The sequence below is a fragment of the Kribbella yunnanensis genome, assembly GCF_039529655.1.
GTDB lineage: Bacteria > Actinomycetota > Actinomycetes > Propionibacteriales > Kribbellaceae > Kribbella > Kribbella yunnanensis.
The window spans coordinates 1-57,671 of record NZ_BAAANF010000019.1 but is presented as its reverse complement, the minus strand read 5'-3'; the positions used below and the strand labels follow the sequence as shown (position 1 = coordinate 57,671).

At 66.4% G+C, this 57,671-nt stretch carries 45 protein-coding genes and 1 pseudogene (1 of these 46 running past the window's edge); 24 read left to right on the top strand and 22 right to left on the bottom strand.

Annotation, left to right across the window (positions count from 1 at the left end; all coding sequences use genetic code 11):
- A protein-coding gene (locus ABD231_RS29225; RefSeq protein WP_344158881.1) for a TetR/AcrR family transcriptional regulator crosses the window boundary here: on the bottom strand, positions 1-49 show its 5' portion. 515 nt of this gene lie to the left of the window's left edge; 49 of the gene's 564 nt are visible here — the first part of the coding sequence; it begins with the start codon at positions 47-49; its stop codon lies beyond the left edge, outside the window.
- Between the two features lie 121 nt (positions 50-170).
- On the opposite strand from ABD231_RS29225, the gene ABD231_RS29220 reads away from it, so the two are divergent.
- The 7 genes from ABD231_RS29220 (at position 171) to ABD231_RS29190 (ending at position 7,337) form a co-directional block, all read left to right on the top strand.
- Complete coding sequence (locus ABD231_RS29220) at positions 171-1,082, top strand: alpha/beta hydrolase family protein (protein WP_344158879.1); 912 nt, start codon at positions 171-173, stop codon at positions 1,080-1,082.
- Between the two features lie 63 nt (positions 1,083-1,145).
- The gene (locus ABD231_RS29215) at positions 1,146-1,751 is read left to right on the top strand and encodes a hypothetical protein (protein ID WP_344158877.1); all 606 of its coding nucleotides are present in this window, start codon (positions 1,146-1,148) and stop codon (positions 1,749-1,751) included.
- Entirely contained in the window at positions 1,748-2,902 is a 1,155-nt protein-coding gene (locus tag ABD231_RS29210; protein ID WP_344158875.1) for a peptidoglycan-binding protein, read from the top strand. Before ABD231_RS29215 ends, ABD231_RS29210 begins: the two co-directional genes overlap by 4 nt.
- Positions 2,899-3,564, top strand: a complete 666-nt coding sequence (locus ABD231_RS29205) for an ABC transporter ATP-binding protein (RefSeq protein WP_344158873.1) — start codon at positions 2,899-2,901, stop codon at positions 3,562-3,564. Before ABD231_RS29210 ends, ABD231_RS29205 begins: the two co-directional genes overlap by 4 nt.
- Entirely contained in the window at positions 3,561-4,832 is a 1,272-nt protein-coding gene (locus ABD231_RS29200) for an ABC transporter permease (RefSeq protein WP_344158871.1), read from the top strand. Before ABD231_RS29205 ends, ABD231_RS29200 begins: the two co-directional genes overlap by 4 nt.
- A gap of 20 nt (positions 4,833-4,852) precedes the next feature.
- The gene (locus tag ABD231_RS29195) at positions 4,853-5,542 is read left to right on the top strand and encodes a response regulator (protein ID WP_344158869.1); all 690 of its coding nucleotides are present in this window, start codon (positions 4,853-4,855) and stop codon (positions 5,540-5,542) included.
- Between the two features lies 1 nt (position 5,543).
- The gene (locus ABD231_RS29190) at positions 5,544-7,337 is read left to right on the top strand and encodes a sensor histidine kinase (RefSeq protein WP_344158867.1); all 1,794 of its coding nucleotides are present in this window, start codon (positions 5,544-5,546) and stop codon (positions 7,335-7,337) included.
- A 59-nt stretch (positions 7,338-7,396) separates the two neighbouring features.
- Here ABD231_RS29190 and ABD231_RS29185 read toward each other — a convergent pair whose 3' ends face one another.
- Positions 7,397-8,353, bottom strand: a complete 957-nt coding sequence (locus tag ABD231_RS29185) for a GlxA family transcriptional regulator (RefSeq protein WP_344158865.1) — start codon at positions 8,351-8,353, stop codon at positions 7,397-7,399.
- A 70-nt stretch (positions 8,354-8,423) separates the two neighbouring features.
- On the opposite strand from ABD231_RS29185, the gene ABD231_RS29180 reads away from it, so the two are divergent.
- The gene (locus tag ABD231_RS29180) at positions 8,424-9,443 is read left to right on the top strand and encodes a saccharopine dehydrogenase NADP-binding domain-containing protein (protein ID WP_344158863.1); all 1,020 of its coding nucleotides are present in this window, start codon (positions 8,424-8,426) and stop codon (positions 9,441-9,443) included.
- On the opposite strand, the gene ABD231_RS29175 is transcribed toward ABD231_RS29180, so the two are convergent.
- Together ABD231_RS29175 and ABD231_RS29170 are read right to left on the bottom strand one after the other, a co-directional pair.
- Complete coding sequence (locus ABD231_RS29175) at positions 9,412-11,319, bottom strand: protein-arginine deiminase family protein (RefSeq protein ID WP_344158861.1); 1,908 nt, start codon at positions 11,317-11,319, stop codon at positions 9,412-9,414. The two genes, ABD231_RS29180 and ABD231_RS29175, sit on opposite strands and share 32 nt — an antisense overlap.
- Before the next feature lie 121 nt (positions 11,320-11,440).
- Positions 11,441-13,105, bottom strand: a complete 1,665-nt coding sequence (locus ABD231_RS29170; protein WP_344158859.1) for an alpha/beta fold hydrolase — start codon at positions 13,103-13,105, stop codon at positions 11,441-11,443.
- A gap of 119 nt (positions 13,106-13,224) precedes the next feature.
- Between ABD231_RS29170 and ABD231_RS29165 the strand changes: the two genes are divergently transcribed.
- From ABD231_RS29165 to ABD231_RS29155, 3 genes are read left to right on the top strand one after another with little or no spacing between them, the layout of a single operon-like run.
- On the top strand, positions 13,225-13,560 hold the full coding sequence (locus ABD231_RS29165) for a PadR family transcriptional regulator (RefSeq protein WP_344158857.1): 336 nt from the start codon (positions 13,225-13,227) through the stop codon (positions 13,558-13,560).
- A 56-nt stretch (positions 13,561-13,616) separates the two neighbouring features.
- Positions 13,617-14,291, top strand: coding sequence for a hypothetical protein (locus ABD231_RS29160; protein ID WP_344158855.1), 675 nt, complete (start codon positions 13,617-13,619; stop codon positions 14,289-14,291).
- A 26-nt stretch (positions 14,292-14,317) separates the two neighbouring features.
- Positions 14,318-15,055 carry a DUF4184 family protein gene (locus ABD231_RS29155; protein ID WP_344158853.1) on the top strand — a complete coding sequence of 246 codons (738 nt, stop codon included), beginning with the start codon at positions 14,318-14,320 and terminating at the stop codon, positions 15,053-15,055.
- On the opposite strand, the gene ABD231_RS29150 is transcribed toward ABD231_RS29155, so the two are convergent.
- The gene (locus ABD231_RS29150) at positions 15,018-15,728 is read right to left on the bottom strand and encodes a GNAT family N-acetyltransferase (RefSeq protein WP_344158849.1); all 711 of its coding nucleotides are present in this window, start codon (positions 15,726-15,728) and stop codon (positions 15,018-15,020) included. The two genes, ABD231_RS29155 and ABD231_RS29150, sit on opposite strands and share 38 nt — an antisense overlap.
- 147 nt (positions 15,729-15,875) lie before the next feature.
- Between ABD231_RS29150 and ABD231_RS29145 the strand changes: the two genes are divergently transcribed.
- The gene (locus tag ABD231_RS29145; RefSeq protein ID WP_344158847.1) at positions 15,876-16,991 is read left to right on the top strand and encodes a serine hydrolase domain-containing protein; all 1,116 of its coding nucleotides are present in this window, start codon (positions 15,876-15,878) and stop codon (positions 16,989-16,991) included.
- A gap of 9 nt (positions 16,992-17,000) precedes the next feature.
- Here the strand turns inward: ABD231_RS29145 and ABD231_RS29140 are convergent, their stop codons facing one another.
- From ABD231_RS29140 to ABD231_RS29115, 6 genes are all read right to left on the bottom strand, one after another.
- Positions 17,001-17,657, bottom strand: coding sequence for a GntR family transcriptional regulator (locus ABD231_RS29140; protein ID WP_344158845.1), 657 nt, complete (start codon positions 17,655-17,657; stop codon positions 17,001-17,003).
- A gap of 11 nt (positions 17,658-17,668) precedes the next feature.
- The gene (locus ABD231_RS29135; RefSeq protein ID WP_344158843.1) at positions 17,669-18,676 is read right to left on the bottom strand and encodes a 1-aminocyclopropane-1-carboxylate deaminase; all 1,008 of its coding nucleotides are present in this window, start codon (positions 18,674-18,676) and stop codon (positions 17,669-17,671) included.
- A gap of 69 nt (positions 18,677-18,745) precedes the next feature.
- Entirely contained in the window at positions 18,746-19,060 is a 315-nt protein-coding gene (locus tag ABD231_RS29130; protein ID WP_344158841.1) for a PRC-barrel domain-containing protein, read from the bottom strand.
- On the bottom strand, positions 19,047-19,334 hold the full coding sequence (locus tag ABD231_RS29125) for a hypothetical protein (RefSeq protein ID WP_344158839.1): 288 nt from the start codon (positions 19,332-19,334) through the stop codon (positions 19,047-19,049). Before ABD231_RS29125 ends, ABD231_RS29130 begins: the two co-directional genes overlap by 14 nt.
- The gene (locus ABD231_RS29120) at positions 19,331-20,560 is read right to left on the bottom strand and encodes an Nramp family divalent metal transporter (protein ID WP_344158837.1); all 1,230 of its coding nucleotides are present in this window, start codon (positions 20,558-20,560) and stop codon (positions 19,331-19,333) included. The genes ABD231_RS29125 and ABD231_RS29120 overlap by 4 nt, the downstream gene beginning before the upstream one ends.
- Positions 20,557-20,988, bottom strand: coding sequence for a hypothetical protein (locus ABD231_RS29115; protein WP_344158835.1), 432 nt, complete (start codon positions 20,986-20,988; stop codon positions 20,557-20,559). The genes ABD231_RS29120 and ABD231_RS29115 overlap by 4 nt, the downstream gene beginning before the upstream one ends.
- Before the next feature lie 295 nt (positions 20,989-21,283).
- Here ABD231_RS29115 and ABD231_RS29110 point away from each other — a divergent pair, with 295 nt between their 5' ends.
- The 7 genes and pseudogenes from ABD231_RS29110 (at position 21,284) to ABD231_RS29085 (ending at position 33,680) form a co-directional block, all read left to right on the top strand.
- Positions 21,284-21,877 carry a hypothetical protein gene (locus ABD231_RS29110; RefSeq protein ID WP_344158833.1) on the top strand — a complete coding sequence of 198 codons (594 nt, stop codon included), beginning with the start codon at positions 21,284-21,286 and terminating at the stop codon, positions 21,875-21,877.
- On the top strand, positions 21,874-24,660 hold the full coding sequence (locus ABD231_RS29105; protein WP_344158831.1) for a hypothetical protein: 2,787 nt from the start codon (positions 21,874-21,876) through the stop codon (positions 24,658-24,660). Before ABD231_RS29110 ends, ABD231_RS29105 begins: the two co-directional genes overlap by 4 nt.
- A 338-nt stretch (positions 24,661-24,998) precedes the next feature.
- Positions 24,999-25,901: pseudogene (locus ABD231_RS42250) on the top strand (DUF6531 domain-containing protein); the annotation flags it as partial.
- 66 nt (positions 25,902-25,967) lie between these two features.
- Positions 25,968-31,970, top strand: a complete 6,003-nt coding sequence (locus ABD231_RS29100; RefSeq protein WP_344158829.1) for an RHS repeat-associated core domain-containing protein — start codon at positions 25,968-25,970, stop codon at positions 31,968-31,970.
- Between the two features lie 2 nt (positions 31,971-31,972).
- Complete coding sequence (locus ABD231_RS29095) at positions 31,973-32,257, top strand: DUF7716 domain-containing protein (RefSeq protein WP_425554221.1); 285 nt, start codon at positions 31,973-31,975, stop codon at positions 32,255-32,257.
- 479 nt (positions 32,258-32,736) lie between these two features.
- Positions 32,737-33,060, top strand: coding sequence for a hypothetical protein (locus tag ABD231_RS29090; RefSeq protein ID WP_344158825.1), 324 nt, complete (start codon positions 32,737-32,739; stop codon positions 33,058-33,060).
- Positions 33,057-33,680, top strand: coding sequence for a VOC family protein (locus tag ABD231_RS29085; protein ID WP_344158823.1), 624 nt, complete (start codon positions 33,057-33,059; stop codon positions 33,678-33,680). Before ABD231_RS29090 ends, ABD231_RS29085 begins: the two co-directional genes overlap by 4 nt.
- A gap of 3 nt (positions 33,681-33,683) precedes the next feature.
- On the opposite strand, the gene ABD231_RS29080 is transcribed toward ABD231_RS29085, so the two are convergent.
- The 4 genes from ABD231_RS29080 to ABD231_RS29065 form a co-directional block, all read right to left on the bottom strand.
- Positions 33,684-35,027: an FAD-dependent oxidoreductase gene (locus tag ABD231_RS29080; protein WP_344158821.1), complete on the bottom strand. Its 1,344-nt coding sequence runs from the start codon at positions 35,025-35,027 to the stop codon at positions 33,684-33,686.
- A gap of 106 nt (positions 35,028-35,133) precedes the next feature.
- Positions 35,134-35,871 carry a peptide deformylase gene (locus tag ABD231_RS29075; RefSeq protein ID WP_344158819.1) on the bottom strand — a complete coding sequence of 246 codons (738 nt, stop codon included), beginning with the start codon at positions 35,869-35,871 and terminating at the stop codon, positions 35,134-35,136.
- A 115-nt stretch (positions 35,872-35,986) separates the two neighbouring features.
- Positions 35,987-36,790 carry a sensor histidine kinase gene (locus ABD231_RS42245; protein ID WP_425554220.1) on the bottom strand — a complete coding sequence of 268 codons (804 nt, stop codon included), beginning with the start codon at positions 36,788-36,790 and terminating at the stop codon, positions 35,987-35,989.
- A 694-nt stretch (positions 36,791-37,484) separates the two neighbouring features.
- Entirely contained in the window at positions 37,485-38,162 is a 678-nt protein-coding gene (locus ABD231_RS29065) for a winged helix-turn-helix domain-containing protein (RefSeq protein WP_344158816.1), read from the bottom strand.
- Between the two features lie 114 nt (positions 38,163-38,276).
- Between ABD231_RS29065 and ABD231_RS29060 the strand changes: the two genes are divergently transcribed.
- Together ABD231_RS29060 and ABD231_RS29055 are read left to right on the top strand one after the other, a co-directional pair.
- Entirely contained in the window at positions 38,277-38,657 is a 381-nt protein-coding gene (locus tag ABD231_RS29060) for a hypothetical protein (protein WP_344158814.1), read from the top strand.
- A gap of 127 nt (positions 38,658-38,784) precedes the next feature.
- Positions 38,785-39,996 carry an MFS transporter gene (locus ABD231_RS29055; protein WP_344158812.1) on the top strand — a complete coding sequence of 404 codons (1,212 nt, stop codon included), beginning with the start codon at positions 38,785-38,787 and terminating at the stop codon, positions 39,994-39,996.
- A gap of 2 nt (positions 39,997-39,998) precedes the next feature.
- On the opposite strand, the gene ABD231_RS29050 is transcribed toward ABD231_RS29055, so the two are convergent.
- A complete protein-coding gene (locus ABD231_RS29050) occupies positions 39,999-42,770 on the bottom strand; it encodes an AfsR/SARP family transcriptional regulator (RefSeq protein WP_344158810.1) in 2,772 nt (923 codons plus the stop codon).
- Between the two features lie 134 nt (positions 42,771-42,904).
- Here ABD231_RS29050 and ABD231_RS29045 point away from each other — a divergent pair, with 134 nt between their 5' ends.
- Together ABD231_RS29045 and ABD231_RS29040 are read left to right on the top strand one after the other, a co-directional pair.
- Positions 42,905-45,670 (top strand): ATP-binding protein, encoded by a 2,766-nt coding sequence (locus tag ABD231_RS29045; protein ID WP_344158808.1) that lies wholly within the window; start codon positions 42,905-42,907, stop codon positions 45,668-45,670.
- A 54-nt stretch (positions 45,671-45,724) separates the two neighbouring features.
- The gene (locus ABD231_RS29040; protein WP_344158806.1) at positions 45,725-46,063 is read left to right on the top strand and encodes a hypothetical protein; all 339 of its coding nucleotides are present in this window, start codon (positions 45,725-45,727) and stop codon (positions 46,061-46,063) included.
- On the opposite strand, the gene ABD231_RS29035 is transcribed toward ABD231_RS29040, so the two are convergent.
- Positions 46,051-46,803 (bottom strand): SDR family NAD(P)-dependent oxidoreductase, encoded by a 753-nt coding sequence (locus tag ABD231_RS29035; protein WP_344158804.1) that lies wholly within the window; start codon positions 46,801-46,803, stop codon positions 46,051-46,053. The genes ABD231_RS29040 and ABD231_RS29035 overlap by 13 nt on opposite strands.
- A gap of 79 nt (positions 46,804-46,882) precedes the next feature.
- Here ABD231_RS29035 and ABD231_RS29030 point away from each other — a divergent pair, with 79 nt between their 5' ends.
- On the top strand, positions 46,883-47,317 hold the full coding sequence (locus ABD231_RS29030; protein ID WP_344158802.1) for an Rrf2 family transcriptional regulator: 435 nt from the start codon (positions 46,883-46,885) through the stop codon (positions 47,315-47,317).
- A 447-nt stretch (positions 47,318-47,764) separates the two neighbouring features.
- Here the strand turns inward: ABD231_RS29030 and ABD231_RS29025 are convergent, their stop codons facing one another.
- From ABD231_RS29025 to ABD231_RS29005, 5 genes are all read right to left on the bottom strand, one after another.
- A complete protein-coding gene (locus ABD231_RS29025) occupies positions 47,765-50,326 on the bottom strand; it encodes a YfhO family protein (RefSeq protein WP_344158800.1) in 2,562 nt (853 codons plus the stop codon).
- A 123-nt stretch (positions 50,327-50,449) separates the two neighbouring features.
- Positions 50,450-51,640, bottom strand: a complete 1,191-nt coding sequence (locus ABD231_RS29020) for a type III PLP-dependent enzyme (protein WP_344158798.1) — start codon at positions 51,638-51,640, stop codon at positions 50,450-50,452.
- Positions 51,637-54,522, bottom strand: coding sequence for an MFS transporter (locus ABD231_RS29015; RefSeq protein ID WP_344158796.1), 2,886 nt, complete (start codon positions 54,520-54,522; stop codon positions 51,637-51,639). Before ABD231_RS29015 ends, ABD231_RS29020 begins: the two co-directional genes overlap by 4 nt.
- A complete protein-coding gene (locus tag ABD231_RS29010; protein ID WP_344158794.1) occupies positions 54,519-56,138 on the bottom strand; it encodes an IucA/IucC family protein in 1,620 nt (539 codons plus the stop codon). Before ABD231_RS29010 ends, ABD231_RS29015 begins: the two co-directional genes overlap by 4 nt.
- Positions 56,135-57,331 carry an ATP-grasp domain-containing protein gene (locus tag ABD231_RS29005; RefSeq protein WP_344158792.1) on the bottom strand — a complete coding sequence of 399 codons (1,197 nt, stop codon included), beginning with the start codon at positions 57,329-57,331 and terminating at the stop codon, positions 56,135-56,137. Before ABD231_RS29005 ends, ABD231_RS29010 begins: the two co-directional genes overlap by 4 nt.
- Positions 57,332-57,671 lie beyond the last annotated feature (340 nt).

Genomic DNA, 57,671 nt, shown 5'->3' with positions numbered 1-57,671 from the left:
TCTGCTCATTCCGCAGCGCATCGGACCGCCTGCTCCGACCGGCCTCCATCACCCAACTCCCTTCGGCAAACACAACCGGAACGACGTCCCACTTGATAACCGGAACAACGTTCCGTATCGTAAGTGGAACAACGTCCCGGTTCTCACTCTAGTGCACCGAAGGAAGCGATATGAGCACCCCCGTCATCTCCTACAGCCCCGTGATCCTGTCTGTTCCCGGCCGGCCCGTCGACCTGCAGGTCCGCGTGTCCGCACCCGCGACCGGTACCGATCTGCCGGTCATCCTGCTGTCACACGGCCACGGTTTCGCGAACAACCTGTCCTCGCTGAACGGCTACGCCCCGCTGGCCAACGACTGGGCAGCGCGCGGCTTCGTCGTCATCCAGCCGACTCACCTCAGCTCGCGGACGCTGACCAAGGTGGTCGGTGATGCGCCCGGAGCGCCGTACTTCTGGCGCTCACGTGCCGAGGACATGTCTCAGATCCTCGACCAGTTCGATCTCGTCGAGAACGCCGTACCGCAGCTCGCCGGTCGGGTGAACCGCGATCAGGTCGCCGTCGCCGGTCACTCCCTCGGCGGCTTCACCACGACTCAGTTGCTCGGGGCCCGCATCACCGACCCCGACACCCGCGAGATCGCGGACCTGCGCGAGCCGCGGATCAAGCAGGGCATCGTCCTGGCCGCGCCCGGCCGTGGCGACGTACTGAACGGCCCGATGGCGGACGCCATCGACTTCGCGCGGACGATCGACTTCAGCACGATGACGACGCCGGCCCTCGTCGTCATCGGCGACAAGGACGACTCACAACACTTCACCGACCTGGGCCCCGACTGGCACGCCGACCCGTACCACCTCGCCCCGGCACTCAAGAGCCTCCTCACCGTCTTCGGCGCCGAACACCTGCTCGGCGGCATCCAGGGGTACGACGCCGCTGAGACCACCGACGAGGATCCGCAGCGCGTCGCCGCCATCGCCCGCCTCACCGCCGCCTACCTGCACACGCAGTTCAACCCCGGCAACACCGCGTGGCAAGAGGCCTCGGAGGAGCTGGCCGCACTCGCGGGCACCGAGTCCAAGTAGCGAGGACAGGATCGGCACCGGGAGCCGACAATTTCCTGACATTCGGTCGGCATCGTGGCGGGTATGACGACCAGAAGACTGTTGCAGTGGGCACCGATGGTGCTGGTGGTGGCATTGGCGGCCGGGTGTTCGGCGTCGAAGGCGGACACACAGGCGCACACCGCCAACGCGCCGGATGTCGCGACGCTCGTGACGCCGACACCCGGTAAGAGCAGTAGCACCAAGGCGACTCCGAAGGACCCGGACGCCGGCCGCGTCCGCGAGCGGATCGACATGACCGATGCGGATCGCCGACGGTTGCTCGAGCCGTATCTGCAATGCATGAAGGACAACGGGATCGACGTCATGGCGCAGCGGAAGGAGGCCGGCGTACTGGGGAGTGGGCCGACCACGAACCCGCAGAAGGCAAAGACAGCCGGCAAGGTGTGCGAGCCGAAGCTGCCGCTGCCCGCCTGGGAGGTCGACGCCAACAACCCGGATGCGCTGGACTTCGGCCGCAAGGTCGTGCAGTGCCTGAAGGACAAAGGCGTCAAGTACGTCGAGCTGTCCAAGGACACGTCGTCCGGCATCGTCGGCCCGGCGCTCGGCGGCAAGAACAACGACATGCAGTCCATCACCAAGGGCATGGACCTGATGCCGGAATGCCAGCGCGAAGTGGCCGGCAAGTGAGCTCTCGGCGACGCGTGGTACTGCGCCGTTTTCTCTTGGCTGTCGTGGCACTGGCCGTGGTTGGCGGCGGCGGTCTGGCCGGCTTCCGGTACGTCGATCGCCCGGAGAAGGCAGTCGCCGCGAACGGCCCCGATCCGGCGCAGACGGTGGAGATCACCCGGACCGACCTGTCGCAAGCCCGGGAGGTCACCGGGCAGCTCGGGTACGGCGGCAGTTCGACCATCAAGAGTCATGCCACCGGCACGATCACTTGGTTGCCCAAGGCAAACACCGTGGTGGACCGCGGGGACGCGTTGTTCCGGGTGGACAACAAACCGGTGACACTGTTCTTCGGATCCACGCCGCTCTTCCGGACGATCGGCACCGGTGCAGGGAGTCCGCCGCCCACCACGCCACCGACTTCGCCCAGTACACCGCCCAGCGCGCCGCCTTCTGAGCCACTCGAGGGACCCGACATCCGCGTGGTCAAGGAGAACCTCACGGCACTCGGTTTCCTGCCCACGACGACGACCGACAAGCTCACTCCCGCCACCACCAAGGCGATCAAGAAGTGGCAGAAGGCAACGGACCAGGAGCCGACCGGCGTGATCGACGCGACCACGGTCGTCGTGCTGCCCGGCGCCGTACGGGTCGACTCGATCAAGGCCGCACTCGGTGATCCGGCGGCGACCGAGCTGCTCGGCGTTACCGCGACCGACAAGGTCGTTTCGCTACCCTTCGACGCCGACGCGGCCGACGGGATCAAGGCCGGCGTCAAGGTGAAGCTCGCGCTGCCGAACGGCAAGGACACCACCGGGACGATCCGCAGTATCAGCACGGATGCGACCACCCCGCCCGATGACGGCAATCCGTCCGACACCGGCAAGAAGCCGCAGCTGATCGCGACGATCGCGCTCGACCAGCAGGCCGCGAGCAAGGGTGTCGACACCGGCCCGGTTCAGGTCACTGTGCCCGGTCCCAGTCGCAAGGGCGTCCTCGTCGTACCAGTGGCTGCGCTGCTCGCCCTGCGCGAGGGCGGGTACGCCGTCCAGGTGGTGAACGGTACGACGACCTCGCTGGTCGGCGTACAGACCGGGATGTTTGCCGACGGCAACGTCGAGATCACCGGGACGGGTCTGCAGGCGGGTCAGAAGGTCGTGACCACCTCATGACCGCGGTCGTCGAACTCACCCATGCGGTGAAGGAGTACGCCGGTGGAGTCCGCGCCCTGGACGATGTCTCGCTAGCCATCGCCGAGGGCGAACTCATCGCGATCGTCGGCCCATCCGGTTCCGGGAAGTCGACCTTGCTCAACCTGATGGGCACGCTCGACCGTCCCACCGAAGGGACAGTCGCGATCAGCGGTCACGACGTAGCCGGGCTCTCTGACCGCGAGTTGTCTGCCCTGCGCGGTCGCTCGATCGGCTTCGTCTTCCAGCAGTTCCACCTGTCCGACGGGCACACCGCGACCGAGAACGTCGCCACCGGACTCCTGTACGCCGGTACGCCGCGGCGCGCGCGGAAACCACTAGCACTCGATGCACTCGCCAAAGTCGGTCTGTCCCACCGAGCCGACCACCGCCCGCACCAGCTCTCCGGCGGTGAGCGCCAACGAGTCGCCATCGCACGAGCCCTGGTCAACAACCCGTCGATGGTGCTGGCCGACGAACCAACCGGAGCCCTCGACACCGCCAACGGCCTCGCCGTCCTCGACCTGCTGAACCAACTCCACGCAGCCGGTACGACGATCGCCGTCATCACCCACGACCGCGAGATCGCCGCCCAGCTCCCCCGCCAAGTCGAGATGCGCGACGGACAGCTGGTGACCGCATGACCGCAGACCTGCCGCAGGATTCCAGCCCACCCGCCCAGAATCTACGCAGACCCGAGCTCACCCGACCCGTCCGGCTGGCGCTCTCCGACCTGCTGTTGCTGGGCCTCACCCGGGTCCGCACCAGACCGCTGCGCGCCGCCCTGTCCGCACTAGGCATCTCCATCGGCATCGCCACCATGATCGTCGTGACCGGAATCCCAGCCTCCAGCCAGCAAGCGGTACTCGACGAACTGTCCACGCTCGGACCCGACCTGCTCCGCGCGGCCGCCGTACCGGATGCGACCGACAAGAGCGGCGCTCCAGCCGGACTTCCGGCCGAGGCGGTAGGCATGGCCGGCCGGATCGGACCGGTACAGGACGTCAGTGGCGTCGCGAACGTGCACGCGAGCGTACGGCGTTCCGACAAGATCGACGCGACCACCAACAGCAGCGGGATCACCGTGCTGGCCGGCACCCCCAACCTAATAAACCTACTCAGCGCCAAGATGTACTCCGGCAAGTTCCTGTCCCCCGCGACCGACAAGTTCCCCACGGTCGTGCTCGGCGCGAAAGCCGCTACCTGGCTGGGAATCACCAGCCTGCCCGCCGGGCAGCCGCTCCCCCGGATCCTGCTCAACGACACCTGGTTCACCGTGATCGGCGTACTCGCGGACTCACCACTGGCACCAGACGTCGCGCAATCCGTCCTGATCGGCTGGGACGCCGCCAAGACCAACCTCGGTTTCGACGGCCGACCATCAGTCGTCTACGTCCGGTCCACCGACACCGCGGTCGAGGACGTCCGCGCCGTACTCGGCCGCACGCTCAGCCCCGAACAGCCCGGTCTGGTTCAGATCAGCCGGCCATCCGAGGCGCTCGCGGCGAAACGCATCACCCAGAACGCCTTCTCCACACTGTTTCTCGGCCTGGCCGGAGTCGCGCTCCTGGTCGGCGGCATCGGGGTCGCGAACACGATGGTGATCTCCGTGCTCGAACGCCGCCGCGAGATCGGCCTGCGCCGCGCGCTCGGTGCGAACCGCCGGCAGATCCGCGGCCAGTTCCTGACCGAGTCCGTCGTACTGTGCGCGATCGGTGGTCTGATGGGCGCGGTCCTCGGTGTGATCGGCGTGATCGGGTACGCCGAATCGCAGAACTGGCCCGTGGTGATCCCGGCGTCCGCCCTGCTCACCGGCCTGGCCGCATCGATCTCGGTCGGCGTGCTGGCGGGGGTCTATCCGGCCGTCCGCGCATCGTTGCTCACGCCAACAGAAGCGCTGGCGTCGGATTGAGACGGCCTATAGTCGACGGCATGGGTGCGCAGGTCGTGCTGGCCGAGGATGACGAGAAGCAGGCCGAGCTGGTACGGCGCTATCTCGAGCGGGAGAACCACACGGTGATCGTCGTGACCGACGGCCGGTCCGCTCTGGAGGAGGTACGGCGGCGGCAGCCCGACCTCCTGGTTCTCGACGTGATGCTGCCCGGCGTGGACGGCCTCGACGTGTGCCGGATCCTGCGGCGTGAGTCCGATATTCCCGTGCTGATGCTGACCGCGCGGACCGAGGAGGACGACATGCTGCTCGGCCTCGACCTCGGTGCGGACGACTACATGACCAAGCCGTTCAGCCCGCGCGAACTGGCAGCGCGCGTGCGCACCCTGCTCCGCCGTACCAGGGTGCCGGCAGCCGCCGAGCCCAGCACGTTGCTGCGGGTGGGCGAGATCGCTGTCGACCTCGAGCGACACGAACTGTTTGCCGACGGCACCAAAATCACCTGTACGCCAGGTGAGTTTCGCCTGATCGCGACGATGGCCGCGCGGCCGCACCGGGTCTTCACCCGCGCCCAACTACTGGAGAACATGCACGGGATCGACCAGTACATCACCGCCCGCACGATCGACACGCACGTGCTGAACCTGCGGAAGAAGATCGAGCCGGACCCGCGCCGGCCGGTTCGCCTGCTGACGGTCTACGGGGTCGGCTACAAGCTGACCGACGGCTGACATGGCCGCTCGGCGAAGCATCCTGGTCCGGCTGCTGGCCGGCGCCGTACTGATCGCGCTCTGCTCGATCGCCGCGACGGCCTGGCTGGCGGCCCGCAGTACGACGGTCGCGATCCAGGAACAGCAAGGCCAGGCGCTCGCCGATGACGCGAAGATCTACAACACCCTGCTCGAGTACGCCGCGACGCACCGGACCTGGCAAGGTGTCGACGGGTTGCTCACCAAACTCGGCAAGGACACCGGCCGGCAGATCAGCCTGTCCCTCCGCGATCACACACCGATCGCCGGCAAGCCGGTCCCGGACACGAGGAAGCCGTCGGCATTCATCGATCCGCTCCGACTCGACCCCAACCTGGTCGCCGCGGAGGGCGGCGGTGACCTGATCGATCCGCGCGTGGCCGGTCCGTTCGCACTGACGCCGGCGCAGCGGACGGCGTACAACGCGGTGGCGAAGGAGGTCCTGGAGTGCGTTCAGGGACGCACCGGCCAGGGCAGGATCGAGGTGGGATCAACCGGCCGGCCCGAGATCCTGGATGCCCCGGAGGCAACGGTGGCTGGTTGCCAAGGCGACCGCCTCGCCCTCATCGAGCCGCCCCAACTGAAGGCCTACGATCAGTTGCAGAAGGACGTCACCCGCTGCCTGAACGCCCGGGGGCCCAAGGCAACGATCAAGCTCGACGCCTACCTGAACTGGTCGATCCCCAGCGGCCCGGCACAGGAAGCCCCGGCCGTTGCGCCAGTGCCGCCGACGACCGAGGCCGTCGAGAACTGCTTGACGAACGCACGCCGAGACTTACTCAAGCCGTACGTCGCTCCGCTGGCACTGCTGTTCGTGAGCAGTCAGGGCAGTAGCGCGTCGGCCGAGTTCGACCTGTCGGCGGCCAATCAGAAGCGGATCGCCGGTGTCGCCGCGGCGATTCTCGGGATCACCGTGCTGATCGCAGTACTCGGCGGGATCCGGCTGGTGCAACCGCTGCGGGCGTTGACCAAGGCATCGCGGCAGATGACGAGTGGCGACGAGGAGATCCGGGTCCGGGTTCGCGGTAAGGATGAGATCGGCCAGTTGTCGCTCGCGTTCAACGAACTCGCCGACAGCCGGGCCAAGACCGAATCGTTGCGCAGGGCAATGGTCAGCGATATCGCGCACGAGCTGCGCACCCCGCTGAGCAATATCCGCGGCTGGCTCGAAGCCGTCGAGGACGGGGTCGCCCAGCCCGACCAGGCCTTCATCGCCTCGCTGTCCGAGGAGGCCGCGCTGCTCCAGCACATCATCGACGACCTCCGCGACCTTGCCACCGCCGATGCCGGCAACCTCCGCATCCACCCCGAACGCGTCTACCTCGGGCTGCTGCTCGAACAAGTCGTCGCCACTTACCTCAGCCAAGCCGAGCACGCTGAAATCACGTTGTCCTCGGCAACCGATGGCGACATCGAGCTGGACGCCGATCCGGTCCGCCTCCGCCAAGCCATCGGCAACCTGGTCGCCAACGCGCTGCGCTTCACCCCCGCCGGCGGCGCGGTTCGGATCGACGCCCGCCGCGAAGGCACCGACGTACTGATCGACGTCACCGACACCGGCGCCGGCATCGCCGCCGAAGACCTGCCCAAGGTCTTCGACCGCTTCTGGCGCGCCGAGCAGTCCCGCAACCGCCACACCGGCGGCAGCGGCCTGGGCCTCCCCATCGTCCGCAGCCTCATCGAAGCCCACCACGGCACCACCTCAGCCACCAGCACCCCCGACCAAGGCTCCACCTTCACTCTCCGCCTCCCTACCAGCTCCAATTTCCCTGGCTAGGCAGGGAAATTGGGGGTCTGGCACTCATAACCACGGTGCAGAACCCCCAACGGCGGTGGCTAGCCAGGCAAATGGGTCGGGGGTGGGGTGCGGAAGGTTTGGCGGTAGGTCTGAGGGGAGACGCCGACGGTGCGTTTGAATTGGCGGCGGAGGGTGGTGGGGGTGCCCATGCCGGTGGCGGTGGCGATGGCGTCGATCGTGTCGTTGGTTGCTTCTAGCAACTCTTGGGCGCGGCGGACGCGGCGGGTCAGGAGCCATTGGAGTGGGGCCTCGCCGGTCGTAGCGCGGAAGAGGCGGCCGAGGTGGCGAGGGCTGGTGTTGGCTTCGCGGGCGAGGTCGGTGACGGTCAGCGGTTGGTCGAGCCGCTCTTCGGCCCAGTTGAGCAGGCGGGACAGGGCGTGCTCGTCCGCCGGCTGGATCGGCTTGGACACGAACTGGGCCTGCCCACCAGCGCGATGCGGCGGTACGACGAGGCGCCGGGCGACCGCGTTGGCCAGGGCGGCACCGCGATCCAGGTGCACCAAGTGCAGGCATAGGTCAACCGCGGCTGCCTTCCCGGCGGCGGTCAGCACGCGACCGTTGTCGGTGTAGAGCACGTCCGGATCAACCTCGGCGGCCGGGAACGCACGGCTCAGCTGCTCGGCGTGCGCCCAGTGCGTTGTCGCGCGCTGCCCATCCAGCAACCCGGCCGCGCCCAGGACGAACGCGCCCGTGCACAACGACGCCACCCGCGCACCCGCGTCGTACGCGGCCCGCACGGCCTCGACCAACTCCCCCGGCGGCGGTACGTCGACATCGACGCAGGCCGGCACGATCACCGTGTCCGCGGCGGCCAACGCGTCCAGCCCATGATCCGGTTCGACCAGGAACGGCCCGACCCGGATCGGCCCCGGCCCGCACAACCGGACGTCGTACCAGTCAGGTGTGTCGACCGGCGGATTGCCGAAGATCTCGTAGGCGACGCCGAGCTCGAAATGCAGGAGCTGCCCGGCCGCGGCGACCGCAACGGTATGCATGTCCGAAAGTGTACGCATAGTGTCGTTCCGGACGCTCCCGCCAGGGCTTCACACCGGACAGACTCAAGGCATGACGAAGACAATCGCCGTGTACGGCGCAACTGGGCACACTGGCCGTTTCGTGGTGGCGGAGCTGGTCCGGCAGGGATTCACGCCGATCGTGTCCGGCCGGAACGCCGAGACGCTGAAGGCCGAGTGGCCCGACTTCGAGGCCCGCCCGGCCACCGCAGATGACAGCCACGCACTGGACGCGGCCCTGATCGGCGTTGACGCGGTCATCAACACCGCGGGCCCGTTCGCGCTGACCGGCGGGGCGGTCTCGGCCGCCGCCGTCCGCGCCGGCATCCCGTACGTCGACGTGGCCGCCGAGATCGAAGCCAACGTGGACACCTTCGCGGCTCACCGGGACGCGACGACCCCGATCGTGCCGGCGATGGCGTTCTACGGCGGACTCGGCGATCTCCTCGTCAGCGCCGCCCTCGGCGACCGGACCAGCGCCGACGAGGTCATCGTCGCGTACGGGCTGAGCAGCTGGCACCCCACGCCGGGTACGCGGATCGCGGGCCAGATCTCGCACGACCGGCGGAACGGCCGCCGGGTGCGCTTCGCCGATGGCGAGCTGCAGTACCACGACGATCAGCCGAGCCAGGAGGACTGGCCCTTCCCGGAGCCACTGAGCACCCGCCGGGTGGTCAAGGAGTTCACCATGGCCGATGTCGTGACCATCCCGAGCCACGTCACCGTCCCGAAGCTGCGGACCGCGATGACACTCGAGGCGGCCGGCGACCTGGCTGGGGCAGACACCCCCGCCCCGAAGGCCGTCGACGAGCTCGGCCGGTCCGATCAGACCTTCGTGGTCGATGTCCTGATCCGTACCCCCGACGGTGACCTGCGCGCGACCGCCCACGGCCAGGACATCTACGCAATCACAGCCCCACTCGCAGTCGGCGCCGTACGGCGTCTGCTGGCGGGCGAGGGTCGTACGACGGGTGTGGCGTCGGCCGGGGCGATGTTCGACCCGGCCGACTTCCTCGCGGAGCTGGCGCCTTATCTGACGGTCACGATTGCTTCGTCCACCAACGGTTCGTGAGGCTGTCCCGCAGCGTGTTCGTGGCGCAGTGGATCTCGCCCTCGGAGACGTGGGTGCTGGTCAGGTCGTTGACGTAGGTGACCTGGTAGCCGATCTTGCGGAAGGCCTTGGTGATCGCCTCGGCGAACAAGTCCTTCCCGCCGAGGACCGGGCCGAACGGCTTCGGTGCGACGTACTGGCCGGCGTTCAGCACCAGGCCGTTGACCGTCCCGGGCACCTCGGCGACGCCGTCCCGCATCGCGTTCAGCTCGGCCCGCTTCGCTTCCTTGGCCGGCCCTTCCGGCATCGAGCGAACCGTGGTCTCAAGCATGCCCCAGTCCAACGAGCGCGCGGTGTAGAGGGAAGGCACCCGCACCAGATCGGCCTCGGTCAGCCCGGCCTTCGACCGCAGTACGTCGAGGTTGGTCGCGATCCGGTCAGCCGCCCGCTCGTTCGTCTCGACGAACTGCTTGTCGGCGAGGAACTCGTTCGTCGTCCGCTGGTCGATGCGCCCGTCGTACGGCCATTCCAGCGGCGGCAGGTTGCCGTGCAGCTTGTCGCCACCGCGGCCGGCCTTCTGCACCTGGTCGAGCAGCTTCAACCCGGCCGCCGGATCCGCGACCACCGCCTTCCAGCCGAGCCGGCTGCCCGGCACCGGGACGAACTGGATGAACTCGTCGACATGCCCGATCGTCAGCCACGAGGTGTCGAGTGAGATCGGATCCTGCAGCCCCTGGGACTTGAGCAGCGTAAGCATCTCGGGCGCCGGACCGGTCTTCCCAGGCGCGAGCCCGTCACCGCCGATCACCACACGGCCGTTCGGGTACGACGAAGTGGCGGGAATCGTCTCGAGATTTCCCATCGAGTCGTAGCTGTTGTTCTCGGTCGAAGTCGGGACGTGCTCGACGTGGATGCCGCCGACATCCGGACCGGCGAGCTCGGTGAACATCACTCGGGAGGCGACCCGGCGGTCGTCGTTCACCGAACCGATCAGCAGCTTCATCCCCTGCGGGCGACCGTCCGCGCCGGGCATCGAGGTGTAGGCCGGTTCGAAGATGTCCTGGGCCCACTGGTCACCACTCAGATCAAGCTGGCGCAGCCCAGCAGGCTTCTTGATCACCGCGGCAGTGTCCGCACGCCATTGCTTGCCCTCGGCATCGTCATCGGACGGCTTCCCGGTGATGACCTGCTCGAGCCGCTGCGTGTTCAGCTGGGTCAGCACGGGCGCCTCGTGCATCGTCACCGTGCTCGACGCACCACCGGTCACGCTCAACGTGACGTCGATCGAACCGTCCCACTGGGCAGTGTCGCGGATGATGTCGCGACCCTCGATCCCCAGCTCAGCACCCCGCCGCAACTCGTCAGCCGTCAGCCGCGTCTCCGGGGTCACCAGTTCCCACGCCCCACGCTTGATGAACAGATGCACCCGATCTGGCTGCGAAACCCGCAACGAACCAACCGCCGAGTTCGGCACGGTTGGCTGAGGGATCGTGTGGATCCGCGCCAGATCGAGTGCGTCCTTACTGCCGTTCACCACGGTGTCGGCAGCGTCATTACAGGCCGCCAACTCGCGGTCGGCCAGGTTCTGCTTCTTGCGATGAGAGCGGACGAGCTCCTGGTACAGACGCTCGGCCTCCTCCTTGTCGGGCAACTTCTCCAGCTCTTCACGACGTTTGTAGAACGCGTCGTCGTTGGCCGCTTCCCGGTCGACCGCGTCGGCAGCGATCTTCCGCGCCGCGTCATGACAGCGGCCGCCGTCGTCATCGAGGTTGGCCAGGAACAGGCCGCGCGGCGTATCCACGCGCAGCCCGGCGTACGTCGTACCGGCGGTTGCCAGCGGGGCTCCGAGCGCTAGCGCCCCGGATGTGGTCAGGAACAGGAGTGTGCGAGCAAGCATGCGGTCATGCTCTCGGCCGCTTGTCAGGGAATTGTCAGCTCGACGTCCACACTTCGTCCGGTTCTGAGCGCGGCACCTGGCCCGTCGACCTTCCTTGCCGGTTGACGGGCCAGGCTTTAGCTCAGTGCTGCCAGGCAGATTTGCCCTGGGCAACTGCTTCGGCGGCCCGGTCGGCGAGTGAGCCGGGTGACCGCTTCGCAGCTGCCGACGTACCGTCAGCCGGTACGTCGGGCCGTGGCGCGCCGTCGCACGTGGTGCGCGAGCCCGACAGGATGCCGTTGATCAGGTAGTCGTCGATCTTCTGGGTGGCGCACGCGTTACCGCCGTACTGACCGTGCGTGCCCTCGTCCTTCACTGAGATCAGCTGGTTGTTCAGTGCGGACGCCATCGCGGGTGAGCCGTCGTACTGGGTGGCCGGGTCGTACTCGGCGCCGATCACCAGACCGACCGGGTAGCCCTTCCGCTTCAGGTCGACCAACTTCTCCTGCGGGGTCCACTTGGCGTAGGTGCAGTTGGTCGGACCCGCCTGCATCGCGCCCGGACCATACGGGTACCTCTCGCGGAAGATTCGCATCTGCTCCGCGTACCCCTTCGGGTCCTTCGACCAGACTGCCTCGCAGCTCACCGCCGGGAAGACGCCGTTGTAGGTCTCCTTGATCTCGCCGTAGACGATCTTCAGCGCCTTGCCCGCGTCTTCGCTCAGTTTGCGCTTGCCCTCTGGGGCGTTCGCCGCATCACGGATCAAACCGATCAACTCCGCCGCCAGATCCCACATCGGCCGATAGCCCGACCCGCCGAGAATGATGTCGAAGAAGACGCCGTCGACCGGCGTACCGGCGCCCGGGATCGGCCAGGGTACCGGCCGCACCGCGAGCCTCGCCCGGACCAGGTTCAGGGTCGCCGTCACCTCGGCGAGCGTCTTGCCGAAGTGGTAGCGGCTGTCGCGCTCGGCCAACCAGGTCGCGAGCGCCTCGTAGTTCTCCTTGGCCGCGACCGAGACCTGCTTGGCCTGCTCGTAGTACAGCCAGTCCGGGTGCATCGAGGAGTCGAGCACCGAGCGGTTCAGCTTGCTCGGGAAGAGCGAGCCGTAAACCGCGCCGAGGTAGGTGCCGTAGGAGTAGCCAAGGAAGTTGATCTTCTTCTCGCCGAGAACGCCGCGGATGACGTCCATGTCGCGGGCGGTGTTGGCCGTGCTGATGTACTTGCGGATGCCGCCGCCGGCCGCCTCGCAGCCCTTCTCCATCGCCTCCGCGTCGGCCGCGATCTGCGCGATCTGCGCGTCGGTCGGCCGGGTCTCGAAGATCGGCAGGATCGGCGGAACCTCACACTCCAACGCCGTCGACCGGCCGGTACCGCGCGGGTCGAAGCCGATCAGGTCGAACGGGCCCGCGATCTTCTGCTCCTGCATCCAGTTCGGCATCGTCAGACCGGGACCGCCCGGGCCGCCGGGGTTCAGCAACAGCACGCCTTGCCGTTTGGCCGGGTCGGCGGCCTTCCGGCGGCTGATCGCGATCGACAGGTTGCCGTCGGCGGGCTTCTGGTAGTTCAGCGGTACGACGATGGTCGCGCAATCGAGCCCGGCGAACTCCTTCTCCCACTCGTCCTGCGGGATGCCGGGCGGCGCCGTACCGGCCACGCAGGCCGCCCACTCCACCTTCTGGTTGTAGTACCCCGCGAGCGCCTGATCCGCTGCCCCACTCGCCGGTACCACCGTCAAGGATCCGGTGGCGATCGCCAGACCGGCCGTCAGTCCCACGACTCGCGCCAACCGTGGTCGTCTCTTCATCTGCTGCCTCTCCGATCACTCAACGTCAGAAGGCTGTGACGCTAGTGACACGGCGATGAGGTGATGATCAGCAGAAGATAGGGATCTCGTGAAGATCCAGGAGCCAGTAGCCTGGCCGCATGACCGACCGCGGGATGCAGGAACTGGCGTTGCTGTTGCTGACAGCCCTCGCGAACGAGTCCCGGCACGGCTACGCGATCGCCCAAGAGGTCAAGGCGATCACCGACGGGCGGGTCGCGCCGCGGACCGGTGCCCTGTACGGCGCTCTGGACCGGCTGCTGGCCGACGGCCTGATCGTGGTCGAGCGGGAGGAGGTCGTGGGCGGGCGCGCTCGCCGGATCTTCGCGCTGAGTGTGAACGGTCGTGAGCGCCTCGAGACCGAGGCCGAGCGGCTGGCCGCAACGGCTCGGGAGATGCGCCGGCGACTGGCCGATGGGACTGCGCCCGCCACATGAGGCTGTACCCGGATCGCTATCACGCTGCCGCCGAGATCCTTGACGTCCATCGGGAAATGACCGCTGGCCTGTGGTGGGGCGCACGAGTCCGGGCGGATGCCGACTTGCTCGCGCACGCGCTGCGGGTGCGACTCAGGCTCGACTCCGCCTCCGCCGGTGGGCGATTCTTCGAGCTCGCGGCGCCCTTCGCGCTGGGCGTCACAGCGGCGTACGGCGGGATTCAGTTGATGAGCTGGTACGCCGGGGTCGTGATCTCGCCCGGTTCGACCTGGAGCCACCTCGTGACGACCGATCTTCGCCAGGGACTGAACGTGCTGTTCCTGGTGTTGATGTGCGTCGGCGGAATCGTTGCTCTGCTGGGGCGTTCGCGACTCGCCGCCGTTGTGGGTCTACTGGGTTTCGCCGCGGACTGGACGGTCTCGCCCGGTCTGTACGACTCCCCGTTGCAGGCGGTTGCCGCCGTACTGACTGCCGTGGTCATCGTTGCCTGCCCGCCGGATCGGCGTCGCCGATCGCCAGTTGCCGGGGCGATGGCTGCGGTGGCGTGGTTTCCCTCTGCGTTGGTGCTGACCAGGGGGTTTGTCATCAGCACGGACTACGGCGCTTGGCCGCTGCTGGCCCTCGTGCTCACCGGCGTCGTCTGTTACCTGCGTCCTTCAGGTCTGCGCACGTTGGCTGCGATGGCTGTGGCCTCTCCACTCTTCCTGGTGCATGCCTCGATTTCTCTATAGTCCGTTCAAGTGACTATGCTCCGTTCATGCCCTTCACCTTGGCCCACCCGGCCGCGGTGCTCCCGCTGCTGCGACACCCCTTCGTCCCGGCCGCGCTCATCGCCGGGTCGATGGCGCCGGATGCGCCGTACTTCCTGACCGCGGTCGGCATCAGGTCCACGCATGCCGGCGACTGGTACGGATCGTTCCTGAACGCGACCACGACCCACTCGCTCGGCGGCCTGCCGATCGATCTGTTCTACGCGCTCATCCTGGTCGCGATCTATTGGTTGCTCAGGGCACCCATCACCGCACTCGGTCTGACACTCCCTCCGTTGCAGCGCCCTCCTGTCTTGTGGCTCGTGGTTTCCGCGCTGATCGGCGCCGCCACACACCTCCTCTGGGACTTCCTGACCGATGCCGACTTCGTTCCCGCACCGCGTGCGCTCCAGTACGCGAGTACGGCGTTCGGTCTGATCGTCATCGGCTGGTACCTGTGGAAGCATCGCGGCGCCCTTCGTGCACCCGATGACACGACGCCTCGCCTCGGTTTTGCGACGCGTCGAGTAGTCATCGGCCTGCTGATCGCTGCCCCGCTGCTGGCCGCCGCCGTCCTGGCCCCCGCTGACTACAACGACTACCGGGCCGCGAGCGACACCTGGACGGGTGTCGCCGAAGGTGTGCTGACTGGCGCCGTCAAGCGTGCCGGGGCAGCGTTCACGATCGCCCTCCTTGGCTACGCCGTCGTCAGCTGGACCACCAGGTGGCTTCGGCGATCGTCGTGAAGCCGAGGGACCGGTAGAGGTGTTGCGCGGGTTCCGCGGCGGTCAGGGTGACCGGTAGCGGATCGAGCTGTCTGAGTACGCCGTACATGAGTTGGCGGGCCAGGCCCTGGCCGCGGAACTCGGGCAGGGTGGTGACGAAGTAGATGCCGGCCACGTCGTCCTGGGTGATGGTCGCACCGGCGGCGGCCCATCGGCCTTCGACCGCGATCAGGTAGGCATCGAAGCCCGGTGTGGTGAGCAGACCGGGCGCGATCGCGGCCGCCGTCCCGGACGGCTGGAAGTGTGGGATCGGGAAGCCTTCCACCACGATCCTGTCGACCTCGGCGAGTTGCTCCTCGGTCTGCACGTGGACCACCTCGACGGTGGGCTCCGGGACGGGTGCGGCGGCGCGGATCATCACCGGTAGCCGGGCCGGTATCAGTGGCGGCGAGACCACGCCGTACGGGTCCTCGATCGTCACTCGCGGCCAGCTCCGCGCCTTCAGCAGCTCGGTCAGCTCATCGAGGTCGGCTGTCGGCGGCTCGGGTGACGTGAGCACCACGCGGAGACCGTTGCGCACGGGATCGAGCGCGGCGACGAACCCCGGACGCTCGATCAGCTCGTAGCCACGAGCTCGCCCGAGTGCACGCCAGAACGCGGCACCGTTCTTGTTGGCCAGCAGAAGATCGTTCATGGCAACGAACCTACGAGATGGCTCCGACAATTCTGCGAGGTGGGGTTAACCCCACCTTGAAGACTCCGGCTGGCCGGATGGTCCAGCGGGCGTTGAGTTTCTAGCGTTTGGGGTGTTCACACATTCGCCCATCCCAAGGAGTCCCCGATGTTCACATCACGTCGTCGCCGGTTCGGTCTGCTGGCCGCGTCTGCCGTTGCTGTCACTGCACTCGTCGGAACCACCGCGGTCTCGGAGGCCGCCCCTCGGAGCGAGGTGCAGCACAGTCTCGACGCGCTGGTTAAGGGACCGAGTTTCCCTGGTGCGATCGAAACCGTGCGCGATCGCGCCGGCAAGGTTCGGACGTATACCGCGGGACCGGTGCCGCGGGCGAGCCGGGTGCGGATCGGCAGTAATACCAAGACATTCACGTCGGTCGTCGTCCTGCAACTGGTTGGCGAAGGCAAGGTCGGTCTCGATCTGCCGGTGGAGAAGTACCTGCCGGGACTCGTTCGGGGCGATGGCATCGACGGCCGCAACATCACCGTCCGCCAGCTCCTGCAGCACACCAGCGGCATCCCGGACTACGACGAGATCTTCGGTACCGACTACCTACCCTTCCAGCACACGTACTGGGAGCCGCGGCAGATGGTCGACGAAGGCCTGCGGAAGAAGGCGTTGTTCCCGCCCGGCACGAGCTGGGAGTACAGCAACACCAACTACATCCTCGCCGGGCTGATCATTCAGAAGGTCACCGGTCGTCCGGTCGGCGAGGAGATCACCCGCCGGGTGATCGAGCCCCTCGACCTGCGCGACACGTACTGGCCGGCCGTCGGCGACCAGCGGATCCTCGGCCCGCACCCGAAGGCGTACTACAAGACCACACCCGACGGTCAGGCGACTGATGTCACCGAGCTGGACCCATCGATGGGCTGGGCCGCGGGTGCGATGATCGCCACACCGGGCGACCTGAACCGCTTCTTCAGCGCGGTGATCAGCGGCAAGCTGCTGAAACCTGCCCAGCTGCGGGAGATGCTGCGGACCGTGCACGCCCCCGACATGGACGTCAACGGCGACGGTGAGTACGGGCTGGGGATCGCCAAACTCCCCTTGTCCTGCGGTGGATTCGCCTGGACACACGGCGGTGACATCCCCGGCTTCGAGACGCGGAACGCCGTCACTCCGGACGGGCGCGAGGCCGCCCTCGCGGTCACCGCGATGCCGACCACGCTGGACGATGCACGGAGGGTGTCCAAGACTCTGGACACCGCGCTCTGCAGTTGACGCCGGACGCTACAGCGAGGCGATCAGCGGTACGAGGGTCAGCCAGTTGGTTCGGGCGGCTTCGGCAGCAGCCTCCGCGTCACCGGCTTCACAGAGTTCGACGATGAGGTTGTGCTGGGCAACCGATTCGCGACCGCTGAGGGAGCCGAAGCGGAGGCGTTCGATCCGGCGCAGCGACGGGGTGTACTGATCGAGCACCGCAGCGACAGCCTGGTTGGCACTGACTCGGACCGGAACGGCGTGGAAGTCGTCGTCGCCCTGCAGGGCGGCGTCGACATCTGCGGCGTGCAACGCGGCAGCGAAGCGGTCGTTGGCGGCGCGCATCTCGGCAAGGTCGGTCGCGGTCAGGAGCGGGACGGCTTCCCGGACGGCCAGCTCGTGCATGGCAGCGGTGACCAGCTGGGCCTCGCGCAGCGCGCGGGCGTCGAGCGGGCTGACCATCGTGTAGCGGCCGGGCTTGGTCTGCACCAGGCCGGCCTGTTCGAGTCGGGCGAGCGCCTCGCGGACCGGCGTCCGGCTGACGCCGAGCCAGTCCGAGAGGTCGGCGTCGTTCAGGCGTTCGCCGGGCGCGAGCTCACCGGTGACGATCGCATCGCGGATCGCCCGGTAGGCGTCCTCGCGCAGCAGTGAGCGCGGGACGACCGCACGTTCCTTCGGCACCGGCATGCGACCACAACTTACCGGAAGAGACCGCTGTAGGCGTTCAGGGCAGGCTGACCACCGAGGTGCGCGTACAACACATTCGAGGCTTTGCCGATCTCCCCGTCCCGGACGAGATCGATCAGAGCGGCCATCGACTTCCCCTCGTACACCGGGTCGATGATCATCCCCTCGAGCTGCCCGGTGAGCCGGATCGCATCCAGAGTCGATTCGACCGGTACGCCGTACAGGTCGCCGGCCCAGCCTTCGAGCACGGTGATCTCGTCGTCGCGCAGGTCGCGGCCGAGGCCGATCAGCTCGGCGGTCGACCGGGCGATCTTCTCCACCTGAGCCTGAGTCTCGGCGAGTTTGGCCGACGCGTCGATCCCGAGCACCCGCCGCGGCCGATCCTGACCGGCGAACCCAGCGATCATTCCGGCGTGCGTGCTGCCGGTGACGCTGCAGACGATGATCGTGTCGAAGAAGACCCCGAGCTCGCGCTCCTGCTGCTCCACCTCGTAGGCCCAGTTCGCGAACCCGAGACCGCCGAGACGATGGTCCGAAGCACCGGCCGGGATCGCGTACGGCGTGCCGCCAGCTGCTCGTACTTCGTCGAGCGCCCGGTGCCAGCTGTCCTTGAACCCGATCCCGAACTCGGCATCAACCAGCTTCACCTGCGCACCCATGATCCGGCTCAGCAGGATGTTGCCGACCTTGTCGTTCACGGGGTCCGGCCAGTCCACCCAGCTCTCCTGCAGCAGCACGGCCTTCAGCCCGAGCTTCGCTGCGACCGCCGCGACCTGCCGGGTGTGGTTCGACTGCACGCCGCCGATGGTCACCAGGGTGTCGGCGCCCTGCGCCAACGCCTCGGGGATCAGGTACTCCAGCTTGCGCGTCTTGTTGCCGCCGTACGCGAGACCGCTGTTGCAGTCCTCACGCTTGGCCCAGACCCGCGCGCCACCCAGGTGGGCAGTCAGCCGATCCAGCGGGTGGATCGGGCTCGGGCCGAACAGCAGCGGGAACCGCTCGAAGGAATCCAGGGCCATCTCTCTCACTCCTTCGCGATGTGCAATATATCGCATATTGGAGCGCAGATGACCGCCTTTGTCCAGTGCTCAGTAGCGAGCGAGCTCCTCGAGCGGCTGCAGCTCCGCCCGCGAACTGCGGAGGGTTACGGTCTCGTCGGCGATTTCGGCAACATCGCGCCACGGCAGGTACCAGACGCCGCCGAGGTGCCGATGAACCAGCCAGCGGAGCAACGCCGGGCCGACATGACGCTCGTAGCCGAAGAGTTGGGTGGCATGGCGTTCGACGATGATCAGGCCGTCGATCCGGAGACCGTCCTCGATCACCCGGACGTCGGCGACGCGACCGACCGCCGTACCGGTGGCGTCGGTGACTCGGTAGCCGAGCAAGTCAGTCAGTCGCATCGCCGGCTCCAGGGATCTTGTCGATGATGTGCCGCTCGACCCAGACATCGTGGGGATCCAGGACCAGGTCGCGCGGGTCGATCTTGATCGCCGTGTCGATGCCGGTGATCTGCTCGGCAGGGACGTGATTGCGGCCGGAGATCAAGGCGGTGACGACCGGCGGGTCGGCGTCGAGGTCCAGCTCGACGTCGTCGACCTTGCCGAGCAGGTGACCACTGCCCTTGTCGATCAACTGGCGGTCGAGGAGGTGCAGCTGGGCGTGGAGGATCTTCATTGGCCCGCCTTCGTGATGATCATCAGGGGAATCGCTGCGGCCGATGCGACGATCAGCAGGATCAGGTAGCCGATACCGAGGAAGTTCCGCACCCGGCCGTTGGTCTGGCGGCCGACGTAGTCCGGGTCGTTGGCGATGATCAGGATCGGCAGATAGGTCAGCGGCAACGCCATCGCGGCGAAGACGACGGAGTACTCGGTGACCTTCACCGGATCGACCGCGGTCAGCAGCGTCATGATCGACAACAGCAGGCAGACGATCATCACCACATGGAACCGCGACGCCTCCCGTGGCCGAACGAACTTGCCCCACTGCCAGCCGCGGTACTGCGCGATCGTGTACCCGCACGACAGCACGGTCTCCAGCGCCGCACCGAAGGTCGCCGCGAAGATGCCGATCAGCACGATCGCCAGCCCAAGCTTGCCGAAGGCAACGGCCACCGGCAGCGCGACCTGACCGAGCGTCCCAACCTCGATCCCGGCCGGCAGGAACACGACGGCCGTGCACGCCGCGATCGCCAGCGAGAGCAGACCGCCCAGCGGGAATCCGATGAAGACATTCGACCGGACCGTGCCCAGACTCCGACGGTTCCACTTCTCCTCGACCCCACCGGACGAGAAGAAGAACACCTCGTACGGCGTCATTGCCGCCCCGAACAAGGCAATTGCGTAATACGTGTAGGTGCCCCAGGATTCATGCCCGACCGGATGCGGATTCGTTGCCTGGTGCACCAACTGACCCCAGTCCGGCCCGAGCTTGAAGACGGCGACCGCGAAGACGATCAGCAGCAATCCCATCAACCCGAACACCGACTCCAGCTTGGAGAACTTCACCCGCCACACCACCAGCCAAACCGCCACCGCAGCCAGCGGTACCCACAGCAGGTAGTTCACTCCGCTGGCCAGCTCGAAGGCGAGTGCCACACCACCAATCTCCGCGATCAGCGTCAGCAACGTGACCAGGAACGACGCCACCAGGGTCACCAGTCCGGTACGACGACCAAGGCGCTCCCGAATCAGGTCGAACACCGGACGGCCGGACATCGCCACCACGCGACCCGACATCTCGGCGTACAAACAGATCCCGACGACCCCGACCACCACGACCCACGCCAGCCGCATCCCGAACCGGGCTCCGACGAGTGCGTTGGTGACCAGGTCCCCGATGTCGACGAACCCGCCGATCGCGGTGAGGATCCCGAGCGTGACAGCGAGCAGCCTCTTCACTTGGCCAGCTCCCCGATCCGGTCCAGCTCCTCGCCCGACTCCCGCAGTACGGCGAGCTCCCGGACCGCGGCCGCGAGATCTTGCTCGCCCAGCGCGATCCGCGTCGCCGTCACGGCCTTCTGCGCGTCGTCGAGGACGTCACCGACCTGCTCGTAGAGCCGACGAGACTCGGCCGTCGACGGCTGCTGCGCAGTGAACGAACTCGCTGCCGTCTCGAGCGCCTTCTCGGCGTCGGCCACCATCTGCCTCGCGGTCTGCTGCCACAACCGATGTGTCTGCAGCTGCTCAACCACGAGCCGCGTCATCTCAACCTCGGACGCCGCCTCTCGCGCGGACTGCGCGGCCGCATCCCGCAGCTTCTGATCGGGGTCACCACACCCGGCCAGCAGCACCGCCAGACAGCAACCTGCTGCCACCCAACGCCACACCCGGCACCTCGAATCTCCATCGGCATCCGATCGATCGTCTGCCCGGTACCCGGCGCCATACATGTCCTGGCAAAGCAGGCCGACAGCCCTTCAAACACTTGAATTTCGTGAGCAATCGGGTGCTTTCGGCCACATTTACGAGCCCCTGGCGACTCGGTATCGCTTCGTTATTGCCTGGGGTGGTTACCCCCTGGTAGGAACGTCCATCAGCTTCGTACTGAACGGTAGTTCAAGTACGTGAATCTTGGATTTTCCGGAGGGGGTCCCGGAGTCCGACAGTGAGGTGGAGGACTCAATGCAGCGCAGTACCTTGCTATGCGGTGCTCTGCTGGCCGTGGTTGCGGGTCTGTTGTGTCTGGTCGGGGAAGCGCTCGGTCTGGACACGCAGCATGTGGCACTGGTCGGCGGCGCCCTGGGGGGTGTGGTGGGGCTGGTACAGGAACGGACCCCGGCCCAGCGAGCGACCGGATTCCTGATCGGGCTCTTCGTGGCCTGGCTCGGATTCGCCGTCCGGGCGCTCTACCTGCCCGACTCGGCCTCCGGGCGCGCGGTCGCGGCGGTCGTCGTGGTGGCGGTCTGTGTCGCGTTCACTGCAGGCTCGGGCAACCGGCTTCCGTTGTGGACATTGCTGATCGGCGCGGCCGCGATGGTGGCCGTGTACGAGGAGAGCTACACGGCCGACAGCCCCGCGTTCCTGGCGCAATCGCCGTCGGCGGCGACCGGCGTACTGCTCGCGGCTGGGATCGGGTTCCTGGCGACCTCGCTCCAATGGCCCGGCCGAGCACCCGCCGCCGCCCAGACCGAGGCTCCCCCTGCGGATGATGAGCCGGCCTCCTCCGAAGAGGCGCCCACCCGCGAATTCGCCACCACCGAAGGAGAACGTCCGTGACCGCCCGCCGGATCACCCAAGGACTGGCCGCTGTCATCGCCGTCCCGACCGTCTTCGTCCTGACCACCTCACCGGCCCTGGCAAGCGCGACCGCCGACCCGGTGACCATCACCAACACCGAGACCGTGCAGGCCCGCCTCGACCCGAGCGGCAAGGTCGATACCGCCCGCATCTACGAACAACTGGCCCTCACCGGCAACGGCAAGGTCAAGCTCACCAACCCCGTCTCCACCAAGGGCCTCCGCAACCTCGACAGCTGGGGCGGCTACTCGGTCAAGGACGGCAAGATGACCGTCGACACCACAGTCGACGGCGAACAACGCCTCCGCACCGTCAGCGACTTCGACAAGAAGAAGCTCCCGATCAAGGTAGCCGTCACCTATACGTTGAACGGCAAGCAACTCAAGAAGCCCGGAGACGTCGTAGGCAAGAAGGGCCGCCTGGAAGCCCACTACGTAGTAGAAAACACCTCAGCCCGCTCCGAGCCAGTAACCGTCACCGACGGCTACGGCAAACAGGTCACCGAACAGGCTGACGTAGTAATCCCCATGGTCGGCCAACTGACCACAGTCCTACCCCCCGAATTCGGCAACGTCTCCTCCAACGAGGCCAACAAGGCCGGCGACGGCAAGGGTGGCACCAAACTCAGCTTCACGGTCACCCTCTTCCCACCCGTAGGCGCAGCGACTGCAGAGTTCGGCTGGTCAGCCCAGGTCAAAGACGCCATAGTCCCCGAAGCCGAACTAACCGCCCTCCCCGTAAGCCCCCTAGACAGCCCCACCTTCAAAACAGCAGTAACCGGCTACGAGTCCGGCGCCGAAAAAGGCACCGACCTGGTCGAGGGCGGCACCGAACTAGACACCAACCTCATCAAACTCCGAGACGGCTCCCAAAAACTCCTCAGCGGCCTCCTGCAGCTGAACGCCGGCGCCAAAACCCTCAACGAGGGCATGGCCAACAAGATCGCCCCCGGCGCCAACAAAGTCTCCTCCAGCCTCGCCCAACTAGCCGGCGGCCTCAGCAAACTAGACACCGGAGCATCGTTGCTCCGCACCAAGATGGGTGAAGCCGCCACAGGCGCAGACCAACTGAACACCGGCGCAGGCAAACTCGCCGACGGCTCCAAGGAGCTGAACACCGGCGCAAACAAGCTCGCGAAGGGCGCAGGCGACCTGAACACCGGTGCAGGCAAGCTGGCCAAGGGCACCAAAGACGTAAACGCCGGCGCGGGCAAGCTGAAGACCGGCACCGGCAAGCTCGCCTCCGGCCTGACCCAGGCCACCGGCAAGGCACCGCAACTGATCGACGGATTGAATAGAGTCAGCGGGGGTCTGAAAGACGTCCAGGACGGCCTGACGCTGATGTATGGCCAGATCGGCACGCTGCCCAAGGAGGCCGAGCCACTCCACGCGGGTATTTCACAGCTTCGCGCTGGGATCGGTTCGGTCGACAATCCGGCGACACTACTCGGCGGACTGCAGCGTTTGAAGAGTCAGCTCAACGCAGCCGGCCCGGGCATCGACAAGATGCGCGGCGGCGTGCACTGTGTGTCGGACGCTCTGGATGCCGTCAGCAACGGCAGGTCCAAGGAGAGGGGCTACAGCGAGGCCTGCTACGGCGCCGCGGCAGCCATTCTGAACGGACCAGCGGGCGAAGGGAACCGCACCGCCGAGTCGAACCTGGTCAAGAAGATGATCCTGGACTCGGTCGCCGGCCGGCTGGGTGAGATTGGCGACGGTCCGGGTGATCTGGACGAGCCGTTGCCGGATTCCGCCAAGCTTCAAGTGGCGCTCGCGTACCTGAAGGGTCGGCTGACAGAGAGGGCCGTACCGGGACTCACCCAACTCCAGTGCGGGTTGGACAATCAGGTGGCCGGCTGCGCACCCGGCGCGAAGCCCGGACTGGACCAGGGGCTTCAGCTGGTAGACACGTCGGTCAGCAAGCTCGTCTCCACGGTCGTGGCGAAGGTGCAGGGTGGTATCGGGACTCCGAAGGACGATCCCACCAACAAGACGCTGCGGGGCGGCATCAACGGACTGCAGGCAGGCGTCGGTCAGATCCAGGCCGGCGGCAAGACCCTTCTTGCCGGACTCACCCAACTGTCAGACGGTGCGGATCAGGTCGACAGCGGCATGGGCTCGCTGGTCACTGGCAGCGGGCAGCTCAAAGCCGGAGCCGGGGCGCTGGCTGATGGGACCGGGAAGTTGAAGACCGGGGCCGGGACGCTCGCTAGCGGGACGGGGCGGCTCAGTGCTGGTGTTGGCGTGTTGGTTGCTGGGACCAAGCGGTTGGACAACGGGCTGTTCCTACTCTCCGGTGGGACCGGGCAGCTGGCCAATGGCCTGGGGACGGCGAAGGACGGGACTGATCAGTTGGCTGCTGGATCCAAGGAGTTGGCCACGGGGATCGGGACGGCTACTGACGGTTCGGAGAAGTTGGCCGCAGGATTGACAACCGCTGCGGACAAGGCGACGGGGATCCCGGATGGGGCCAAGCGGCTTTCGGCTGAGGGTGCGCAGGTGTTGCAGAAGAAGGGTGCTGATACTGCGCTCGACTTCGGACGCCGGTATGGGATGTTGTCGGCGGCGGCTCATCGGGCCAAGGCTGAGGGGATGCCTTATGGGGCTCCGGAGGGGGCTGCTAGTGCTACTGCTTACTCGTTGAAGTTGGCGGGGGCTACTGGTGAGGGCGGGCGTAGCTGGGTTCGGCTGTTCGCTGGGCTCGCGTTGTTTGCGGTGGCGGTCGGGGCGACGGGGTTGATCCGTCGGCGCGCTCGGCACTGACCTTTGCTGGGGACCAGGTCGCGGTACCGGCCACGACCTGGTCCTCGATCATTCGCTCCCATCGCTGCGCGAAATCACATCGAACGGGTCCCACCAGTTGCGCGTATCAGGCAGAGGTCGACTGGCACCTCTGTGCGCAGACCTCAAACACCACTCATCTATCGGCCAGCCGCCAGCGAGCACGCCGTCCACCGGTGGCGCCGCTCAGTCAGTCCGCGCAGATGTCAAAAGGTGCAACTACTCGGCGACACCTTGCTGTCACGAGCAGTGCGGTGATAGCAACAGGCTCTTGGCAGGCAGCCCTAACTCGGGGTGCGGGCTGACGAGGGGTGGGGCAGATGAGAAACTCAAGGCTAGTTGCACTGGCCGTCGCAGCGTCCATGATGCTGACCGCGCTATGCGCGCCCGGGCATGGGGTAGCTTCAGTCGAGCAAGCCAGGTCGGGCTCGCCTTCGACGACGAGCACGAAGGTCGCCGCGCCCACCAAGGCAGAGACCACGCCTCCATCCCCGGACCAGCGAGGACTCAGACCTGGTTCGATGGCCGCCGCAAAAGCAACACCATTGCTGCCTCCCACCAGGACTCCTATCACGCCGCCACGTGTGGCGCCGCCGGTCTCGGAAGCCTCAAGTCGTACCGTCATGGCTGGTGAAAGCGTCGTCCTAGTCAGCCCGGCAGACAACGCAGTCCTCGAAAGTGTGCAACCAACCCTGCAAGGGAGAATTGCAAACCCAACCGCCGGAGTAAAATACACATACCAGTTCTCGATATGCAAGAAGCAAGCATACAACTTCTGGTGCACCCCGGACCAGAGCGATTTGATTGTCTCTTCGCCAAATCTAACATCTCCACAATGGACAGTGCCCGACAATATCCTGTATTGGAACACTGGCTACGTCTGGTCAATGCGCTATCTCGCGAGTAATTCGTGCTGCTGGTCCAGTTCCGATCCGATTCGCACACTATGGACGGTCGTCCCGCTAGGAAACGGAAGCCAATACGGCCGCGCTCCATACGCCACCCATATCAATGGTGTCAATCTCGCGACAGGACACCTACTGCTCTCTACGACCGACTTGTCAGTTCCTGCGACCGGCACAGCGCTCCAATTAGTTCGTCACTATTCAAGCGGCGACAGTCGCCTCGGAGCATTCGGCACCGGATGGTCATCCACTGTAGACATGAGGATCGTGACTGTCGCCGGCCCCAGCGGTCCAGTGGTCCGATACGCCGATGGGCGTGAGGAACGATTTGGTCGGAACCCTGACGGGACGTTCTCCGCAGGCCCCGGAAACAGTGGCATAAGATTGACTAAATGCCCCACCTGCACCGAATACACTCTAATAGACGGAGATTCGGCCGAGTACGACATATCAAGCGCTGGCCTATCTAAGATCAGAGATCAAAACGGCCGCTTAACGACCATCGGTCGAGACACTTCCGGCAGACTGGCGACGCTCACCGACGCAGTCAGCGGCAGGGGGCTGAAGTTCACGTGGACCACGAATCACATCATCAGCGCCGAGCCGACGCCAACCTCGCCTGGGGAATCCGAAAAATGGACATATAACTACACTGGCGATCTCTTGACGAGCGTGTGCGACCCACGCGGAGCTGGCGGTTGCACGACATACAGTTCCGCACAATCGACGTTCCCATCGAAGATCACCTCGGTCAAGTCACCCATGGGCCGCGTCACTTTCGACGCAATATATGCCGCAACGGGCAGCATTCAGTCAATTCGGGCGAACGCGGCAACGACCCAGAGATGGAACTATGCGTGGCAGGATGTCGCAGGCGGCAAGACCGCCACTGTCACGAATCCGAGGGGGGCAATCACCAAGTACGGACTGGATACTTATGGCCGCACCACCAAGGTGACTGACCCCGCGGGCGGAGTGCAGACATGGGAGTTTGATCCTCAGGGGCAAATGCGCAGATACATTAACGCCGTCGGCTCATTACTCGAACTCGAGTACCGCAATGGAAATATAATCACGCGTAAATCTTGGCGTGATGGCTCAAATTATACAACCCAGTCGTTCTACTACTATGAAGGCACCGACAAGCGAGCTGGGAAGCTGAAGGACGTAGGAGACCCTCGCCGACCAGCCAATCCTGATGCGTCAATCCTGAGTTTCACGTATGACGACAGCGGCCGCTTGACCGAGAGAGTTGGCGGCGCGATCGGAGTCGATCACCCAACTCAGAAATACTCCTATACGACGGGCATCGAGGCAGCATTCGGTGGAATCGGCAAGATGCCGGCCGGATTACTGAAGGCAACGACGGTCGAAAATGGAGCATCTTCGACGATCGACTACGACAGCCAAGGTAGTGTCAGGCAGACGACCGACGCTGCGGGACTACGAACCACTTATGATTACTCCCCACTTGGCAAGTTGATTAGCCGCACTGAGTATTCAGCCGAGTATCCAGCTGGCGTGAAATATTCAATGACGTACGACGCGCTCGGCCGCCTCCAATCTATACTGGAGCCCGCGATCGTTGATGCAACATCGGGCCTGACGCGGCAACTAAAGCATAGCCGCGTCTACAACCTGGACGGCAATCTCACTGCCGAGATCACAGTCGACCTCAACAGTTCTGCTACCGAGCGGCGTAGCTTCGAGGTTGACGCGGCGGGGCAGACAATCGCCGTCCGTGGAAACGACGGGGAACTCCAGGAACAGTCGACCTACGATGCAGTCGGAAACTTGATCGGCAAGAGCGACAGCGCAGGCACTCAGACAGTCTTTGAGTACACGCAACAAGACCAGCTGGCTCTTGTAAAACTTGTCGGTCATGTCGATTCAGACGCCCCGGCCACACCCCGCGATATCGTGGTCGCCACCAACTCGTATGACCCCGCTGGTCGGTTGACACGTACGAAGGATTCCGCCGGCCAGGTCAGAGAGCACCGCTACACACCAGATGGCTTGCTTTTGCGAGTGACAGCCTTGGATGCGCCCGCAGCCGGAGGCCGGACCGAAAACATTATCGCCGCGAGTTATGTATACGATTCGGCTGGAAATCTTGTACGGCAAGAACTCGCAAACGGTCAGGTCGTCCGAGCGTACAGCTTCGATGATGGAATGAACCTCACGCGAACTGATCTTGGCGGACCTGGCGAGTCAGGCACTGCTAGGTACTTCAAGTACAACAAGTTTGGACAGCTGACCGAGGTATCTGATGGCTATCGACCACTGTCGATCTATTCATACGACCAGGCCGGCAGAACGATTCGCTCTGAATCATGGGGAATTGATGCTAACTATAGAAGCGAGCTGCAATCCGTAAGCCGAAACCGATGGGATAGCAAAGGCCTTCTCCGCGCATCGATCGATCCTCGGTCGACTTCGACGGACGACAGCAGCAAAGCAACATTGTATGACTACGACGCCGTAGGCAGACCAATATCAGTGTCATCACCCGTGGTTTCGACTGTCACCGACGGCCAGACCACCTCAGGACGTCTTGTCTCCCGAAAGGGATACGACTCACTAGGAAGGCTCGCCGTCGAGGTCGGGACAGACAATGCCACCCGTAAAAGGAGCTACGACCAGCGCGGGCGGCTGATCAGCCTGGCACTACCCTCAGGAACCACTCCTGCGGGACCAGTTGTGCCCACCTACCGTTACGCGTACGACACCGCGGATCGACTCGTTCGCGTCACGTCGCCAGACGGGGTCAGCCGGACGACCTCTTATGACGACCTTGGTCGAGCAGTGGCTTCGAGTGCTCCCAGCTTGCAACCCGACGGAGCTACCCGTACTTGGACGACGAGCTATGACGACACCGGAAGAATCACGCGGCAAACCGATCCGGTCGGCGGGGTGACCGAGTTCGAGTACGACACGCTGAATCGCAATACTGCGGCATCGAGGATTGCAGGCACTGTTCGCCACCAATACCAATTCGAGTATGACGCGGCGGGCAACCGCATCGCTGAAATTACCCCTAAAGGTAACCGGACGACGTACACCTTTAGGGCAGATGGACAGATCGCGAGCAGCAAAGACGCCGACGGCATCGAAACGCACTATTACTACGATAATAGAGGTTATCTCAATACCCGGGTGAACGGCACCGGATTAGACGAAGCCCGCATGACCAACGCAATGGGTCAAACCGTCGCGACACTTTGGAGAACACGACCGGACGAATTGTATACCAAGCTCACCGAAATGCATTACGATCTCGCAGGGAACGAAATCGAACGCATTGACCCCCTGGGGAATACCACTAAGAGGAACTACGACAACCTTTCTCGCGTCAGCAGGACTGTCGCTCCGAATGGCGACACTGAAGAGTGGAAATATGACGCAGGCGGGAAGATCGCGTCATTCCGAGATGGCCGGGGGCATGAGACCACGGCCAGTCATAACAGTTGGGGTCTCCTAGAATCGCGCACCGAGCCGGCTACTGCATCGCATCAGGCCAAGGGCGACAGAACCTGGTCGTACCAGTACGACCAAATGGGTCGAGCGGTCAAATCCACCGAGCCAGGGGGCATCTCCAGCGAACTGGAGTTCGATATTGATGGCAATGCCGTCAAACGTACCGCTGCTGGTCCGAGTGTGTCTGCAGCTAGCAGTGCGATGAACTTTGACGCCGCGGGACGCCCGACCTCATTCAGTCACCCGGCCGGCACACAGACCCTGACCTACGACGGCTTCGGCCAACTAGTGAACTCCGCCGGGCCAGCAGGCGACGCCAACTTGACCTACGACGCAGATGGCATGCTGACCTCCCGCACCGACGCCGCGGGCACCACCACGACCGAGTGGACTGCGGCGGGACGCATCGCAAAGATGACGCCACCTGCAGCACCGGCCTCAACTTACTCCTACGATGCCGCTGGTATGCCATCGGCTCAGAGTTGGTCGGATGGTGTCGCCCGATCGTTCGTATACGACCCACGCGGCAGGCTCGTTTCAGACGAGCTCACGAGGTCCGGTGGGGCATCGCTGGCAAAGCGCACTTATGCATACGACGCTGCTGATCAGCGGGTTTCCGTCGTCGTGGCTCCCGCCGCCACTGCCGGCGGCGGCCAGACCATTTACGAGTACGACTCCAGTCATCGTCTGGCCGGGTGGACCGGACCAGATTCGACGAAGCACACGCTCAGCTGGGATGCCGCAAACAACCTTGTCAGGCAGGACGGCCACAATCGCACCTATGACGAACGCAACCGCTTAACCCAAGACGGGGGCACGCTTTACGAATACCTTCCCAATGGAGCACGCTCAGCAGTGGTCGACGGTGTGAACCGTATCGAGACCCATTATGACGGCTTCGGTAGGACGGTCGACGACGGCGGTGATTCATACACCTACGATGGCCTCGACCGCCTCGCGACCGCCGGCAGCACGACATTCAAGTACGCGGGCACAGAACCCGACGCTGTCGGTTTTGGAGCTTCGAAATTTTCTCGTGATCCCGCAGGGGACCTGGTCTCGAATCAAGACGTCAGATTAGTCACAGACATGCATGGCGACAATGTCGTTGGCATAAAACCTGACAAATCAATAGCGAGTCAAGCGTTCGATCCCTTTGGAAAGCCATTGCCAGAGTTTGGCCTCGCCCTACAACCGTTTGGATTCCAGAGTGATTGGACCGCTGAAAAGGGTACAGTAAATATGCACGCCCGCTGGTACGATCCCGCGACTGCGACCTTCACAACCCGCGATGCGGCGACGGTCAATGTGGACGAGATGAATCGGTACACCTACGGCGCAGGCAACCCAATAAATGCTTCAGATCCGTCGGGGAACTATTGCGCCTCGGTCTACACGGCGCCGATCTGTCTGGGTGCTGCTATCGGCGGAACCGTGACGGCACCAACCGGGCCTGGCGCCATAGGTGGCGCCGTCATCGGCGGCGCGATCGGCGCGGCTGTAGGAGCCGGCATCGCAATCTGTGCATGGAAATGTGGTTCGTCTGGCGCCTCACCTGCGAGCATCGACACTTCCTTCTTGCCAGACGTGAGCGCAACTCAACATGACGCTGCATTGGCAGGCGAATTGGCCTCACTGGACCAGCAATTAGCGATGCTCGACCGCGTGAACACCGCGGTTGGCGCAGCTCCCGGCGGCGTATCTCAGGCGCTCGCCGGGGTGAGCGGGATGTCGGCGGGCCTATCCCAAGCGAACGCCAGCGTCAACGGCGCACTAGCCGGCCTATCCCAAGCGAACGCCGGGGTCAGCGGTGCGCTAGCTGGCCTATCCCAAGCCAACGCCGGCATCAACGGCGCACTGAGCGGCATATCCCAGATGAACGCCGGCATCGGCGGCGCGCTAGCTGGCCTATCCCAAGCCAACGCCGGCATCAACGGCGCACTGAGCGGCATATCCCAGATGAACGCCGGCATCGGCGGAATGTCAACCGGCATATCCCAGATCAACGCCGGCATCAGCGGAATGTCAACCGGCATATCCCAGATCAACGCCGGCATCAGCGGAATGTCAACCGGCATATCCCAGATCAACGCCGGCATCAGCGGAATGCTAGCCGGCATATCGCAGATGAACGCCGGCATCGGCGGAATGTCGAGCGGAGTCTCCAAGATGCTCGGCGGGATCGCTCTGCTCAATCTCGCATTCGATACTTTTGCTTCTGTCTCGGTGACATACGACAAGTTCGATCCAGGTTTCATCAGGCTTGGCCCGATGTCGCTGCCACCCAAGACGCCCGCCGGGATCCTTGACGCGGCTATCGTCTGTGAGACCGGCCGAGCCGCGATCTGCCAGGCAGCGACAACCCGCGCTGGGCCAGCTTGCGCCGCGATAGCAGCGGACCTAACGACGGCGTGCATGCCGAATGCTCCACAACCGGACACCACGCTCACCGAACCGCAGCTCAGCACCGGAGGTGGTGGACGCTTCGTCGATCCGCCTCCCCAGGTGGGCGCCGATGATCCCTGCGACCCGGCGAATGGACCACCGCCGACAATTCAGTTCGGCAACGGACGGAACTATTCAGTGGCATTTCAGATGGAACTGAGCGCCTCGTCTTATCCTGGCACAGATCGTCCTTATCATTTTCAGGAGGGCAATCGGGCGCTGTACGACGCTATGGAGAGTGATCCCAGGTACGAAGCATTGCTAGAATGCATGACTCCTGGCATCAAGAGTCAACTGAAGGGCCCGAGAGGTGGATGGTCCTCGGCATCTCCGAAGTCTTGGACCTGGCACCATCATCAGGAACCTGGCATCATGCAGTTGGTCCCTCGCATCCAGCACGGAGGAAAGGGAATCTGGAAAGTGTTTCATCCTGGCGGAGTCGGCGGGTTCAAAATTTGGGGTTGACAATGACACTGGGACAGGTCATCGAGCGGCTCGAGGAATTCGATCGAGCGCATACGATCTACGCTGTGAAACCGTGGACTCTCGATTCGGAGGCGCTAGTTCAGGACGCTCATCATTCGACGGCGTCGTCGGGCAGATTTGATTATCTTCTGGACATCTACACCGCTTTAGAGGTCATCGAGGTGTGGAGTGAGCAGCGCGATGGCGCGGTTCCTAGCATCGCCGAGCGGTGTGCGGCACTGGTGTACTACGAGGACCACGATGCCTATTTGATCCCGGACGACTGAGCAGTCCGTGGAGCCAGTACTCGACACATGACCAACCTTGGGGTTGGCGGCACGGATGTGTGAGATGCGAGCCGCGTGGAGTGGTCTGGTTGTCGACGTCAATGTGTTAGGTGACTGTGTTGCCGGGCATTCCGAAGTTGCGGAATGTTTTGGGACGACTGCTGCCTGGGTTGGCGCCTGGTGCGGCTTGGATGAATCTGACTAGTGCTCCGCCGGAAATCGTCGGGAGGTAGCGGCGGCCGTGGAGAGGCACGGCGGCGGGCATTTGGAGACGGGCCGTAGGCGGCGGAGGGGGCGGTGACCGTGTACGCCCGTAGAACGACAGACGTTTGAGCGATGCGGCCTTTGTTGGGCGTTTGAGCGATGCGGCCTTTGTTGGGGACGTTCGCGCGGAAGCTGAAGTACGTGGCACCGCGCGGGAGTGGGGATCTGAGCAAGCTGCTGATCACCCTGTTGTGGTTCAACCAGGCGGGTGCGATGTGCGAGACGCCGCGCCTTGGACGACGGGCGCGATCGACCCGGCCGATCTGAATGGGACGTTGCTCGACGGCCGGCGGCTGGCGACCTCAGTCCTCCTCGTGTGGGACGTCGTACCGAGGTATCTCACTGGTGGCGTCATGGTCACGTTCGGAATGGAGCGGATCGTCGAGGAGTTGGAGTCGATAGAGCAGTTCGCCCGGGCGAACGAGGTACCGGCGGCGGTCACCGGATCGACGGCGGCGCTGTACCGGGAAGCCCTTGAGCACTTCGGGCCGATCGCTGGGGAACTACTGGGTATGAAGTACACAGGAGGAGAGCGATGAGTACCGAGCTGAAGCTTGAGGCGGTTGTGGTTCCGGTTGCGGAGGTGGATCGGGCCAAGGAGTTTTACGCCGGGCTGGGGTGGCGGCTGGATGCGGACTTTGCCTTTGACAACGGGTTTCGGATCGTGCAGTTCACGCCGCCGGGGTCGCCGGCTTCGGTGCAGTTCGGTACGGCGGTGACTACGGCTGAGCCTGGTTCCGCGCAGGGGCTTTATCTGGTGGTGGATGACATCGAGGCGGCTCGGGGTGAGTTGAACGAGCTGGGTGTCGAGGTGAGTGAGGTGTTCCATCCGGGTGCACCGGGCGCGCAGTTCGAGCCGGGCACAAAGAACCGCGCCACGGGGCGGGATGGGAACGGCGGGAGTTATGGCTCGTTCGCGACGTTCCAGGATCCTGACGGGAACACGTGGTTGCTTCAGGAGGTCACCACCAGGTTGCCGGGTCGCGTCACTGAGGCGACCTACGCCTCGGCTGACGATCTTGCCGAGGCGCTGAAGCGAGCTGCCGCCGCGCATGGGGAGCATGAGAAGCGGCATGGCGGGGAGTACGACGAGCAGTGGCCGGCCTGGTACGCGTCGTACATGGTTGCGGACCGGACCGGCCAGGAACTGCCGGAGTAGCGGCTACTCCGAAGTCGCCGCGCGGAGCATGTCTTCGCGCGGGACGACCTTGATGCGCTCGCGTCCATGCGGTTCGCCGAGGGCGATCTCGTGGGCGTCCAGGCGGGCCCAGCCGGCCGCGTCGACGATGACAGCGCCGTTCGCACGAAGGTGTTCGAGGATCGCGTCCGGGTCGGACTCCTCGGGGCTCGGCAGGGTGTCGATGTCGGCGAGCAAGCTGGTGATCGTCTCGGCCGCGTCGGACTTCGTGTGGCCGATCAGGCCGATGGGGCCGCGCTTGATCCAGCCGGTGACATACATGCCTTCGAGCGGTACGCCGTCCAGGTCGAGCACCCGACCGCGGTCATTCGTGATGACGCCGGCCTGGTGGTCGAACGGGAGCTCCGGCAGGTGCGACGACAGGTACCCGACAGCGCGATAGACCGCCTGCACCGGCGTATCGACGTACACGCCGGTCCCCCGCGCGGTGCCGTCACCCTGGAGCTCGGTCTTCTCAGTCCGCAGGGCCTCGACGCGGTCGGTGCCGAGCACCTCGACCGGCGCGTGGCACAGGTGGATGTGGATGCGGTGCGGTGCACCGGTCGGCTCGGCATCGAGGTGCTTGAGCAGGGTATCGACAACCAGTCGGGTGCTCTTGCTGGAGCTGATCGCGGCCTGGCTCGCCTCGTCGATCTCGAAGCCCTCCGGGTGCACGATCACGTCCACCGACGGCGAGTGCGACAACTCCCGCAACTCCATCGGCGTGAACTTGATCTGCGCCGGGCCGCGCCGCGCGAACACGTGGATATCCGTTGCCTGGTTGAGCTTCAGGCCCTGATACACGTTGTCGGCGATCTCGGTGCTGAGCTGCTCGTCGGCCGGCTTGGCCAGCATCCGCGCGACGTCGAGAGCCACGTTCCCCGCCCCCAGTACGGCGACCTCACGCGCCTCGAGCGGCCAATCCCGCGGTACGTCGGGATGTCCGGCGTACCAGGAGACGAAGTCGGCGGCACCGTGGTTGCCGCGCAGGTCGATCCCCGGGATGTCGAGCGGCCGGTCGGTGATCGCGCCGGTGGCGAAGATGACCGCGTCGTAGTGCCGCCGCAGGTCGTCCAGCTTCAGGTCGACGCCGTACGTGACGTTTCCGATGAACCGGATCCGCTCGTTCTTGAGCACCCGGTGCAGCGCCTTGATGATCTCTTTGATCCGCGGGTGGTCCGGCGCGACGCCGTACCGGACGAGTCCGAACGGCGCGGGCAGCCGTTCGATCAGGTCCACCTGGGCCCCAGGGTGCTCCTTGGTCACGATGTCGGCGGCGTAGATACCGGCTGGCCCGGCACCGATGACGGCGATGCGGAGATCCTTCACAACGAGCGCTCCAATGAGTTAGGTAGCCCTAACTTTAACGAGCGAATCGCCGGATCCCAGGCCGGTTCCAGCCCTTGAGATTTAATTCACAAGGAGTTGAGGTGTGCTAATCGAGGTCGAAGCCGAGGGCTTCCGCCGCGCGGGTGGGGACGGGGTCGGCCCAGTTGGCGCTGTAGTTGGCGGTCGTGCAGAGGGAACGGGTCTCGAGCTTGTCCACGTAGACCGTGCCCCGGAGGTGGTCGGTTTCGTGCTGGACGATTCGGGCCTGCCAACCCTCGAAGGTTTTGCGGTGGGATTCGCCGGCCGGGTCGAGGTACTTGGCGTGGACGGCGAAGTAGCGGTTCACCACGCCGGTGTAGCCGGGCATGCTCAGGCAGCCCTCGTAGAAGCCGCGACGTTTGTGCCCGGCTGAGCGGTACGTGGGGTTGATCGCCGCGAAGAACTCCAGCTTGTAGCGGTGCCGCGCTTCGGCGATCTCCGGTGGGACGGTGGCTGGATCTTCCAGTACGGCGATCTGCACCGGTACGCCGATCTGCGGCGCGGCCACGCCGACACCGGGAGCCGCTCGCATCGTCCGCTGCATGAGCGCGATGAACTCGGTCAGGACGTTGTCGTCCACCTGTCCGTCGAACGGTTCCGCGACCTGGCGCAGTACCGCGTCGCCGAGCGACACGATCGGGGCCACGCCACCGTCGCCATACTTGTCGACGAGTTCCTCGATCAGGTCCTTCACGGCACGCGCATCGGTCATCGTGTGGTTGCCAACTCCTGAGGCTGTCTGGACGGAACCGGCCAGCGGCAACGCCGCGGCACCGGTGAGCAAGGTACGCCGGGTCAAGGCCATGCCCACCATTCTGCCCGGTGTCCTCCGACGGACAGGACGTATAGACCTACTGCGCGCCGCCGGCACGCTCAACGGCGGCCGGTGTTGGCGCCGGGAGGGCGTATACGTCCTGTCGTTAGGAGGATGGGGCGAGCGGGAGGTGGAGGTTGAAGGAGGCACCGCCCTGGGGGGAGGTGGTGACGGTGAGGGTGCCGCCGTGGGCCTGGGCGAGGTCGCGGGCGATCGCGAGGCCGAGGCCGGCGCCGCCTTCGTCGCGGCTGCGGGCGTCGTCGAGGCGGACGAAGCGCTCGAAGATCCGGTCGCGATCGGCCTCCGGTACGCCGGGGCCGTCGTCCTGAACCTGGATCACGGCCTGGCCGCCGGTGGAACTGACGACGACTCGGACCTCTTGCCGGGTATGGCGTTCGGCGTTGTCGAGGAGGTTGCCGAGGATCCGGGACAGGCGGGTTTTGTTGCCTAGGACAACTGGTTCGGCGGTGAGGTCGAGGCGGGCGGTGCGGCCTTCGACGGCGTCGCGGACGAGGTCGGTGACCTGGATGCGTTCCGGGTCGGGGTGGTCGCCGGCGTCGAGGCGGGCGAGCAGGAGCAGGTCGGCGGCGAGGTGCTGCAGGCGGACTGTATCGGCCAGCAGTTCGTCGAGTTCGAGGAGTTCGGGGTGCGCGGCGGCTACCTCGAGTTGGGTGCGGAGGGAGGCGATCGGGCTGCGGAGTTCGTGGGAGGCATCCGCGACGAAACCGCGTTGCTGGGCTACCGAGGTTTCGAGTGCGGTCAGCGTGTCGTTTGTCGTTCGGGCTAGGCGAGCTACCTCGTCGCGGGAGTCGGGGACTGGGACGCGTCGGCGGAGGTCGCGGGCGGCGGTGATTCCGGCGAGCTCGGTGCGGATCGCTTCGACCGGGGCCAGTGCGCGGCGGGTGACCATCCAGGTGACCAAGGCAACGACCGCGAGCAGGAGCGGTAGTCCGATGAGCATCGTGCGGCTGACACTCGAAACCGCATCCCGTGCTGTCGCGAGCTCTGCGCCGGCCTGCACAGTTACGTCGCCACCACCGGCCGGGAGGGTCACCTTCAGCGCGGCAAACCGGTACTCCGCCGTCCGCCCGTCAACAGTCGCCGTACCCGTCGAGTACTCCGCATCCCCCTCAGCCACCCGACCGGGCTGAGGCTGCGGGGTGGACGTTTCATCGTCGTCGGGTTCGTCTCCTCCGCGCCCCCGCTCATCATCACCCTCGTTATCGTCATTCGTAACTGTTGACGAGGGGGTGGGCCGCGTCGCCGAGGAGGTGGCCGACGTGGTTGCGGGCTTGGGGTTGGCGGTGGGTGGTTGGACGGGTTGGCCGTTTAGCGCGGTTAGCTTTTCGCTGGCCGCTAGGACTTTGCCGGTGGCGTTGGTGATGCGGACTGGGCGTTCGTCGTCCAGGTCTAGCTTGGTGATGGGGGTGCCGCCTGCCAGTTGGCTGGCTAGTTGCTGGGCGGTTACTTCCGCCTGCAACTGGGCTTGGCTGGCTAGGTTGGCTCGGAGGAGGAGTACGACGGCCAGGCCGGCGATGACTAGGGCCACGGCGACCACTGCCGTTGCGGCGACTGTGGTTCGGGTTCGGAGGGAGCCGCGCATGTCAGCCGCCGTCCCGGGCTAGGCGGTAGCCGGAGCCTCGGACTGTGGTGATGGCCTTGCGGCCGAAGGGGGTGTCGAGCTTGCGGCGGAGGGCGCTGACGTAGACCTCGATGATGTTCGGGTCGCCGTCGTACGCCGCGTCCCAGACGTGATCGAGAATCTGCGTCTTCGAGACCACCTGGCCGGCGTTCGTGGCGAGATGCTCCAGTACGGCGTACTCCTTCGCGGTCAACTCCACTTCGTCGTCCCCGCGGAAGACTCGGTGCGCGGCCGGTTCGAGGCGGAGGTCGCCCAGCTCGATCACCGGAGCGGCACCGCGGGTTCGGCGGCGGAGGAGGGCGCGGATCCGGGCCAGCAGGACGACGTACGAGAACGGTTTGGTCAGGTAGTCGTCGGCGCCGGTGTCGAGTCCCTCGGCCTCGTCGTACTCGCCGTCCTTCGCGGTCAGCATCAGGACCGGGACCTCGGAGCCGGCCGCGCGCAGGTCGGCGCAGACGCGGTAGCCGTTCCGGCCGGGGAGCATGATGTCGAGCAGGATCAGGTCGTGTTCGCCGCTCAGCGCACGGTCCAGCCCGGTCAGGCCGTCGTACGCGACGTCCACCACGAATCCCTCGGCGACCAGGCCCTTCGCGAGCGAATTGGCCAGCCGTTTCTCGTCCTCGACGATCAGCAACCGCATGCCCCCAGCCTGACAGACCCACCTGAAGCCCGCTTCAGGTTCCTTCAGGACCGCTTCAGACAGGGTCGGCACTGTGGTGGTCGTCAAGGAGTTCCCCGACCGAAAGGCTGCCTGATGAAGCGCCTCGTACTGACCCTGACCGCCGCTGCCGTCATCGCCACCGGAGGCGTCGCCACCGCGTACGCCGTCCAGTCCGACGACAAGCCGGCCACCAGCCCGACGACCGGCGTACCGACCGGTTCGCTGACCGCCGCCAAGGCGGCCGAGCAGGCGGTGAAGGACGTCCCGGGTGGTGTCGTCACCGACGTCGACTGGGACGACAGCAAGTGGGAGCTGGACGTGCACACCACGGCCGGCTGGCGTGAGCTGAGCTACGACGCCAACGGCAAGCTCCTCTCCAACCGCCCCGACACCCACTCCGACGACCGCGGCGATGACCGGGGCAACGACAGCACCGACGACCACCACGACGACAAGGGCGGCGACGACAACTGACGTAACACCCCTCCCACGAGCCGGCCGAGCCCCTCGGCCGGCTCGTCGGCGCTCGGAAGGGGCTCGGAAGAGTTCGTACGGCGAGACGCCGCCGCACCATCCACCGCGAACGGATAACGTTTGCACCGTGTTCGACCGGCCCGAATCTGCACTGCGTGTCGTCGCCCGGTCGCCTTTCTACCGCGCGGCCTTCCTGTCATTGCTGATCGCCGGCATCGGGATGTCCGCCGCGACCCCACAGCTGACCCTGTTCCTGGTCCGTGACCTCGGTACGCCGCTCCCCGTGGCCGGCCTCTACTACGTCACCAACCTCGCCGCCCCGATCGCCGGCTACCTCCTCGGCCGCCTCTCCGACCGCAGTCACGACCGCCTCCGCCTACTCCGGATCTGCGCGCTCGTCGGCACCGCCGGCTGGCTGGCGATGGCATCGACGAACGCCGTCTGGCAGCCGTTCGTGATCAGCGTGGTCGTCCTCAGCATCGGCGGCGGCTCGATGGCGCAGCTCTTCGCCGCCTGCCGCGACGAACTCAGCCGTACGCCGACCCGCGCCGACAACCGCGTCGTCGCCACCGTCCGGATGGGCTTCACGATCGGCTGGATCCTCGGCCCGGTCCTCGGCAGCTGGTACGGCGGTGTGTTCGGCCTCCGCTCGTTGCTCGTGGCAACCGCGGTCTGTGTGTTCGCGCAGATCATCCCGTTCGGTCGCCAAACCGTCGAGCGCTTCCAGGCCGCACCGACCCGACGAGCCCCGGGCAAGCGCGAGATCACCCACATGCTGCCGCTGCTCGCGTTCACCACGGTCTGCGTGCTGGCGATGACCGGCGACACCATCAAGTTCGGCTACCTCCCGATCTACATGGCCGACGAGCTGCATCTCTCCGACGAGGTCCGCGGCGCGGTGATCGGGATCCAGCCGTTGATCGAGCTCCTGCTGCTCCCCGTCGTCGCCCGGCTCGCCGACCGGTTCGGCGGACTCCCGGTGATGACGGGCGGCGTCGTACTGGGTCTGTGCGGCAACCTCGCCTTCGCCACCAGCACCGGCGTCGGCATGCTCTTCCTCGGCCAAGCCCTGACCGCAGGTCTGTGGGCGTGTGTCGCGGCGATCGGCGTCTCGATCGCCCAGGACCTCTACCCCGAAGGCGTCGGTACGGCGTCAGGTGTCTTCCTCGGCGCGATCCCGGTCGGCTCCGCGATCGGTGGCGCGATCGGTGGTATCGGCGTCGCCGCGATCGGTCTTCCCCAGGTCTTCTTCGTACCGGCCGCCCTCACCACCCTGGCCGTGGCCGGCTTCGTTGCCCTCAGCATCCACACGACCCGGAGCAGCGCAACGCCGGCGTAAAGTCATCCGGTCAGTGAGTCGAGTAGTTCGTCGGCCAGTGCGGTCAGGGAGTCGTCCCGGCTCGCGGCGATCACCGCGTCCGCGTCGGCTCCCAGGGCCGACCGGGCGGTCTCCTCGACCAGGTCCCGCGCCTCCAGTTCATCGGCGATGATCAGCGGCACGCCCAACCGGATCCGTTGGGTACCGGCCACAGTCAGGAGTCGGAGCGCGGACCAATGCCGCCCGGCCGCCACCTCGAGACCTGCGACGAGCTCGACGATGTCGATGATCCCTTCGGCCAGATCGATCTCGCGATACAGGTGCAGCGCGTCTCGCAGGCGCTCGCGCGACCGGTCAAGGTCGCCGGTGCGTTGATAGACCAGACCGAGGTTGCCCAGCGTGCCGGCCAGGGCGCGGCGGTCGTCGGTCCGCTCCCAGAGGTCGACGGCTGTCTGGAGTCGTTCCTCCGCCTCCGCGAGCCGGCCCAAGCCACGCAGCGCACCACCGGTGACGTTGATCGCCGTCCCCACCAACCTGGGTTCGTCGAGGAACTCGGCCAGCTCGGTGGCGTTGTACGCCAACTCCAGCGCAGTCTCGAACTTGGCCAGGACCAGGTTCGAGATGCACAGCCCAACCAGCGTCGAGACACATCCCCGGTCGTCGCCGAGTGACCGGAAGATCGCGAGAGCCCGCTCACCGAGCGCCAGCGCACCGACCGCGTCGCCACTGTTCCGGGTCAGCGAAGCCGTCGCCCGGAGCGCGACCGCGCGGTCCCGCGGCGGCGCCTCCTCTTCGATCTCGAGGGCTCGATGCAGCCAGTCCCGCGCCTCCACGACCAAGCGGCCGTGGCCCCACCAGTACCACCAGGCCGGCGCCACGATGCCCAGCACCCGGTACGCCTCCCCCGGGGTTTCGAGCGACCACTGGACGGCCGACCGAAGATTCGCCTCTTCCTGGCTCAGTTCGCCGACCAGGAGTTCGTGGTCGCCGCCGCCGTACCGCTCGGTCCGGGCCGCGAGCGCCGCACACCAATCCGCATGCCGCCGGCGAATGTCCATTTCGTTGCCGTCCGCCACTAATCCTTCGAGGGCGTAGTCCCGGATACTCTGCAGCAGGCCGAAGCGATGACCATCGGGTTCGACGGTGATCGTGACCAGGCTACGGTCGTACAGGTCCGCCAGCAGCGGCGCGACGTCCGCGGCCTCGAGCTGCGGTTCGTTGCCGCAGACAACCTCTTCGGCAGCCTCCAGGGTAAACCCGCCGGCGAAGACCGCGACCCGATGCAGCAGCGCCTGCCCGAGTGGGTCGAGCAGTGCGCAGCTCCAGTCGATCGCTGTCCGCAGGCTGCTGTGCCGACCACCGGCCGACCGCGCGCCGCCGACCAGCAGCCGCAGCCGGTACTCGATCCGCTGCGCGATCTGCTGGACGGTCAGCGTCCGCGTCAGACCGGCGGCGAGCTCGATCGCGAGCGGGTACCGATCGACCGCCGTACAGATCGTGTCGACGAGCTCGGCGTCATCGTCCGATCCCACCTCGCAGCGCTCCTGGAAGAGCCGGATCGCATCGGCCCGGCTGAGAGGACCAACCGGCCGAACCTCCTCGGCCGAGACCCGGACCGGACGCTGCGACGTGACCAGCACCGAGACCCGATCCCCCTGCTCGGCAATGGCCGCGAGCAAGTCGGCGACCGGATCCAGAACATGCTCAGCACCATCGAGCACCAGCAGCGCGCCGGCCAGCCGGGAGACACAAAGTGCGAGCAGATCAGCCCCAGCACCGTCGCTTCGGGTTGCCGCCGCAAGACTCGGCAGTACGGCGTCGCCCCGCGCCAGGCGGCTGAGATCCAGCCAAACGACCGGGCGCCCCGGATGCGCGACCAGGTTCGCGACCTCCCGGGCCAACCGCGTCTTGCCTACTCCCGGACCACCGGTCAGTGTGACAACCGCCGGTTGGCGCAACCGATCCAGCAGCGCGGTAACCTCCGCGCCCCGGCCGATCATCGAGGTCCCCGTGTCCTCGGCAGGCCGGACATCCCGCGCGAGCAAGGACGGATCCTGGCGGAGCAGACGCAATTCGAGCTCGAGCGACGCCGGCGACGGGTCGATACCAAGCTGGTCAGCCAGCTCACGACGGAGATCGGCGACTCGCGCCAACGCCTCCGCCTGCCGACCCGCGCGGTACAGCGCGACGACGGACAACCCGACCAGCCGTTCGTTCAACGGATTGCGGCGCGCGAGCTGATCCACCTCGCTGACAGCAATGGTCCCAAGAGCCAGCTCCGCCTCAAGCCGATCGGTCAGCAGATCGAGGTGCAGACTCTCCAACCGCGCCGCCTCGGCAGCGCCGTACGGCGTCTCCCGAACGTCAGCGAATGCCGGCCCGCGCCACTGCGCCAACGCCGCAGCCGCGGCCCTCGCGATCCCGCCGGACTCCCCACTCCGCCGAGCGGCCCGGATCGCCAGCAACTCGTTCTCGACGGCCAACAGATCAGCCAACCGACCGCGCAGCGCATATCCATTCGGAGCGCGATGCACAGCGCCTGCGTGTGCCCCAAGCGCCTTACGCAGCCGATAGATCAGCACTCGAAGCCGTTCCGTCGGCTTGTCGACCTGACCCTCACCCCACAGATCGGCAGCCAGGGTCTCATCCGGTACGCCGTGACCACGCGCCAACGCCAACCGAACCAGCAACGCCCGCTCCAACGGCCGCTCGACGCAGAACGTCTCATCGCGGACTCGGACCTCGGTCGGCCCCAGCACCCTGATCTCGAACTCGCCATCCCCCGATGGACTCATGCTCAGCACTCCCCCCAGCTCAGCCTGGCGCTCTCGCATCTGAGCATGGCAGCGAGCGTGGTGTCCAGCACCCCAGTAAATCCCCCAGCAATCTGGGATAGGCCTAGACCTGCACCATCGGGCAGACTGGCACAGTGGGGACACGCGACCAGCTTCTCGAGCGTGATCTCGAGCAAGCGGCCATCGACGACGCACGGGTGGCATCAACCAACGGCCACGGCCAGATGCTCGTCGTACAAGGCGAACCGGGGATCGGGAAGTCGCGTCTACTGGCTCAGGTACGGCGACCAGGCCAGCGGCTGTTCACTGCCCGGGGCACCGAATTCGAGCAGAACGTGCCCTTCGGCCTGATCGGGCAATTGTTCGACCATGTCGTGCGCGACGCCGATGCGGAAGCACTCTCCGGGCCGGCTGCTCAGGCCGCAAGGGTCTTCGATCCGGCGGCCGGCGAGCATGCGGCGGCAAATTCGGAGCTGGCCGTATTGCACGGTCTCTACTGGTTGACGGCGAATCTCTGTGACGGTCCGACGGTGATCGTCATCGACGACCTGCAGTGGGCCGACCCGCCGTCGCTGCGCTATCTCACCTACCTGCTACCCCGCCTGCCCGCTCTGCCGTTGCTCGTCCTCGCGGCTGCCCGGAGCGGCCGGGACGCCGACAGGCCGGAGGTACTGCGGCTTCTGGCGGACTCTGGTGTTCGGGTCATCCGGCCCGGTCGGCTGTCGTCCGACGCGACGACCGCGTTGCTGGACAGCACATTCGGTCAGCCGTGTCAGCCGCGCTTCGCCCGGGACGCGTACGAGGCGACCCGCGGCAATCCCTTGCTGGTGCGGGCGCTGGCCGGCGCTCTGCTCGACAAGAAGGTTGCGCCCGTCGATCAGAACGCGCAGCTCATCCTCGCGCACGGACACCGAACGGTCGCGCACCTCGTCACCGCTCGGCTGGCAGCCGCCGGACCGGAGGCCACCGAGGTCGCGCGCTGTCTCGCCGTCCTCGGCCAGCGGGCCGCCGTACCGATCCTCCAGCAGCTGGCCGCTCCCGCCGCGGATGGTCTGGCCAGGCTGCAAGCGGCCGCGCTTGTCGAGGTCGACGCCGACCAGGTCACCTTCACTCACCCCTTGGTCGGCGCTGCCGTCGAAGCAACGATCGAGCCGAGCGAGCTTGGTCGACGGCAAGCGGCCGCCGCCAACGCGCTGCAGGCTGGGCGAGCGCCCGCGGAACATGTCGGCGCGCATCTCGTGAAAGCGCCACGCGGTCTGGAACCGGCAGCGATCGACTGGCTGCAGCGGGCGGCTTCATCGGCGTTGGCGCGTGGTTCGGTGGAAGGCGCGTTCGTGTTTCTGCGCCGTGCCCTGGACGAATCGCTGCCGGCCGATCAACGGCGCAAGTTGCTGATGACCGCTTCCGACCTTGCACTGCAGGTCGACCTCCAGACCGCCGCGGATCTGACGGCCGAGGCTCGGAGCCTGACTGCCGATCCAATCCAGAGAGCCCGGCTCGGACTGCAGCTCGGGCGAGCCCGCGGGTACCTGCTGGATCCCGCCGAGGCGTTCGCGGCGCTCGAGGAGGCGCGGGACGAGACACCCGATTCGGCCGAGGACTTGCGTCGGCAGATCGACGCGACGCTGCTAGTCGGAGTGTTCGTCGTACCGGGCCGGTTGCACCTGCAGGATCGCGTGCCTGAGCTGGCTGCACTGCCGAGCAGTGACGGCATCGGCGCCAAACTGTTGGCGGCCGTGATCGGTGCGCACGAAGCGGCTCAGTGTCTGCCGATCGGCGTCGAGCGGGCTGCGGCAGCGCTGGCCGACGGCGAGCTGATCCGTACGTCGAACGGCGAGGGACCGCTGGTCTGCGGCTGGTTCACACTGCTCGCAGCCGACGAGCGACTCGCACTGACCAGCCTGAACGAGGCGGTCGCACAGGCACATCAGAACGGCTCAGTGCGATCGCTGGCCGCGGCGTACTGCTTCCGGGCAGCGGGCCACCTCTGGTCCGGTCAGCTGAGCGATGCAGAACAGGATGCCCGCGAGGCACTGGAGTTGGCGCGCACCGGTCGGGTCGATATGGATCCCAGCTTCGCCGGTGCGTACCTCGCCTGGTCACTCGCTCATCGCGGCGACCTCCCGGCTGCCGAGGCGGCTCTGCGCCAGGTCGGCGTCCCGTACGGCGGTGTGCCCGACCGGCCGGTGTACTACGCGCTGACGGCGTGGGCCGAGGTCCTGCTGCTCAACGGTCGACACAACGAGGCACTGGCCACGGCCAAGCGGGCTCGCGAGATCTGGCAGACATTCGGCTTCGCTAACCCGGCCCTGGCGTCATGGCGTTCGGTGGCCGGGCTCGCGGCTCATGCGCTCGGCGATCGGGCGACAGCGATCGCCGTACTGACTGAGGAGCTTGAGCTCGCCGAGCGATGGCAGGGTGCTCGCGCGTTAGGACGTGTACGGCGCAACCTCGGGCTGGTGCTCGGGGATGGCGAACTGCTCGCAGCATCGGTGGCCGGGCTGACGGATAGTGCGGCCAAGCTCGAGCTGGCGGCATCACTTCTCGAGTACGGCGCCCACCTGCGCCGTACCGGCCAACGGATGGAGGCGCGCGATCTCCTGAGCCGCGCGCTCGATCAGGCCGAGGCGTGTGGGGCCGTGCCCCTCGCCGAGCGGGCCCGCGCGGAGCTCACCGCGGCCGGCTTCCGACCGCGACGCAACCGGCTGACCGGGCGGGCCGCCCTGACTGCGAGCGAACTGCGCGTCGCCGAGCTGGCCGCGGCCGGGGCAACGAACCGGGAGATCGCGCAGGACCTCTTCCTGACCGTGAAGACAATCGAGCTGCACCTGTCCAGCACCTACCGCAAACTCGGCATCTCCAGCCGCGGAGCGCTCAAGGGCGGCCTAGTAGCGAGCTAGCGACTGCCCTTTCGGACCTGGGATCACGGCCTCGGGTCTCGTAGGTTTGCGCTCATGATCGGGTTGGCGATTGCCGTCGCGTGGTTGGGGTTCGTGTTGCACAACGTGGCGGATTTGCCTGGGCAGACGTTGCTCAGTGCGGAGACGCTGTTCCCATCACTCGTGTACGTCGCCCTGATCGGCGTACTGCGCTGGTCGGCGTGGCCGTTGTTCGGCTGGGCGGTGCTGAACGGGGTCGGCGGCGGCCTGCTGAGCGTGCTGCCGTTCCCGTTCCTGCCGTTCGATCCGGTGCAGAGCTTCAGCCACTACTCGTTCCACGTCATTTATGCAGCGACTCAGATTCCGCTTGCTGTGCTGACGTTTCGGAGAGCAAGGCAGCCTCAGGCGTTGTAGCCGCCGTGGGCGTCGAGAACGGCGCCGGTGATGTAGGAGGCGGCCGGGCCGGCCAGGAAGCCGATGGCGGCAGCGATTTCGTCGGGCTCGCCGAAGCGCTGGATGGCCAGCATGCCGAGCAGCGGCTTCAGTGCCTCGGGGTCCGGGTTCATGTCGGTCAGCATCAGGCCGGCCTCGACGATGTTCGCGGTGATGCCACGAGGGCCGAGGTCGCGGGCGACGCCGAGTGTGTAGCGCTCGATACCCGACTTGGTCGCACCGTAGTCGGCCACGCCGGGGACACCGACGCGGCTGCCGAGTCCGGAGCTGATGGTGACGATCCGGCCGTTGTCGCGGAGCACCTTGACCGCGGCCCGGATGACGGCGATCACGCCGAGGTAGTTGACCGCATGCATCCGGTCGAGGGCCGCGGTGTCCACGTCCGGGTCGTCGACCGTGCGGCCCTGCTCGACCCCGATGGCCGCATTGTTCACCAGGATGTCGAGCCCGCCGTACGCGGCGACGACCTGGTCGATCAGTACCGGCGCCTGACTCGCGTCGGCGTGATCGACCTGGAACGCGACCGCCTTCGCCCCGAGCCCCTGGACCTCGTCGACCACCGCCTGCGCCCGAGCCGCGGAACTCACATAGGTGAACGCGACATCCGCGCCCTGCCCAGCCAGCAACCGCACCGTCGCGGCGCCCAGCCCACGCGACCCTCCGGTGACCAGCGCGACCTTGCCCGCCAATGCCTTGCTCATATCCAGCTCCTCTGTCGTAACAAATGTGGTTACTTCAACCTCAAGGTAACATACTTAGTTACGACAGCAAGGGAGGACCATGAGCGCGAACAGCAGGCTGACCATCGCGGCCCACGCACTGGCCTGGATCGGCCTGTACCAGCGCCAGGGCCACGAGGTCGCCACCTCGGAACAGATCGCCGGCAGCGCGAACACGAACCCGGTCGTGATCCGCCGCCTGCTCGGCGAACTCCGCACGGCCGGCCTGGTCGAGTCGCGCCGCGGCCTCGGCGCCGGCTGGTCACTGACCCGCGACCTCAAGGCCATGACACTGCTCGACGTGTACGACGCGATCGAACCCGGCCCGCTGTTCGCCCTACACCGCGCCGACCCCGACCAGGGATGCGTCATCGGCCACGGCATCCAACCCGCCCTGCAAGACATCTACGCCGGCATCAACACCACCGTACGCACCGAACTAAGCAAGACCACCCTCGAACACGTCCTCCAGGCAGTCCTAGCAGTCCCCCGCTAGCCGGCCGAACCGGAGCCGTGGATGCCGACGCGGCCCCCGCCCCCACCGCATTTGACCGGATATCCGCTTGAACGCACCCTTCTCCGCTCAAATTTTCAGGGGAGAAGGGACCACATGCGGGGAGATCCCCTCAAATGCGCCACCGCGGGAGCCACTGCACGAGCCGGTACGACGTTGGGCACGGGTCAACCACGTGCGCGCCCGGAAGGTGGTTGATCGGTGCTCAAGGTGCGGTGGTCGGGCGACTTTGAGCACGGTTCAACCGCTTCGGCGGAGCTCGTGTGGTTGATCGGTGCTCAAGGTGGCGCTCGACGGCGCGATCGCCGTGACGTCCGGAGGCGGGCTCTCCGATCGTCCGGAGGCGGGCTCTCCGATCGTTCGGACGTTGGCTCGGGGCGGTGGTTAACGTCCGAACGCCCGGAGACCAGCCCTCCGATCCTTCGGACGTTAGGCGGGTGGGGCCGCGGTGAGGCGGCGGCGGCGTCGGCTGAGGAGGAGGAGTGTGGCTACGGTTAGGAGGAGTGTGGCTAGGCCGGCGGCGCCGACTAGGAGGCCTAGGCGGAGGCCGGCTGGGTGGTAGACGCAGGAGACCTTGGTGGCGGAGGTGCCTACTGGCATGGCCATTAGGCCGGCCATCTGGGTTGGCTTGCGCCAGGGCTGGTTGTCGATCTGGCAGCGCCAGCCTGGGGTTCGGACTACGCCCATCACGACGAGGCCGCGGGTGCCGGGGTTGAGCTTGGTGTCGATGCTGTGGCCGCCGACGTGTACCTCGGCGGGCTGGCTCTGCCGAAGGGCGTTGACGGCGGCATCGAGTTTGGTCCGGTCCAGGCAGCCGATCGGGCGGGCCGGCAGGTTCGTTGGCTCCGGCACGCGGAGTTTCACGTCGACCAGACCGCTGGGTCCCGCCGTACTGACTCGACGGATCGGTGCACCGCGGAAGATACCGGGTCGCTTCGCGCCCGTGGTCAGGCTGATCGTCCACTTGCGTCCGTCGACGAGGACATCGCCGACGAACTCGGGCCCGAACAGGTACACCTCGTCACCCGGTCGGCAGCGTGCGGTGAGGCGGAACTCGCCCGCCTTCTCCAGACCCGTTGGGTGGTTGATCGTTAGCACGCCCGGCCGCTTGTCGCTGACGGTGACCGGCGAGCCCTCGTCGACGTACGCACGCAGCTTCGGGGTGGTGTAGACGCCCGCGCCGAGCGCAGTCTCCTGCAGACCGTACGGCGCTCCGAGCTGTGAGACCCACGGTTTCAGCGGGCGGACCGTGACGAACGGCGCGACCTGGCTCCGCGCCAGCTGCAGGTCCCCCGTGGGGCTGAGCGTCAGCCGCGCACCGACCGAGAAGACCGCGTCGACCACCGGGTTGACCGGGTCGACGATGGATCGCCCGAATGCCGAGTACCCGAAGCCGAGGTTGAGCAGCTCCTGGGTGAGCTCGTCCGGAATCGTCGAGCTGTAGTACTCCGGTCCCTCACCGCCGATCAGCATCGGATCGTTGACGGTGGTGAACGCCCCGGGCGCGACGCGCTGCCGCGGCCAGTCGTTGTCCCCCATCACCAGCGCGCGGCTGGTCTCCTGCCGGGCAGCCCAAGCACGTCCGGTGTGGTACTTCTCGCCGCGATGCGCCTCGATCGCGTACGACGACGCGCCCGTCTCGACCAGCACCGCGGTGACGAGCACCGCCGCGGCAATCCGCCGTACCGGCAGTTTCGGCTTCCGCCGGAGGACGATCCACACCAGGATCGCCAGCACCCCGACCACCGGTACGGCGAACGCTGTGACCGCGGTCGACGTCCAGTTGTTCCACGCGAAGGCGTACAGAGCCGCGACGAAAACGGCCGGTATGACGACTGTCGAGACCTGCTTGATCCCGGTCGCGACCGACATCCAGCCCGCGATCACGATCAGCCCGGCGATCACGAACGCCTGCCGGAACGGGTTGCCGTTCGGCGCGTCGAAGCCGTGCCAGACCTCGTGGGTGATGGTGATCTGCATACTGCCGATCGCCAGCAGGATGGCCAGCGACCAGACGATCCGCTCGCGGAGTGCAATCTTCCAGTTGAAGGGGAAGCTCAGCGCGAGGAGCAGCATCAGGGTGCCGACGGCCAGCCCCGGGGTCTTCCCGACTCCCTCGGTTCCCGGCAGCAGCCGGCCGAAGAAGTACAGCCAGCCGATCGGGTGGAAGGTCTCGTCCGGACTTGGCCGCGCGTACCCGACCGATTTGAAGGTCGGCACCAGCAGCGGCGCCGACAGCGCGATCCCGATCACGACCACGATCAGGCAGCGCACCGCGCCACCGATCCGGCGCAGCCAGGCACCGCCCTCGGGATCACCCAGGACCCGCGCGATCACCACGATCGCCGCACCGAGCGAGGCCATGTAGACGGTGTAGAAGTGCGAGTACCAGAACAACGCGATGACGAACGGCGAGACGATCATCGACGGCAGCGATCGCGATTGCCAGACCCATTCGCAGAGCAGGCAGATCACCGGGAACGCAATCAGGCCGTACAGCCAGCCGGTCATGTAGCCGCCGTCGTCGAACGCCCACCCGCAGGTGGCGTACGAGATTCCGGCCAGCGCCGCCAGCCAGGCCGGGCCACTCGGGCGCAGCTTGCGCAGGTACGCCGTCATCGCTGCCGCCGCGCAGGCGATCGCGGTCGCGGAGATCACGTACAGCGCGAGGTCGATCTTGTCCCGCGGGAACAGCAGCACGATCCACGACAGCGCGGCCCCGTTGTAGGCCATGAAGTCGCCGATGTACGGGACGCCGTACCCACTCGACCAGTTGAAGAAGAAGTCGCCCGGCCCGGTGCCGGTCAGGATGTCGCGCAGGTGGGCGTGCATCGGGATGAACTGCTGCCCGAGGTCCAGGATGTTGCGCGGGATCGACCCGAACGGGTAGCTGCCGCGGACGATCCCGCCGGCGATGTACGCCGCCGCCGCGGCCAGTGCCGCCAGCGGTACCGCCAACCACTCGCGCCCTCGCCCCCGGGCTGCCGCCATCAGTTCATTCCCTCGCTCGTGACCCCGCAACGCCGTCCGACCTTATCTGAGAGCCCGGGCGAGGGATGAAAGTTGCCCTGTACAAGCAGGTTGTTCCTTTTCGGGAACCCGCGGTAGACCGGTTCAGATCCAGTAGAACCCTGGATGCGGATGCATCAGGAACTCGTGATGCGAGATGTTCCAGGCATACGCACCCGCCATAGCAAACACCACCCGGTCCCCGGCCCGGAGCACCGGGACCGGAATTCCCTGTGCCAGCAGGTCTTTCGGCGTACACAGCTGACCGGTCAACGACACCGGTCCGGACACCTCCGGCCGCGGCCAGGGATGCGACCACTCATCGACTGGTACGACGGCGAACGGCTGATCGTGGCCTTTCGTCGCCGGTGTCCGAAGGTGATGTGTACCACCCCGGACGACACCGAACGGTTCCCCTTGACTGAGTTTCACGTCCAGGACCTCGGTCGCGTAGAACCCGCAGTACGCCGTAAGTGCGCGCCCGGGCTCGATCCGAAGCCGCAACTCCGGTCGTCGGTCGAGCAGCTTGCGCAAACCGTCGCCGAACTCGGCCCAGTCGAAGCGCGCCGCCGGGTCGGCATAGTCGACCGCCATCCCGCCACCGACGTTCACCTCGTCGAACCGCAGACCGTGCCGCCCCGCTAGTGCGGCCGACCAGTTCACGATCTGCTCGGCCACCGCCAGGTGCTCGGCCGCACTCAGCCCACTGCCGAGGTGCGCGTGGATCCCGCGCAGCCGGAGCTGCCGGCCCATCGGTCCACCCAGCAACTCCAGAGCCTGCGGTACGGCGGCCGGGTCGAGCCCGAACGGACTGGGCTTGCCGCCCATCGCCAGCGCGACCGACTCCAGCGAGCCCTCCACCACCGGCACGTTCACCCGCAGCAGTACGTCGAGCTGCTGCTCCGGCGTACTGCTCAGTGCTGACGCCAACTGGTAGAGCTCCTGCACGCTCTCCAGATGCCACCGGTGGACGCCGGCCTCGACCGCGGCAGCGATCTCGGCCGGCGTCTTGCCCGGTCCACCGAAGGCGAGCGGCGCGCCGGGCGCCATCTGACGCACGTGAGCCAACTCACCCGCACTGGACACCTCGAAGCCGTCGACCGCATCCCGCAACGCCTCCAGTACGGCGGCGTCCGGGTTGGCCTTGGCTGCGTAGTACAGCTCGACCTCTGTCGGCAGCGCTGCTCGAACCATCGCCGCGTGCGTTCGCAGCGCACCGAGGTCGTAGACGTAAGCCGGCAGCGCATCGGCCGGCAGACCGGCCACGAACTCGCGGACGTTCGGAGTTACGGTCACCGCTCACCAGCCGCCGCCGCCAGCACGGACTCGGCAAGCGGCGACGGCAGCCGAACGTAGCCGGCGCTCCGGTCCGGCAGCCGGCCCCAACGAGTCAGCATGTTGGTTTTCGCGGGCAGCGGTACGCCGGCCAGTAGTGCGGCCAGCAGCGGCGGGCAGCCGTTCTGGTCGGCGTACTCGGCGATCACGGTCCGCACCTCGGCCCACAACCGGCTCTCGAGCGCAGGGCTCAGGTCGGCGACCGCAGCGAGCAGGTCCGACACATGGTTCACCAGCAGGCAGTAGACAACCCGGTCCCAGCCACGCTGAGCGTCGTACGTCATCGGACCGGCGACATCCGCCGGCAGACCCGCGAGCGTCTCGGTGTGCAGCTCGTCGACGAGCTTGGTGCCTTCCAGATCGCGGAAGAGCACCTGCACCGGCTGGTTGTTCGCGTCGACTCCGATCAGCACGTTCTGGAGGTGCGGCTCCAGAACCACACCATGATCGAAGTACGCCGCCAGCACCGGCGGAATCAGCAGCCGTAGGTACGCCGCCCACCAGGACACGATCTCGGCGTCGTCGGCTCCGTCGAGCAGGTGCGAGATGTGCGCAGAGCTGGTCGCGTACTCATCCGCAACCGCACCTGCCATCAACGGCGTCACACCAGGACGCAGTACGTCGTTCAGCCCGGTGCGCACGATCAGCCCGAACCCCTCGTAGACCGCAACATCGGCAGCACCGTCCGCACCCGGCAGAGCGAGCGTGCGGAACGCGGGCTCCCGCAGTACGGCGGCACCTGGGAAACGAGCCGCGAGATCCGCCAGCACGGGTGCGAGCAGCCGAGTGAGCGCGACCGCACCGGTCATCTCGTACGCCGCGTTCTTGCGCAGGCAGTTGGTGATCCGGATGTTCAGGCTGAACTTGAGGAACGCATCCGGACCGGACAGCGTGCGGACCGAGGAGGTCGCCGTGAACGGAACACCGCCGGTCCCGAGGTCGATGACGTCGCCGCGTTCGACCGCGGCCTGGAACAACGGGTTGTCCCGCATCATCGAGAACTGCCACGGGTGGGCCGGCAGCAACCGATAACCGGCCGGAACCTCACGCAGGTTGTCGACCAGCGCGGTGATCTCCGGGTCGAGGCTCTCCTCGGCGAGCAGCTCCGCGCGGACCGCGAGGTAGCGCAACTGGAACGCGGCCCGCGACTCCGGCCCGTACGCGGCCCAGTCGTCGCGGTTCTCGGTCCGGGCCTTCGGTGCGGGGTGGAAGCGGTGCCCGAACAGCATCGCCTGCTCGGACTCGAGGAACCGGTCCGCACCAGCAGGCCGGGTCCGGGTCAGCGCGCGGGTGACACCTTCGTGGCTGGACTCGATCTGCGGCAGAAACTCCTCGTTTTCAAAACCACTGCGCAGGGCGAGCTCACGTCGTACAAGGTCGGCGAGCTCGTGCCAGGTCAGCTCGGCGCCACTCTCGTCGTACACGGGCCCTCTGAAGCGATGCGCTCCGATCAACGCCGTACGGCGAAGCTCCACGCGCAGGACGACTCCCGCGCGTGGCAGGCGCAGCAGCAGCCAGCCGTCGTCGACAGCGCTCTGATGCTCCGGACCGGAGAGCTCGCGCAGCAGGCAGTTCAGCAGGGTGTGCGCGACCACATGGTCGGCGCGCGGTACAGCGGTCGCAGCCGGGGGAAGGGACTGCATGACTGACATATGTGACTCCGAAGTCGTACGGGGACGAATGAGCAACGTGGCGGAAACGGCTGTGACCAAGGCGGCAACGGTTCCGATCAGCACCGGCGCGGCTGCGCCGAACGCACTGTTCGAGACAGCAGCGACGGCGCCGGCGGCGACCGCTCCGCCCTTGGAGAAGAATTCGACGGTACCGAACATCCGGCCGGGCGCGCGCCCTCGCGCCGCGTCGGCGGCCAGAATCGACAGACACACCAGACCGAGCGTCAACCCGATACCGAGCAGTACTCGCGCGATGACGAAACCAGGCAGGGTCCGGACCACTGCGTGCGCAGCCAAACCGACGGCGACGAAGCCGAATCCGGCCGCGAGCCCACCGCGCGGATGATCCCGGAAACGTCTGTGCACACCACTCGCCAGCACGAGATAGCACAGGTGCGGCAACGCGAACAGCACGCCGGCGACCGCGCCTGAGGTATCAGGCATCCGCTGCTCGATCAGCGCGATCAGGTACGGGAACGAGATGATCGTCGCGAACACGAAGCCGAACTCGAAGAAGTAGAGCAAGCGCAGGGTCCGCGGCGAGGGCGGCGGCTGTTGCGGCACTACCTGCTTTGACGCGGCCGGGTGGTCGGGCTCGGGCAGGAACACGAGCAGTACGGCGGCGGCCAGCGGCAGCACGGCCATGAGCAGGTACTGGCGATGCGGCGACACCCATGGGCTGAGCGAACCGACCAGGATCGGCGCGACGACCAGTGCCGCCCGGGCACTCCCCTGCATCAAGGTGAGTGCCTTCGACAACCGATCGCCGGTCAGCGCCGCGGCCAGATAACCGTTGCTGGCGGCAAACGTTCCCCCGAGGAAGCCCTGGAGGACGAGCGCCAACGTGAAGGCCGGCAGACTGTTCGCGAACCCGGCCACGAGGAAGGCGATCGACAGCCCGAGCTGCGCGCGGAGCAGCAGCCGCTTCCGCCCGTAGCGGTCAGCGAGCCGACCCCAGAACGGCGCACCAAGCGCGCTGAAGACGGTCGGAACGACGTACAGGAGACCCGCCCAGCTGCCGGTCGGGTCGCCGAGCGACGGCAGGATCTCGGTCAGGTACGGCGGCAGTCCGAGCGCGGCGAACGAGGCCACGAAGTAGCAACCGGCAATCGCCGGGACGTGGGCTCGACGCGGTGGTGCAGTCGGTGGCGTTGCAGTCAGTACGCTCACTGCGCGAGTCGCAAGTAGTTGGGCCCGGTCGTGTAGTGCTTGTTGATATCGGCGGCGCCGGAACGCTGCTTGCTCAGCAGAGTGCCCGCGGTGACCATCGCCTTCACCGGCAACCGGTCGGCGTCCAGCAGGTCGGCTCGCAGCGAAGCGCCGTCCGGACCGAGCCGGTCGATGGCCTCGGTCAGGCGGGTTCGCAAGATGCCGAGCATGTCCTTGTCGGCCAGCGCGAAGGCGAGCGAGGCCGTGCACAGGTGAACGGTGATGGTGGTGAAGAGGTCGGTCAAGGCCCGATCGTCATCCCCGAACATCCGCGGATCGGTGAACTCCCCGCGATCCGCACAGCGCTGTCGGTTGATGCGAAGACCATCATTGTCCTTGTACAGCAGGCGAATCCGCGTCACGCCATCCACCCGGTCGAAGATCACCGAGGTGTTCTGCTGATGCGATTCGAGTGCGATCCCGTAGCCGAAGAGCGTCGTCTGCCAATCCAGCAGCAACGTGACGAAGGCGTCGTACAGGTCGAGAACGTTGCCTTCGTAGAAGCGGTCGGCGAGGTGGTCGATGACCCGACGCCCGCTCGGCGCCTGCGCGGCGAAGGCGGCCAATGGGACGACGAGCGCGTCATCCAGATCCTCGGGATAACGACGGAGCAGTACGGCGAACAGTTCGTGACCGCTCTCGTAGTACATCTGCTCGTCCGCGTTCAAGATCGTGGTCAGGAACCGGGGTTCGTGCGCGATCACCTCGTGCATCAACCGCTCCCCCGCGGCGCCGTCGACGAGCACCCCGGCCTTGATCGTCCGCCGGTTCCGGGCACCGAGCGTGGCGGTTGCCAGAGGCAACTTCAGGTGGAAGCGCGGGTCCTGGACGACCGCCACGGTCCGGGTCGACAGCGTCGGTACGACGTCGAGGTACGGAATCGGACCGAGGATGCCGTCGACCACTTCGGTCAGCGGATGGATCGGAAGGGTCGTGTGGTCGGTCAACTCCGGCAACCCGATGTCGGCGGTCGTCGGCCACCACTCCGGCCAGTCGGCCTTCGCGGGCCCCGGTACGGCGACCCACCGGAGCTGGAAGGTCGGGTGGAACTCGGGGGTGTACGCCCTGACCTGCGCCGACGTCAGCCCGATCCGCCCACGCGCGGTCGGATAGACCGGGTGATCGAGGAAGGCGGCCAACGTGTCGAACGCGAGCGAGCCGCCGAGACCAGTCCAGTCGGTCGGATCATCGCCGTACCGCTCCGCAAGACCGGCCAGGACATCCCCCTGGACCTCGTCATGCAACTCCATCGTGGCGAGCGTCTGCCGGCACTCGTCCGCGAACGTGTCGTACCCGCCGCGATCCTCGGGATCGGCCAACTCCCGCAGTACGGCGAGGATGTCGTCGAGCGTGGTCAGCTCCGTGCCGTTGACCTCGAGCAGCGGCCGGCGAGCGCCGTACTCGGCCTGGAAGTTGTCCGCGGCAACTGCTACGGCCAGCAAGCGACCGCCGAGTTCCAGCTGGATCCAGGGCCCGTCATCCATCGCGACCAACAGGCCGCGAGTGCGCAGACCGAGCACGTCTTCCCGGATCAGCGTCGAGAGAACCCGAAGTGCCAACGTCGAAGCCGCGCTCACGGCTCGATCGTCCAGACGTTTTCGGCCACGAACTCCTGCGCGATCCGCTGCAGCGCTGCCTGATCCGGGCCAATGCCCTGGATGACGCCGAGGTAGTCGCGATTGGTGCGGTAGTACGGATGCTCCGCGCCGACCTCGCGGAAGGTCCGGTACGAGAGCGCGATGCCGTCGACGGTCCGATCGAACGGCTCCGGCGCCGCGGTCAGCGTCCCGGCCCGGTCCGCGCAGATGTAGAGGCTGTACGACGTCTGCCCGGTGCGGGCGCCGAGATCCGCGGGAAGCGGTTCGCCGAGGTGGACCCGCAGCACGTGCTCGAAGTACGGGACCCCGAGGATCTGTTCGAGCGCGAGGTCCATCCGGTCCCCGATCGCGCGGTAGTTGACCTCGATCAACCGGGCTCGCCCGTCGGCCTGCACGACAAACTCGGTATGACAGGCACCGAACCCGACCCCGAGCGCGTCGAGCTGGGCAAGCACCTGATCCGTGATCGCACGCGGATGCTCGACGAACTCCAGCGACAACTCGATGAACGCCGGCGGCTCGGAGATCGCCGTACGGAAGCCGCCGATCACCTGACGACTCGCGCCGTCGCCGAGCGTCTCGAGAGTGCGCAGCTCACCGGCCAGAAACTCCTCGACCAGCAGTACGGCGCCCCGCCGGCGCTCTTGAACCTCCGCGGCGAACCGGGTCAGACCGTCGAGGTCCTCGACCAGCACGACGTCCTCACTCGCAACGCCCTCCCGGGGCTTGACCACACACGGGTACGGGACGTCCGCCAGCGTGGCCGGGTCCTGCCCCGGCGCGAGCTCGGCCGCCCACACCGTGTCGAGACCGGCGGCACGCAGACAGCGCCGAGCCTCCGCCTTGTTCTTCGCGCGGTACGCGGCCTGCCAGTCCTTGCCCGGCAGACCGAAGTACTGAGCAGCCAGCGCGGCCTGCGCCTGCAGGTGATCGCTGTTGGTGAAGACCGCGACCGGCGCAGGCCCTCGCGAGAGCTCACTGATCACCTCCCGGAAGTCCCGCACCGCACACTGCCGAAACTCAGGTGGACACGGAAGGCCCTTGTAGGCCTCGCGATGCGCGACGACGTCGTCGGTCAGCACGGTCACCTCGAGACCGAGCCGCGCAGCCGCCGGCAAGAACCCTTCGGTGACGGAGTCGGTCGGATTGAGGGCGAGCAGGTACAGCCGCATACCCCCGATCTTCTTCGGTAAGGCTACCCTTAGTCAATCCGACCGACGAGACCTCCGTCACGCCCCTTGCTCAGCGCAACGTGCTCAGCGCACCTTCGGGAAGTGGCGGCGTCGAATGTGACGCCCGTGCCGCCCTCCATCGTTTACCGGCGACAATCTCCCCCCACTCGCACGATGGCTTCAGTCGCGGCCGCACGGTGGCTTCGGTGGTGGGCGCACGGTGGCTTCGGTCGCCGCTGACCTGGCCGAGTCCCGACTGTGACAAGCGGGTCGCCGGAAAGCGGGCGGATTCAGGTGGTTGTCGCAACACTGCGGTTCGGATAGGGATTTGAGAGTAGCT

Excerpts from the sequence above, each read along its gene's own strand:
- ABD231_RS29160 (WP_344158855.1), top strand. The coding sequence starts at position 13,617 with ATGACCGCTGGCCTGTGGTGGGGCGCACGAGTCCGGGCGGATGCCGAC.
- ABD231_RS29145 (WP_344158847.1), top strand. The coding sequence starts at position 15,876 with ATGTTCACATCACGTCGTCGCCGGTTCGGTCTGCTGGCCGCGTCTGCC.
- ABD231_RS29060 (WP_344158814.1), top strand. The coding sequence starts at position 38,277 with ATGAAGCGCCTCGTACTGACCCTGACCGCCGCTGCCGTCATCGCCACC.
- ABD231_RS29110 (WP_344158833.1), top strand. The coding sequence starts at position 21,284 with ATGCAGCGCAGTACCTTGCTATGCGGTGCTCTGCTGGCCGTGGTTGCG.
- ABD231_RS29195 (WP_344158869.1), top strand. The coding sequence starts at position 4,853 with ATGGGTGCGCAGGTCGTGCTGGCCGAGGATGACGAGAAGCAGGCCGAG.
- ABD231_RS29155 (WP_344158853.1), top strand. The coding sequence starts at position 14,318 with ATGCCCTTCACCTTGGCCCACCCGGCCGCGGTGCTCCCGCTGCTGCGA.
- ABD231_RS29065 (WP_344158816.1), bottom strand. The coding sequence starts at position 38,162 with ATGCGGTTGCTGATCGTCGAGGACGAGAAACGGCTGGCCAATTCGCTC.
- ABD231_RS29040 (WP_344158806.1), top strand. The coding sequence starts at position 45,725 with ATGATCGGGTTGGCGATTGCCGTCGCGTGGTTGGGGTTCGTGTTGCAC.
- ABD231_RS29150 (WP_344158849.1), bottom strand. The coding sequence starts at position 15,728 with ATGAACGATCTTCTGCTGGCCAACAAGAACGGTGCCGCGTTCTGGCGT.
- ABD231_RS29125 (WP_344158839.1), bottom strand. The coding sequence starts at position 19,334 with ATGAAGATCCTCCACGCCCAGCTGCACCTCCTCGACCGCCAGTTGATC.
- ABD231_RS42245 (WP_425554220.1), bottom strand. The coding sequence starts at position 36,790 with ATGGTCACCCGCCGCGCACTGGCCCCGGTCGAAGCGATCCGCACCGAG.
- ABD231_RS29085 (WP_344158823.1), top strand. The coding sequence starts at position 33,057 with ATGAGTACCGAGCTGAAGCTTGAGGCGGTTGTGGTTCCGGTTGCGGAG.
- ABD231_RS29025 (WP_344158800.1), bottom strand. The coding sequence starts at position 50,326 with ATGGCGGCAGCCCGGGGGCGAGGGCGCGAGTGGTTGGCGGTACCGCTG.
- ABD231_RS29050 (WP_344158810.1), bottom strand. The coding sequence starts at position 42,770 with ATGAGTCCATCGGGGGATGGCGAGTTCGAGATCAGGGTGCTGGGGCCG.
- ABD231_RS29185 (WP_344158865.1), bottom strand. The coding sequence starts at position 8,353 with ATGCATACCGTTGCGGTCGCCGCGGCCGGGCAGCTCCTGCATTTCGAG.
- ABD231_RS29140 (WP_344158845.1), bottom strand. The coding sequence starts at position 17,657 with ATGCCGGTGCCGAAGGAACGTGCGGTCGTCCCGCGCTCACTGCTGCGC.
- ABD231_RS29200 (WP_344158871.1), top strand. The coding sequence starts at position 3,561 with ATGACCGCAGACCTGCCGCAGGATTCCAGCCCACCCGCCCAGAATCTA.
- ABD231_RS29175 (WP_344158861.1), bottom strand. The coding sequence starts at position 11,319 with ATGCTTGCTCGCACACTCCTGTTCCTGACCACATCCGGGGCGCTAGCG.
- ABD231_RS29215 (WP_344158877.1), top strand. The coding sequence starts at position 1,146 with ATGACGACCAGAAGACTGTTGCAGTGGGCACCGATGGTGCTGGTGGTG.
- ABD231_RS29095 (WP_425554221.1), top strand. The coding sequence starts at position 31,973 with ATGACACTGGGACAGGTCATCGAGCGGCTCGAGGAATTCGATCGAGCG.
- ABD231_RS29075 (WP_344158819.1), bottom strand. The coding sequence starts at position 35,871 with ATGGCCTTGACCCGGCGTACCTTGCTCACCGGTGCCGCGGCGTTGCCG.
- ABD231_RS29170 (WP_344158859.1), bottom strand. The coding sequence starts at position 13,105 with ATGAAGAGACGACCACGGTTGGCGCGAGTCGTGGGACTGACGGCCGGT.
- ABD231_RS29205 (WP_344158873.1), top strand. The coding sequence starts at position 2,899 with ATGACCGCGGTCGTCGAACTCACCCATGCGGTGAAGGAGTACGCCGGT.
- ABD231_RS29005 (WP_344158792.1), bottom strand. The coding sequence starts at position 57,331 with ATGCGGCTGTACCTGCTCGCCCTCAATCCGACCGACTCCGTCACCGAA.
- ABD231_RS29180 (WP_344158863.1), top strand. The coding sequence starts at position 8,424 with ATGACGAAGACAATCGCCGTGTACGGCGCAACTGGGCACACTGGCCGT.
- ABD231_RS29220 (WP_344158879.1), top strand. The coding sequence starts at position 171 with ATGAGCACCCCCGTCATCTCCTACAGCCCCGTGATCCTGTCTGTTCCC.
- ABD231_RS29035 (WP_344158804.1), bottom strand. The coding sequence starts at position 46,803 with ATGAGCAAGGCATTGGCGGGCAAGGTCGCGCTGGTCACCGGAGGGTCG.
- ABD231_RS29165 (WP_344158857.1), top strand. The coding sequence starts at position 13,225 with ATGACCGACCGCGGGATGCAGGAACTGGCGTTGCTGTTGCTGACAGCC.
- ABD231_RS29130 (WP_344158841.1), bottom strand. The coding sequence starts at position 19,060 with ATGCGACTGACTGACTTGCTCGGCTACCGAGTCACCGACGCCACCGGT.
- ABD231_RS29190 (WP_344158867.1), top strand. The coding sequence starts at position 5,544 with ATGGCCGCTCGGCGAAGCATCCTGGTCCGGCTGCTGGCCGGCGCCGTA.
- ABD231_RS29135 (WP_344158843.1), bottom strand. The coding sequence starts at position 18,676 with ATGGCCCTGGATTCCTTCGAGCGGTTCCCGCTGCTGTTCGGCCCGAGC.
- ABD231_RS29030 (WP_344158802.1), top strand. The coding sequence starts at position 46,883 with ATGAGCGCGAACAGCAGGCTGACCATCGCGGCCCACGCACTGGCCTGG.